This window comes from Blautia sp. aa_0143, from assembly GCF_004167315.1.
Classification (GTDB): Bacteria; Bacillota; Clostridia; order Lachnospirales; family Lachnospiraceae; genus Blautia_A; species Blautia_A fusiformis.
The window spans coordinates 1-57,671 of the sequence record NZ_RCXU01000007.1 but is presented as its reverse complement, the minus strand read 5'-3'; the positions used below and the strand labels follow the sequence as shown (position 1 = coordinate 57,671).

The 57,671-nt window shown below is 46.3% G+C and carries 51 protein-coding genes, 1 tRNA gene and 1 rRNA gene (1 of these 53 running past the window's edge); 6 read left to right on the top strand and 47 right to left on the bottom strand.

Annotated features, from left to right (window positions below):
* Positions 1-1,522 carry the 3' portion of a DUF885 domain-containing protein gene (locus EAI83_RS04775; protein WP_242981938.1) on the top strand. 251 nt of this gene lie to the left of the window's left edge, so the window shows 1,522 of its 1,773 coding nt (coding positions 252-1,773); the start codon falls outside the window, past its left edge; its stop codon occupies positions 1,520-1,522.
* A gap of 10 nt (positions 1,523-1,532) precedes the next feature.
* Here the strand turns inward: EAI83_RS04775 and EAI83_RS04770 are convergent, their stop codons facing one another.
* The 6 genes from EAI83_RS04770 to EAI83_RS04745 form a co-directional block, all read right to left on the bottom strand.
* Complete coding sequence (locus EAI83_RS04770) at positions 1,533-1,814, bottom strand: hypothetical protein (protein WP_015525365.1); 282 nt, start codon at positions 1,812-1,814, stop codon at positions 1,533-1,535.
* Positions 1,814-2,233, bottom strand: coding sequence for an acyl-CoA thioesterase (locus tag EAI83_RS04765; protein WP_227588844.1), 420 nt, complete (start codon positions 2,231-2,233; stop codon positions 1,814-1,816). Before EAI83_RS04765 ends, EAI83_RS04770 begins: the two co-directional genes overlap by 1 nt.
* 66 nt (positions 2,234-2,299) lie before the next feature.
* A complete protein-coding gene (locus EAI83_RS04760) occupies positions 2,300-2,521 on the bottom strand; it encodes a hypothetical protein (RefSeq protein WP_118607947.1) in 222 nt (73 codons plus the stop codon).
* A 265-nt stretch (positions 2,522-2,786) separates the two neighbouring features.
* Positions 2,787-4,115: an IS200/IS605 family element transposase accessory protein TnpB gene (locus EAI83_RS04755; protein WP_118607948.1), complete on the bottom strand. Its 1,329-nt coding sequence runs from the start codon at positions 4,113-4,115 to the stop codon at positions 2,787-2,789.
* 45 nt (positions 4,116-4,160) lie between these two features.
* Complete coding sequence (gene tnpA / locus EAI83_RS04750; RefSeq protein ID WP_118607967.1) at positions 4,161-4,592, bottom strand: IS200/IS605 family transposase; 432 nt, start codon at positions 4,590-4,592, stop codon at positions 4,161-4,163.
* A 305-nt stretch (positions 4,593-4,897) separates the two neighbouring features.
* On the bottom strand, positions 4,898-5,257 hold the full coding sequence (locus EAI83_RS04745; protein WP_118607949.1) for a hypothetical protein: 360 nt from the start codon (positions 5,255-5,257) through the stop codon (positions 4,898-4,900).
* A 730-nt stretch (positions 5,258-5,987) separates the two neighbouring features.
* Here EAI83_RS04745 and EAI83_RS04740 point away from each other — a divergent pair.
* The gene (locus EAI83_RS04740) at positions 5,988-7,622 is read left to right on the top strand and encodes a CapA family protein (protein WP_243113443.1); all 1,635 of its coding nucleotides are present in this window, start codon (positions 5,988-5,990) and stop codon (positions 7,620-7,622) included.
* A gap of 149 nt (positions 7,623-7,771) precedes the next feature.
* Here EAI83_RS04740 and glgB read toward each other — a convergent pair whose 3' ends face one another.
* The 6 genes from glgB to EAI83_RS04710 form a co-directional block, all read right to left on the bottom strand.
* Complete coding sequence (gene glgB / locus EAI83_RS04735) at positions 7,772-9,658, bottom strand: 1,4-alpha-glucan branching protein GlgB (protein WP_110104071.1); 1,887 nt, start codon at positions 9,656-9,658, stop codon at positions 7,772-7,774.
* Positions 9,659-9,869: 211 nt separating this feature from the next.
* A complete protein-coding gene (locus tag EAI83_RS04730) occupies positions 9,870-11,276 on the bottom strand; it encodes a polysaccharide deacetylase family protein (RefSeq protein ID WP_015525358.1) in 1,407 nt (468 codons plus the stop codon).
* A 227-nt stretch (positions 11,277-11,503) separates the two neighbouring features.
* The gene (gene tig, locus EAI83_RS04725; RefSeq protein WP_129974693.1) at positions 11,504-12,838 is read right to left on the bottom strand and encodes a trigger factor; all 1,335 of its coding nucleotides are present in this window, start codon (positions 12,836-12,838) and stop codon (positions 11,504-11,506) included.
* Between the two features lie 78 nt (positions 12,839-12,916).
* Positions 12,917-14,416, bottom strand: a complete 1,500-nt coding sequence (locus EAI83_RS04720; RefSeq protein ID WP_227574305.1) for a polysaccharide deacetylase family protein — start codon at positions 14,414-14,416, stop codon at positions 12,917-12,919.
* A 53-nt stretch (positions 14,417-14,469) separates the two neighbouring features.
* Positions 14,470-15,954: a polysaccharide deacetylase family protein gene (locus tag EAI83_RS04715; RefSeq protein ID WP_330547762.1), complete on the bottom strand. Its 1,485-nt coding sequence runs from the start codon at positions 15,952-15,954 to the stop codon at positions 14,470-14,472.
* Entirely contained in the window at positions 15,905-16,108 is a 204-nt protein-coding gene (locus EAI83_RS04710) for a hypothetical protein (protein WP_021653069.1), read from the bottom strand. Before EAI83_RS04710 ends, EAI83_RS04715 begins: the two co-directional genes overlap by 50 nt.
* Before the next feature lie 94 nt (positions 16,109-16,202).
* Between EAI83_RS04710 and EAI83_RS04705 the strand changes: the two genes are divergently transcribed.
* Complete coding sequence (locus EAI83_RS04705) at positions 16,203-16,643, top strand: type IV pilin (RefSeq protein WP_021653070.1); 441 nt, start codon at positions 16,203-16,205, stop codon at positions 16,641-16,643.
* A gap of 99 nt (positions 16,644-16,742) precedes the next feature.
* Here EAI83_RS04705 and EAI83_RS04700 read toward each other — a convergent pair whose 3' ends face one another.
* The 9 genes from EAI83_RS04700 to EAI83_RS04660 all read right to left on the bottom strand — a co-directional run bounded on the left by EAI83_RS04700 (position 16,743) and on the right by EAI83_RS04660 (position 25,429).
* Positions 16,743-17,189, bottom strand: a complete 447-nt coding sequence (locus EAI83_RS04700) for a DUF1934 domain-containing protein (protein ID WP_021653071.1) — start codon at positions 17,187-17,189, stop codon at positions 16,743-16,745.
* A gap of 32 nt (positions 17,190-17,221) precedes the next feature.
* Positions 17,222-18,043: a glutamate racemase gene (gene murI / locus EAI83_RS04695; protein WP_021653072.1), complete on the bottom strand. Its 822-nt coding sequence runs from the start codon at positions 18,041-18,043 to the stop codon at positions 17,222-17,224.
* Positions 18,044-18,099: 56 nt separating this feature from the next.
* On the bottom strand, positions 18,100-18,339 hold the full coding sequence (locus tag EAI83_RS04690; protein WP_015525350.1) for a hypothetical protein: 240 nt from the start codon (positions 18,337-18,339) through the stop codon (positions 18,100-18,102).
* A gap of 105 nt (positions 18,340-18,444) precedes the next feature.
* Positions 18,445-20,130 (bottom strand): GerAB/ArcD/ProY family transporter, encoded by a 1,686-nt coding sequence (locus EAI83_RS04685; RefSeq protein ID WP_129974692.1) that lies wholly within the window; start codon positions 20,128-20,130, stop codon positions 18,445-18,447.
* A 5-nt stretch (positions 20,131-20,135) separates the two neighbouring features.
* On the bottom strand, positions 20,136-21,632 hold the full coding sequence (locus tag EAI83_RS04680; protein WP_129974691.1) for a spore germination protein: 1,497 nt from the start codon (positions 21,630-21,632) through the stop codon (positions 20,136-20,138).
* A 106-nt stretch (positions 21,633-21,738) separates the two neighbouring features.
* On the bottom strand, positions 21,739-22,440 hold the full coding sequence (locus tag EAI83_RS04675; RefSeq protein ID WP_022427303.1) for a GntR family transcriptional regulator: 702 nt from the start codon (positions 22,438-22,440) through the stop codon (positions 21,739-21,741).
* Positions 22,430-23,311 (bottom strand): 4-(cytidine 5'-diphospho)-2-C-methyl-D-erythritol kinase, encoded by an 882-nt coding sequence (gene ispE, locus EAI83_RS04670; RefSeq protein WP_092073067.1) that lies wholly within the window; start codon positions 23,309-23,311, stop codon positions 22,430-22,432. Before ispE ends, EAI83_RS04675 begins: the two co-directional genes overlap by 11 nt.
* Before the next feature lie 90 nt (positions 23,312-23,401).
* Positions 23,402-24,970, bottom strand: coding sequence for a DUF3794 and LysM peptidoglycan-binding domain-containing protein (locus tag EAI83_RS04665; RefSeq protein WP_021653079.1), 1,569 nt, complete (start codon positions 24,968-24,970; stop codon positions 23,402-23,404).
* Positions 24,971-24,973: 3 nt separating this feature from the next.
* A complete protein-coding gene (locus EAI83_RS04660; RefSeq protein WP_114001930.1) occupies positions 24,974-25,429 on the bottom strand; it encodes a protease complex subunit PrcB family protein in 456 nt (151 codons plus the stop codon).
* A 215-nt stretch (positions 25,430-25,644) separates the two neighbouring features.
* Here EAI83_RS04660 and EAI83_RS04655 point away from each other — a divergent pair, with 215 nt between their 5' ends.
* Positions 25,645-26,385, top strand: a complete 741-nt coding sequence (locus EAI83_RS04655) for a lysophospholipid acyltransferase family protein (RefSeq protein WP_015525341.1) — start codon at positions 25,645-25,647, stop codon at positions 26,383-26,385.
* 55 nt (positions 26,386-26,440) lie between these two features.
* On the opposite strand, the gene pflA is transcribed toward EAI83_RS04655, so the two are convergent.
* The 6 genes from pflA to EAI83_RS04625 all read right to left on the bottom strand — a co-directional run bounded on the left by pflA (position 26,441) and on the right by EAI83_RS04625 (position 34,663).
* Positions 26,441-27,190, bottom strand: a complete 750-nt coding sequence (gene pflA / locus EAI83_RS04650; protein ID WP_015525340.1) for a pyruvate formate-lyase-activating protein — start codon at positions 27,188-27,190, stop codon at positions 26,441-26,443.
* An 8-nt stretch (positions 27,191-27,198) separates the two neighbouring features.
* Positions 27,199-29,472, bottom strand: coding sequence for a formate C-acetyltransferase (gene pflB, locus EAI83_RS04645; protein ID WP_021653081.1), 2,274 nt, complete (start codon positions 29,470-29,472; stop codon positions 27,199-27,201).
* A 1,094-nt stretch (positions 29,473-30,566) separates the two neighbouring features.
* The gene (locus EAI83_RS04640) at positions 30,567-31,289 is read right to left on the bottom strand and encodes an amino acid ABC transporter ATP-binding protein (protein WP_021651269.1); all 723 of its coding nucleotides are present in this window, start codon (positions 31,287-31,289) and stop codon (positions 30,567-30,569) included.
* Positions 31,282-32,784 (bottom strand): ABC transporter permease subunit, encoded by a 1,503-nt coding sequence (locus EAI83_RS04635; protein ID WP_022427099.1) that lies wholly within the window; start codon positions 32,782-32,784, stop codon positions 31,282-31,284. The genes EAI83_RS04640 and EAI83_RS04635 overlap by 8 nt, the downstream gene beginning before the upstream one ends.
* Before the next feature lie 15 nt (positions 32,785-32,799).
* Positions 32,800-33,657 carry a PfkB family carbohydrate kinase gene (locus EAI83_RS04630; RefSeq protein ID WP_129974690.1) on the bottom strand — a complete coding sequence of 286 codons (858 nt, stop codon included), beginning with the start codon at positions 33,655-33,657 and terminating at the stop codon, positions 32,800-32,802.
* Between the two features lie 37 nt (positions 33,658-33,694).
* The gene (locus EAI83_RS04625; RefSeq protein WP_114001934.1) at positions 33,695-34,663 is read right to left on the bottom strand and encodes an SIS domain-containing protein; all 969 of its coding nucleotides are present in this window, start codon (positions 34,661-34,663) and stop codon (positions 33,695-33,697) included.
* A gap of 292 nt (positions 34,664-34,955) precedes the next feature.
* Here EAI83_RS04625 and EAI83_RS04620 point away from each other — a divergent pair, with 292 nt between their 5' ends.
* Positions 34,956-35,678, top strand: a complete 723-nt coding sequence (locus tag EAI83_RS04620; protein WP_161206338.1) for a GntR family transcriptional regulator — start codon at positions 34,956-34,958, stop codon at positions 35,676-35,678.
* A 145-nt stretch (positions 35,679-35,823) separates the two neighbouring features.
* On the opposite strand, the gene EAI83_RS04615 is transcribed toward EAI83_RS04620, so the two are convergent.
* From EAI83_RS04615 to EAI83_RS04530, 18 genes are all read right to left on the bottom strand, one after another.
* Positions 35,824-36,819, bottom strand: a complete 996-nt coding sequence (locus tag EAI83_RS04615; protein ID WP_330547761.1) for a D-alanyl-D-alanine carboxypeptidase family protein — start codon at positions 36,817-36,819, stop codon at positions 35,824-35,826.
* Between the two features lie 252 nt (positions 36,820-37,071).
* Positions 37,072-37,767, bottom strand: coding sequence for a 50S ribosomal protein L1 (gene rplA / locus EAI83_RS04610; protein ID WP_015525334.1), 696 nt, complete (start codon positions 37,765-37,767; stop codon positions 37,072-37,074).
* A gap of 95 nt (positions 37,768-37,862) precedes the next feature.
* A complete protein-coding gene (gene rplK, locus EAI83_RS04605; RefSeq protein WP_015525333.1) occupies positions 37,863-38,288 on the bottom strand; it encodes a 50S ribosomal protein L11 in 426 nt (141 codons plus the stop codon).
* Between the two features lie 68 nt (positions 38,289-38,356).
* Entirely contained in the window at positions 38,357-38,878 is a 522-nt protein-coding gene (gene nusG, locus EAI83_RS04600) for a transcription termination/antitermination protein NusG (RefSeq protein WP_015525332.1), read from the bottom strand.
* 15 nt (positions 38,879-38,893) lie between these two features.
* The gene (secE, locus tag EAI83_RS04595; RefSeq protein WP_021651261.1) at positions 38,894-39,100 is read right to left on the bottom strand and encodes a preprotein translocase subunit SecE; all 207 of its coding nucleotides are present in this window, start codon (positions 39,098-39,100) and stop codon (positions 38,894-38,896) included.
* A gap of 25 nt (positions 39,101-39,125) precedes the next feature.
* Complete coding sequence (gene rpmG, locus EAI83_RS04590; RefSeq protein WP_044961412.1) at positions 39,126-39,275, bottom strand: 50S ribosomal protein L33; 150 nt, start codon at positions 39,273-39,275, stop codon at positions 39,126-39,128.
* Positions 39,276-39,601: 326 nt separating this feature from the next.
* Positions 39,602-40,339: an SDR family NAD(P)-dependent oxidoreductase gene (locus EAI83_RS04585; protein WP_015525329.1), complete on the bottom strand. Its 738-nt coding sequence runs from the start codon at positions 40,337-40,339 to the stop codon at positions 39,602-39,604.
* 1 nt (position 40,340) lies between these two features.
* Positions 40,341-42,158, bottom strand: coding sequence for a thiamine pyrophosphate-binding protein (locus EAI83_RS04580; RefSeq protein ID WP_015525328.1), 1,818 nt, complete (start codon positions 42,156-42,158; stop codon positions 40,341-40,343).
* Entirely contained in the window at positions 42,151-43,305 is a 1,155-nt protein-coding gene (locus EAI83_RS04575) for a LicD family protein (RefSeq protein ID WP_129974688.1), read from the bottom strand. The genes EAI83_RS04580 and EAI83_RS04575 overlap by 8 nt, the downstream gene beginning before the upstream one ends.
* A 31-nt stretch (positions 43,306-43,336) precedes the next feature.
* Positions 43,337-45,616, bottom strand: coding sequence for a LicD family protein (locus tag EAI83_RS04570; RefSeq protein ID WP_129974687.1), 2,280 nt, complete (start codon positions 45,614-45,616; stop codon positions 43,337-43,339).
* 3 nt (positions 45,617-45,619) lie between these two features.
* Positions 45,620-46,921, bottom strand: coding sequence for an adenylyltransferase/cytidyltransferase family protein (locus EAI83_RS04565; protein ID WP_015525326.1), 1,302 nt, complete (start codon positions 46,919-46,921; stop codon positions 45,620-45,622).
* Positions 46,922-46,928: 7 nt separating this feature from the next.
* Entirely contained in the window at positions 46,929-48,293 is a 1,365-nt protein-coding gene (locus EAI83_RS04560) for an acyltransferase family protein (protein ID WP_015525325.1), read from the bottom strand.
* Between the two features lie 114 nt (positions 48,294-48,407).
* Complete coding sequence (locus EAI83_RS04555; protein ID WP_059086347.1) at positions 48,408-49,151, bottom strand: glycosyltransferase family 2 protein; 744 nt, start codon at positions 49,149-49,151, stop codon at positions 48,408-48,410.
* Positions 49,152-49,233: 82 nt separating this feature from the next.
* Positions 49,234-50,610 (bottom strand): sugar transferase, encoded by a 1,377-nt coding sequence (locus tag EAI83_RS04550; RefSeq protein ID WP_129974686.1) that lies wholly within the window; start codon positions 50,608-50,610, stop codon positions 49,234-49,236.
* A gap of 212 nt (positions 50,611-50,822) precedes the next feature.
* Positions 50,823-52,184, bottom strand: a complete 1,362-nt coding sequence (locus EAI83_RS04545; RefSeq protein ID WP_129974685.1) for an ABC transporter substrate-binding protein — start codon at positions 52,182-52,184, stop codon at positions 50,823-50,825.
* A 143-nt stretch (positions 52,185-52,327) separates the two neighbouring features.
* A complete protein-coding gene (locus EAI83_RS04540; protein ID WP_022427089.1) occupies positions 52,328-53,245 on the bottom strand; it encodes a carbohydrate ABC transporter permease in 918 nt (305 codons plus the stop codon).
* Positions 53,245-54,108, bottom strand: coding sequence for a carbohydrate ABC transporter permease (locus tag EAI83_RS04535; protein WP_129974684.1), 864 nt, complete (start codon positions 54,106-54,108; stop codon positions 53,245-53,247). Before EAI83_RS04535 ends, EAI83_RS04540 begins: the two co-directional genes overlap by 1 nt.
* A gap of 79 nt (positions 54,109-54,187) precedes the next feature.
* Positions 54,188-55,324: an ABC transporter ATP-binding protein gene (locus EAI83_RS04530; RefSeq protein ID WP_129974683.1), complete on the bottom strand. Its 1,137-nt coding sequence runs from the start codon at positions 55,322-55,324 to the stop codon at positions 54,188-54,190.
* Positions 55,325-55,971: 647 nt separating this feature from the next.
* Here EAI83_RS04530 and EAI83_RS04525 point away from each other — a divergent pair.
* Positions 55,972-56,565 (top strand): 50S ribosomal protein L25, encoded by a 594-nt coding sequence (locus EAI83_RS04525; protein ID WP_129974682.1) that lies wholly within the window; start codon positions 55,972-55,974, stop codon positions 56,563-56,565.
* A 233-nt stretch (positions 56,566-56,798) separates the two neighbouring features.
* Here EAI83_RS04525 and EAI83_RS04520 read toward each other — a convergent pair.
* Together EAI83_RS04520 and EAI83_RS04515 are read right to left on the bottom strand one after the other, a co-directional pair.
* Positions 56,799-56,869: transfer RNA gene (locus EAI83_RS04520), tRNA-Trp, on the bottom strand.
* 117 nt (positions 56,870-56,986) lie between these two features.
* A 23S ribosomal RNA gene (locus EAI83_RS04515) occupies positions 56,987-57,671 on the bottom strand; the annotation flags it as partial.

Below are 57,671 nucleotides of genomic sequence, written 5' to 3'. Positions count from 1 at the left end.
CACAGATATGAAAAATACATACCAGATCTGCAGCCAGTACGAAAAAAAGCTGAAATCCTTCCGCTACAGCCGCCTTTCCACGGAAAATCAGCTGACGCTGGACTCCATGCTCCTCTATTACCACACGGAAAAATCACTGGGCGACAATTATCTGCTTCAGGAGCCTCTTGGCCCAAGTCTTGGTATTCAGGCTCAGCTTCCGGTTCTTCTGGCGGAATATGCCTTTTATGAAGATCGTGATATCACCGACTACCTCAATCTTCTCACCACCATCCGCCCATACTTTCAGAGCATCCTGAAATTTGAAAAAAAGAAATCCGAAGCTGGCTTCTTTATGAGCGATACTACCCTGGACCGGGTCCTTGCACAATGCAGTGCTTTTATCCAGAATCCCGACAACAATTATATGCTGGAAATTTTCCAGAAAAAGCTATCCGAATATGGAAAACTTCCTTCCTCAGAGCAGAACGCTCTGGTCCTGACCCACCAAAATCTTATGAAAACAGAAGTCATCCCAGCCTATCAGGAACTTATGACCGGTCTGGAAGCTTTGCGTGGCACAGGAAAAAACACTCGTGGCCTGACTTATTTCAAGGGAGGAAAAGCCTACTATCTCTATCTTCTTCAGAGTCAGACCGGCTCTTACGTTCCTGTAAAGCAAATGGAAAAACGACTCTCCGGACAGCTTTCCGACGAGATTGGCATCGCAGGAACCATACTTCGACAAAACCCGGAGCTTCTGACTACTCTCAGCCGGGGAATCACTTTCAGAGAAATAAAGCCTGCCCAGATGCTGAATGCCTTGCAGCAGAAGATCCAAACAGACTTCCCACCTCTCACAGATGTCACCTTTGAGCTCCGCACAGTCCACGATTCCATGAAAGAATATCTAAGCCCCGCCTTTTATCTCACCCCACCTATGGATACCGGAACCCCCAATGTGATCTACATAAATCCGGCTGCCGGCTACCAGGGCCTGGAGCTTTTTACCACACTGGCACATGAAGGATTCCCGGGGCATCTTTACCAGACTGTCACCTTCCAACGCCAAAAATCCTCCAACATCCGAAATCTTCTCTGCACCTCCGGCTTTGCAGAAGGATGGGCCACCTACATCGAACCCTATGCCTACCAGTACGCCGCCGATTATATTCAGGATCCTTCTGCCACAGAGCTTGCCAGGATCTCCTGGCTGAACCGAAGCATCAATTTATGCATGTACTCCCTTCTGGACATTGAGATCCATTACAACGGCTGGACTCAGGCCGAAGCCGCCAGCTTTCTGAAAGCCTTTGGTATCGAAGACAGCGCCGTTGTCTCCGAGATCTACCAGTATATCCTGGAAACCCCGGGAAATTATCTGAAATACTACTGGGGCTACTTAAGCCTTCTGGACTTACGCACTTCCGAACAGAACCGCCTTGGCCAGGACTTTGATCTGAAAGCTTTCCACAGCCAGGTACTGAAGATCGGTGGTGTACAGTTCCCGGTGCTGGAGAAGTATATTGATGCGGAATTTTGAAACTGTTTTTTCACTCCAACCCAGCAAAAAACAGTTCATAAAAATCATCCTCACCCTCAAGCATCGGAGAATTCTCTCCGCCGCCATTGGTACTCCTCTTCATCGCTGCATAAAATTCCTCACCAGCTGCGATCAGATCCATCTCATAAACCGGAACCCCAAGCTCCCGGCACTTCTTACAGAAAGCAGCCAGCGGCTCTTTCTCCCTGCGGGTAGCAAGCAACATCTCCCGAAGCGCCGGGTCCCTGCGGGCCTTTTCCTTCAGATTATCAAGCATCTCCACAACTTCCATCAGACTCGATCCCCCTTCACACAGCTTCTGAACAGCACATCCAGTTCCGGAATCTCTTTTTTCAGAGAAACCAGCTCCCCATTCCTGGTAAAACAATGCTTCGAGGAAGCCTCTGTACAAACCTCACTTCTGGTCACATTAAAAAACTCATAAGCCAGCTCCAGAACCACACCACTGTACTTCTTCACCGAAACCGAAATCCCAACTACATCATCGAAAAGCACCGGCTTCTTATAAGAAACTGAAACCCCTGCAACCGGAGAAACAATCCCCCGCTTCTCCACCTCACCATAACCAAAGCCCAACTCCTTCATGAAATCGATCCGGGCCTCTTCCATCCATTTCACATAATTGGAATGATGGATGATCCCCATCTGATCCGTCTCATGATACTGTGCCTTACGCCTGTAAACACCCATGTTTATATCCTCTCTTCTGTAAAAATCTGACATTTGTCACCAGTAACAAAACATCCTCTTTATTTCTCACAAACCATACTCTTTATACAACTCCCTGCAAGCCTCCGCACTGTCTATGATTTTCCCAATCTCATCCATTCGACCATCCGCGATCAAACGATTGATCAACATCCTCATCCTCGTTTCTCCAATAGCCTCGCCCTCTGCTTTTCCCTCTGCTTTTCCTTCTGCTTTTCCAATAATTTTCCCACGTGCTTCTCCCAGCTCAAACAAGCGTTCCGATTCCAACTGTAAAACCTTTCCACCTATAATTTCATCTACTCCTTTCTACTTGATTTTTTCTTCTTTTCGGAAAATGTAATCTGATATCCTTACAATTAATCTAGTGGATCTCACACGACTAAAGTCACATGCTCCTCAGTCGCTTTAAGCGACAAGGCTAAATATCGACGGATACGCCTGTAACTTAGGATATGCGCAGTCATGCGCTTTTTCCATGCCAGATATGGCAGGTTCCCACACCACAGGTAGTCCGCTGTATATCTGCCTGTGTTTATGCTGCTCTTAAAAGTTCTATTTCTGAAAATAATTCTCTTAAGTCCGCATATACACATGAGATCCTACGCTTTACTGAAGGGACTTTTGCCTCCAGCAAAGACCTTTCCGTTGCCGGAAAGGGTTTTAAGAGTTCACGTATAAAATATCTTGCTCCAATATTATAAGACGCCGAAAGATCACAGTTATATCTTTTTCCATTCTGGAATGTACATAAACTGTGATTGCCCGGATCACGGACAACTGTTCCTGACCCATCATAGGCAAGCCTGCTGGTATTCCACGCACAGATTCTGGATATCCGCATCCCTCTACGATGCGCCTGATGTTCACATCTTTTCTGGATATCCCTTTTTCTCCACAAATGCAGCTTCTGTTTCTTTCTTCCGGATATCTTTCCTTTTGTTTCCAGATACTCAAACACGATCACATCCGCGTGGTTTTCTTCCGCATATCCTGCAACTGCTCCTGCGATCTTTCTTCCAAGTTCTGTGTTAAGACGCTTCGCATAAGCCCATCTGCTTTTCACCTGTACAGGACCATGTTCCCGCTGGAACCTGCGTATCCGTCCCAGCACACGGTACATCCGGTCTTTTTCACTGGGAAAATCAATAAATTTTCTTCCCAGGACAGTTCCATCTGACCACATAATAGTGCAGACTGCATCCGTATTGATCCCTAAATCCACACTGCAGATGATCTGTTCTTTTACAGGTGCCTTTGTAATCGGCACCTCTTCTGTATAAGAAAAACGCAGGAAGTATTTACGATGCCTTTTTTCCAGCACGGGAGCTGCTGTTCTTTTTCCCGCCCAGTATTTCCTCAGATATTCCATATCTGTATGGCTGAGACTGACCCGGAACCATTTCCAGTCATGGCCGTCATAAAGTTTCAGGTACGCTCCATCTTTTTCCTCCGTATCTTCACGGTACGTCACATCACGGTAAAATACCGGCATAGCATGATTACCACACACCAGCTTCGGCGTGCCGCCTTTCTTATCCATTTTTTTCCACAGTTCCAGCCTCGTCTTATATGAGGATACGCTTCCCAAGGCATGCTGGATAGCTGCCCTTCTGAGATAAGAAGGCATCTTTGGAAATCGCAGGTCAAAATCAAACCTTGCCTGATTCTTTTTTGTGGTATGCACCAGATGTTCTGCAGTATTGAAACGTTTTTTAGGTTCCGTGATCACTGCCAGTTCATCCCATGCCTGGGCATAGATCTCAATCAGGCAGCTGACCGCAGAACGATAAATATCCAGTGTCTGGCGGATCGGGATATTCTGTTTTCGCAGTTCTACGCCATAACTGGATACTGTCCTCATCTTTTTTCCTCTTTCTTACAAATATAAAAAACGAGTTCTTTCAGATTACTGTTTTTCTTTTTGCCCTTCGATATAAGAACATACCTGTTCCCTGCTCCTGTCACTCACAGTTACTGCACAATAAGATGGATTCCACAGATGCCCTCCCCAAAGTTCCTTCTTCAGTTCCGGATGCGCAAGAAACATCTGCCTGGCAATGTTCCCCTTCATGATCTTGATCATATCCGAGATATAAAACTGTGGTCTGCAGTCTACAAGAAGATGGATATGATCCGGCATAACCTCCATTGCCAGGATCTGAAATTTATATTCTTCTGCAAGGTCACAGAGCATTTCTTTGCATTCTGCATCAATACCATCTTTTAAAACTTTTTTCCGATATTTTGTACACCATACCAGATGGTACTGCAGTGAATACACATATCCTCTACCATATGAAAGTCCATTATTATTGATATTAAATATATTTTTCTCCATGTTTTTATTATACCATACGCAAGAAGAGTTTACAAACATTTGTTCTGTTCATTTTCAAAAATAGTGCGTCTAACTCATCACTACTGAAGTAACGAGAATGCGACGCACAGTTATTCAATAATCTTCGTAGTTTCTCAGAATCCTCACCTATTATATGCGCCGACTCCTCGTATCTCATTACATAAAACGGAAGTAACATCAGTAAATTCTTCTCAAAAATGCTATCCTTTGTATAACGCTCCACCTTCACCGTCGGAACACGATATACACACACCTGCCCATCCGGAAGCAGCAGCTCCACTTCCTCAACATCCGGCGTATTCTTCGTAGATCTTAAATAAATTACACATGATCTCGGAAACTCCACATAAAACTTCCGTCCTACTCTCCAAAGCAATCGCAAAATCATACTCAAACATTCGGATCGCCATCGTAGTATCATCCGTACTCTGACACTCAATATGATACACCTTATCCCCGATCAAAAGCTGGGCATCCGTGATCAGTTCCCCGTCCTCCAGCTGATGCTCATTCCGAAGATGCACGATCTTCACATCCTTCGGATATGAGGTATGAAACACCTCGTTGATAAGCGGAACGAGCAGGTAAGTCATCTTCTCCACCATTGTCCGGAAAACATCGTCAAATATAGTATTGTTATTCATTAACACTCCTACTGATATATAAATTATACCACACAAAGAAAACATAAAAACCCCATAAAACGGATTTTCAGAACCTTCACAGTAACAAAAAATGGAAAACGCTTCAGAACCCGAAGCTCCAAGAATGTCCATACAGACAAAAGATCTTATAAGATATACCAACCATACCATACACCAGAAAAAAAATCACGCAAAACCCATCCAAAAATTCCACCACAATTCGACACACTCCCAGCCGACAGCGAAGCGCCTCGGCCCACCCCCTTCCCATCAAACCACAAAGAAACTCAGCCTTTCCTCCACGCCGTCCAGCGCAGCGCTGACGGCTCATCCAACTCCCGCCCAGCCACCCTAGCCCTACCGCCTTGAACCTCACAGCCCGAGCCGGGGATGCTGTCTGGTCTGCCTCTGCAGGAGGGGAGCTGATTCTTGGCTGGCGGAAATCTGCGTTGTTTTTCAAAAGTCCGCTGTCTGAGCGGCTGCAAGACGCGAGTTCGGACTTTTGGAAAACGGTTTTAGCAGATTCCCGGCAGCCTAGAAGCCAGCCCCCGACGAAGCCGCAGACCAGACAGCATCCCCGGCTCGGGCGTACGTTCACCCCCACCACCCTCTTCCCACCAAAATAAAAATCTGCTATAATACAACCACACAACAAAAATCAAAAATAACAAAGCGAACAATCACCAATCAATCGCATTCAAAATCCAAAGAAAGACAAGGTAAAACATAAATGAAATTTCCACCCAACATCAAAATCCCCGACTCCCTCAAAGGAGTCTTCAAAAAAAGCTCCACCCCGGATCCCCTCAGAGAACCCCGGCGCAACCCCAAGGACAACATCCCCCTGAACTTCCGCGAACGCAGCAATGCCCGCGTAAGTCTTATGGCATCCGTCATCGTCCTTGCGATCCTGGTCCTCTTCTTCAATCAGCTGGACTACCGCCTCATCCGCAAACCAGCCATAGACGCCCAGAAAAAAGCCGCGGCAGTCAAAGCCAAGGCCGATCAGGAAGCAGCCGACACCACTGCCGAAACTACCACTGCATCAGTCATCGCAGTAGGCGACAACCTCTATCACCAGAGTCTCATCGACGCAGGCGCATCCTCTGACGGCAACTGGAACTACGACAAGATCTACACCCACATCCAGAACGCCATCAAGGACGCAGACATCAAAATGATCGATCAGGAAACCGTCTTCACAACCGACCATGACAGCGTAAGCTCCTACCCATCCTTTGCAACACCCACAGAAGTAGGAGACGCCATTATAAAAGCAGGATTCAACGTAGTAGAATCCGCCAACAACCACATCGATGACTTCGGCGAAGGCTTCCTCACAGACACACTGAACTTCTGGAAAACCAAATATCCGGATGTCACACTTCTGGGGATCCATGACTCCCAGGAAGATGCCGACACCGTCAAGATCCGTGAAGTAAACGGTATCAAGATCGCATTTCTGGATTACACCTACGGCACAAACGTAGGCGGCATTGAAGGAAAAGACTACATGATCGACATGATCCGCAAAGACAAGATCACAGCCATGATCCAGAAAGCAAAACAGCAGGCCGACTGCATCATCTTTGTAGCACACTGGGGTACCGAAGACGAAACCATGCCAAACGAATACGAAAAACAGTGGGCAGCCTACCTTATGGAGCAGGGCGTAAATGTCATCATCGGCGGACATCCACATGTACTCCAGCCATATGGCCGCCTTACTGATGACAAAGGCAATGAAACTGTAGTCTTCTACTCTCTGGGAAATTTCGTATCCACCCAGCAGAAGCTGGAAGAACTTCTCGGCGGAATGGCAAAATTCACCATTCAGAAAACCGTACAGGACGGCAAGACCTCAATTGAGATCCTGACCCCTACAGTGGAACCTCTGGTCATGCATTACAACAGCGATGCCGGTGAATTCGGACCATATATGCTTTCCGATTACACAGAAGAACTTGCATCTCAGAACGGTGTACAGTCATACATTGGCTCCGGTGTATTCACTCTTGGCAACCTGAAAAAGAAGTTCAACGAGATCATGTCCATGAATGTCACTCCATCCACAGGAACCAACCTCCTGGATGTGACCATTGACACAGACCTGAACATGATCGATGCATCCGGAAATGTCGTAGAAGATACCGACTCCATCACAGCAGAAAAATATTACGCAGATAAAGGCATTGACATCACTTCCGAAGACTTTAACTCTGCTGATAATAACTCAGGCAGCACAGACGACTCCTCGGATGACGGTTCCTACGACGACAGTTACTCTGACGACGGTTCCTACGATGATGGTTCCTACGATGATGGTTCCTACGATGATGGTTCCTACGATGATAGCGAAGAATAGCAATAACTTTTCGTAACCAGTTTATACCCAGATCCATAAAATACCGGAGATCCGGCACCTCTGAAGCCAACACTTCAAAGGTACACAGATCTCCGGTATTTTTATTTTATCTTTTATATTTTCTTTCAAAGATTTCGCTATACAGAATATCAGTATGTAAATATACCAACTCCATAAGCTTCCAACGGATATGCAAAAGAAAATTCCCGGTTGTCACAATTTTTCTTTTCGGCTTTAAATACCTTGCCCTTCGGAAGAAGCCCCTGCTCATCCATGATCAGCTTGTACTGTTTTTTCTTCGGAACGCCTACACGGTAATCCGGACGTGCTACCGGTGTAAAGTTGCATACTATCAGGATATTATTACGTCTTGTAGGAGATTTTCTCACAAAGCTGAAGATACTTCTGTCGCCATCGTTGGCATTGATCCACTCAAATGCAGATGGATCATTATCTGCACCGTAAAGTGCCGGATATTTGCGGTAGATATGCAGAAGATCACTGACATACTGCTGCAGCTTCTGATGATTTTCTTCGCCAAGAAGATACCAGTCAAGCTCTCTGGCCTCACTCCACTCACGCAGCTGTCCGAAATCCTGTCCCATAAACAGAAGCTTCTTACCCGGATGCCCGAACATAAAAGTATATCCGGCCTTCAGGTTCTTGAATTTATCATCCAGCTCTCCTGGCATCTTCTCCAGCATAGAACACTTCAGATGTACTACCTCATCATGAGACAGAACCAGAACATATTTCTCACTGTATGCATAAGTCATAGAAAATGTCATCTTATTATGATTAAATTTACGGAAATATGGATCCAGCTTCATGTATTCCAGGAAGTCGTTCATCCAGCCCATATTCCACTTCAGAGAGAATCCAAGCCCGTCGTCTTCTGCCTTACCTGTTACCATCGGCCATGCGGTAGATTCCTCTGCGATCATGACAGTTCCATGATTTCTTCCGAGAACAACGGTATTCAGATGCTTAAAAAATTCAATAGCCTCCAGATTCTTGTTTCCGCCGTATTTATTGGCGATCCACTCACCGTCTTTCTTACCGTAATCCAGGTAGAGCATGGATGCAACCGCATCTACACGAAGACCATCAACGTGGCATTCCTCTACCCAGTAAAGAGCGTTTGCGATCAGGAAATTCTTCACCTCCGGACGTCCGTAATTGTAGATCTTGGTTCCCCAATCCGGATGCTCACCCTGTCTCGGATCTGCATGCTCATATACAGCAGTTCCGTCAAAGTTAACCAGTCCGTGTGCATCCTTCGGAAAATGTGCCGGTACCCAGTCAAGAATGATACCGATCTTCTGACGGTGAAGATAATCCACCAGATATTTGAAATCCTGCGGTGTTCCGTAGCGGGAAGTCGGTGCGTAATAGCCGGTTACCTGATAGCCCCAGGAACCGTCAAAAGGATGCTCTGCGATACCCATAAGCTCCACATGGGTGTATCCCATTTTTTTGACATACTGTGCAAGCTTCGGCGCCAGTTCTCTGTAGGAATAGAAACCATCCTCATCCTCTGCTGTCTGCGGATGCTTCATCCAGGAACCCGGATGCACCTCATAGATAGACATGGCACCTGTGTCCGGATCAAAGTTCTCGCGATTTTTCATCCAAGTATCATCTTTCCATTTATAGTTGGTGATATCTGTAATACGAGAAGCTGTTCCGGGACGCATTTCAGCGGCATTGGCATATGGATCTGCCTTGTAAAGCTCCTCACCATGTGCACCTGTAATGTAAAATTTATACAGCTGTCCGATCTTCGCTCCCGGTACAAATGTCTCATAAACGCCAATGGGTCCAACTTTTTTCATGGGATTCTTCTCCGTATCCCATTCGTTGAATTCACCTATAACAGAAACCGCCTGTGCATTAGGTGCCCACACTGCAAAATAAACCCCCTTTTTTCGGTTCTGCGTATCTGGATGTGCTCCCAGCTTCCTGTAAATATCATAATTCGTGCCCTGACCAAACAGATACTGGTCAAGCTCCGTAAATTGTAATTTCTTTCCCATTTTCAGGTACCTCCCTTTATAGTTCTGCCACCGTCCATTCCCCAATTTTAAGTGGAATTTTTTATTCTATAATTATACCAATCCCCATATTTTCAGTCAAGGAAAAACCCTCTCCGGCTAATATGTGTCTATTATCCGACAGTGTCAGATAAAGTCAAAAAAGAGACCTGAATGACGCACATTTTGTCATTCAGGTCTCTCCTGTCATTTTTTAATATTCTTCGCTTCCATCGTCATAAGATTCGTCGTAGGAACCATCATCATAGCTTCCATCATCGGAAGATCCATCCGAATAATCACTTTCGTCAGAACCATCGGAATAGTCCCCTTCATCGGAAGATCCGTCACTGACATCCGATCCGTCAGAAGAATCGCTTCCATCGGAGCCATCCTCAGAGGAATCCTCTGAATCGCTGGAATTTCCTGCATATCCTGCAACACGACCAGCCTGAAGAGAGCTGTCCCAGAAGTCAGAATAGGAAGCACTCTGTAACGTAACATCCTTCGCTTCTGCAAGCTCGCTGACTGTTACAAGCTTATATCCCTGGTCGATCAGTGCCGGGATCAGCTTCTCTGTGGCACACTTCACAGATGGTTCATGAATATCATGCATCAGGATGATAGAACCGTCTCCCAGTGAGGAATCATTCATGATCTGGTTATAATCTGCATCCGCATCCATCAGCTTCCAGTCCAGAGAATCCGTAGACCACATGAAGAAAGGCTTGCCAACTGCACTCATCTGCTCATCTGTGATCGCGCCATACGGTGCACGACATACCGTTGATGCCTGCCCACAGGCTTTTACCAGTGCATCATCCGTCTTCTGGAACTCCTGCATAACAGAATCCAGATCCATATTCGGCAGTGTCTGTTCCGGATGATCCCAGGTATGGTTACCGATCTCGCAGCCAAGCTTTACCATTCGCTGTATGGTAGATTCACGGCCCTCCACATTCTGTCCCAGCATAAAGAACGTAACATGGATATTGTATTTCTCAACAGTATCAAGAAGTGTCTCTGTATACTCTCCAGGACCATCATCAAAGGTCAGAGCGATCATCGGGCGCTTCTTGGAAGGATCATAAGAGCCATCCTCATTAAAATAATAGTCCTTCACACCTTTCTCCACCCATCCGGTCTGCATGTATCCCTTTTTATCAAAGCTGTATGTTGTTCCGTCAATATCCGCAAAACCATTTACATAATATGTACCATCCGGATTCTGATACCACTTTCCTGTAGAATCCTCATGCCATCCCGGAGTCATAACAGAAAGCCTTTCGCCTGCTGCACTGCCCTTTACCGGCATCACCGTTGCATCCGTACCGGAATCCGCGCTGTCTGTATCCGAAGCAGCCGTATCCGTCGATGCCGTACCGTCCTTCGTACTGCTGCCTGTGGAAGCTCCGGCGGTATTTGCCTGGACATTTACTGTCTCCGCATCCTTATTGCTTCCGCCGCCTGCATGGTTGACGATGGGAAGAATTACCCCTCGAACAACAAAAACCAGCAGAAGAATCGCCGCAACTACACAGGTTATCCGCTTCATCATCCGCCGCCGTCTTAACTGCTGCTGTTTTCTGCGCATCCTCTCACGCAAAACTCTTTTGTCCATTTTTTACATCCCCGTTTATATACTCATATCTTTCTTTGATATTTAATGTCTGTCTTTAATCATACCGCATTTAACGCTTAAATACAATGGAAATTCCCGAAAGAATCTCTTAATTTGTTACTGTTCACTCCGTTCTCAGTAACACACTTCGCGATGCACATGTAAAAAAAATGGTACCCGAAACACATTCCGGGCACCACACTTTTTTAGCTGCTGATACTGTCAGATCACTCCTGACCCGCTGCATCCTGATCCGCCTCGCCGTCTTCCGGCACCATATCTGTAGCCTCTGCCGCTTCCAGCTCTTCATCCACGGTACCTTCCGCACTGCTTCCGTCCGAGGAAGGATCATCTCCGTTTACTCCCTGGGTATCACCGGCAGAAACCTTCTCCTCAACCGTTGCATTGTCCAGGATAAAATCTTCCACTCTGAGAAGTCCGATGGATTCATCCACGGCTGCCTGTCCGTATTTATCTACCAGCGCAGCCAGATCCTTCACACTGTATGCTTTGATCAGTTCATCCTGGATACTGAGAGATTTTTTGTCTTCAAGTGTCATATTCTCCGCATCCATGATCCCCTGTACGATCAGGTTCTGCTTTACTTTAAACTCCGCATACTGACCGCTCTGCTCCTCAAAATCATCCATGGAGATTCCCTGAGCTTTTACAAAATCCTCCAGCGTCATATCACCCTGTTTTGCATAATTCTCATACAGACTGCGAAACTCTGTCTTGGCTGTATCCAGATCCTCCTGTGGATATTCCTTCACTTCAGATGCTGAGAGCACTGTGTTCCATGCAGTTTCACGCAATGTGTTCTGTGCACTTGTCTTCGCTTCATCCTCCAGTGTAGTACGGATTTCCTTCTTGTAATCATCCACACTCTTGCAGTCTGTATTCTTGGCTACCCAGGTATCGGTAAGCTCAGGTGCACGCTTAAAGCTCTGCAGAGTGACCTTAAATACCACTTCCTGTCCGGCCAGCTCTTCCGAAGAGTATTCCTTCGGGAAAGTCAGATCGAGATCCTTAGTCTCACCTTTTTTCATTCCGATGATCCCGTCCTCAAATCCGTCGATAAACGTTCCGGAGCCTATGGTCAGCTCATAATTATTTGCAGTACCGCCGTCAAAAGCCACTCCGTCCTTGGTTCCCACATAATTAATGGTAACCACATCTCCGTTCTGAACACTGCCTTCCGTTACTTCCTCAGCCTTGTTCTGAAGCTCTTCCTTGATCCTTCCGTCAACCATATCATCGGTTACGGCTTCTACTGTGTTATCAAGAGTCAGCCCCTTATATTCTCCGATGGTCACATATTTGCTCACATCATCCACGGAAACAAGCCTTGTGTCTCCGGAGGCTGCCTCTTCGCTGTCTTTATTGGAATCCGTTTCTTCTGACTCTTTGGAATCTGCAGATCCGGAATCTTCTTTATCTGTTGTATCCTGCGCTTCTGCTGCAGGTTTTTTGTCATCTTTCTGGTCTGTTGATGTGCCACATGCAGTGATCGCCAGTGCCGCACACAGTGCAAGAACCATGAGATATGCTTTTTTCTTCATAACCTACTCCCTTCATCAAGTACTGTCGGTTCGATTATAATCTTTTTTTATACAGATTTGTAAAGTGTGTTTGCTGTCTTACATTTCCGGTACCGGTGTCGGTCTGGAAGAATCCCACACCTCCGATACATCAAACAGGTCACTGAGCATATCCGGATTGTAATACATTCTGTATCCATCCAGATTCCGTCTTCCCTGACGGAAATATTCACTTGTGATCTGCACAAAATACTGACTGGAATCTACATTGCAGAAATAGCGGTAGCCACGGCTTTTGTAATACTCATACTTCTCATTATCCGAGGTGTATCCTTCCCAGTCGCCGATATCCGCACCAAAGGCAAAAATGATCATATCGGTTTTTCCGAGGATGGGTGCCACATATTTTTCCCATTTTTTATTATCGGTCTTCAACTCCGCTGCTGTGGAGCTTGTAGCGTTTCTGTGACCCCAGGTATGGCTTGCAAATTCCCACCCGTCCTTTTTCATGGCCTTCGCCACTTTTTTGGCTGCTTTTACTTCTTTATCATAGTCAAAATCCGGATTGGCCTTGAGAAAAGCCTTCTGGTCATCCTGAAGATTCTTCTTGGTCTTATATGCCCCATCTGTACGGTAGCCCAGAACACCATTATAACCGGTCATTGCCAGGATACCCTTTCTTCCATGATAGGAAAAATCCGGATGTTCTTTGATAAAGGAATCCAGGATCGGCACCACATCGTAATCTCCGGTCACAACTGTACCGTCTGCCTTCTTATACTCGCATTTGATATCTCCGTTGTCGTCGATCACCAGCTTTGTGGCAAATCCGTCTCCGTCCATATAATGATAGTAGCTGACGTCATCCTCTGAAAGAACAAAAGGGATCTTGCCTTCCGGCAGCATGATCTTTCCCTTGCTCATGGTTCCGTCATCATTGATCACAGCCATATCATGAGGACTCACCAGTACGTAACCCTTATCATACATGATCTGGAGCATTTTTTTGAACTCGCTGACTGTGGTCATCATCTGATTATATCCGGCCTCATCGGAATCTCCGTCAAAGGCCAGTGAGGTATTCACGATCAGGGAATGAAAAAATACATGGGTGATATTCTCAAGTGGATATTCCACACAGGCATCTCTTTTTTTCATGTAGGCTGCTGCTGCTTCCTGCATCTTGTCACTGGTGGCAAATTTCCAGTTGTTTTTCAACACGGAGATCGCGCCGGTGTAATCATACTGCTGTGCCAGTTTTTTGGCTTTTTTGAGAAGTGTTTTTTCGTCTGAGGAAGTACTGTCGGAGCTGTTCTCGGCAGCTTCCCTTTTCTGTGTTTCTTTTTCTGCCTTTTTTTCTTCCTTCGGTGTCTCGGTAGCTGCCGGCTGGTCCTCCGGATCCGCTGCTACTTTGGCTTCTTCGGACTGTTCTTCTTCGGCTTCCGCAGCTTCTGCTTCCGCTTCATCAGACTGTGTATCCTCGTCATCCTGTGTCCCGGAGATCATATTGTCCACCTGAACAGTGACCGGATGGTTTCCGCCCACAAGAAGTGACGCCGCAAGCACTGTTGTCAGTACACCTGCAATTTTTTTCTTCATAATAATATATATGCCCCTTTCTAAAAGTCCCCTCGTATCTCCGGATATGACCGTTACATCGGCGGTACCGGTGTCGGTCTTGCCGGATCAAAAACATCTTTTACGTCAAAAAGATCGGATAACAGTTCCGGGTTATAATACATACGGTATCCATCCAGATTTCGTCTTCCCTGACGGAAGTACCGATCCCGGATCTGTACATAATACTGGCTGGAATCCACGTTGCAGTAATAATTATATCCCTGCCCCTTCAAATATTCGAATTTATCCCCGGAATACTCCTGGTCATTGGTAATGTCGGTTCCAAAAGCAAAAATGATAACATCCGTTCCCCCGATCAGCGGATCTACATTTTTCTTGAAACGTTCGGTATCTGCCTGAAGCTTCTCCAGTGTGACCTGTCCCACATTCTGATGTCCCCAGGTATGGCTCGCAAATTCCCAGCCTTCTGCCTTCATGGCATCGGCAACCTTTTTTGCGGCTGCCCGTTCTTTTTCCAGGCTGAAATCCGGATGTGCATCCAGCCACTGTACTTTATTTTCATCCAGATCTGCCGGACGGGTCTCATAGCTTTCGTCGGTCCGGTATCCCAGGATCCCGTTGTATCCGGTAAGTGCCAGGATTCCTTTTGCACCGCGGTATGAGAAATCCGGATGCTTTTCCACAAAACGGTCGATCAGCGGAACCATGTCGTAATCTCCCACGGATACGCTTCCGTCATCTTCCACATATTCATTGCGGATCTTTCCTTTATCATCCACGATCAGCTTCGTGGCATAGCCGTCACCGTCCATGTAATGATAATAGCATACATCATCCTGTGAGAGGACAAACGGCGTTTTCCCAGGCGGAAGAAGGATCTCTCCCTCTGTGATGTTCCCGTTGTCGTCTGCCTTTGCCATGTCCTTGATGCTTACCATCACATAGCCCTTGTCATACATGGTCTGCGTGATCTTGTTAAACTCATCAATGGTTGTCATGACCTGATTATAATCTGCTTCTTTGTAGTCTCCGTCAAACGCTTTGGATGGATCCTTGATCAGAATATGATAAAAGACATGTGTCACCTTTTCAAGGGGCCATGCCGTACAGGTTGCTTTTATGTCTTCGTATTTTTTTGCAGCTGCCTGCATCTTCTTATCCGAATCATAGGACGGAGCCTTTTTCAGAAGATCGATAGCTTTGTCATAGTTATACTGACTGGCCAGAAGCTCTGCCTCTGCGAGAGTATCTTTGGAAGTGGTCTCTGTATTTTTAGTACCTGCTTCTAAAGCTTTTTCTCCGGAAACGGTCTGTTCTTTCTGTTTGTCAGAAGAAACCATCTTCTCTTTTGAAGCCTTCTCACTTCTGCCCTTCAGCGCACCGACCCCTACTGATGCCCCGACTGCGACGATCATTGCCGCTGTTATGATGGCCAGACGTTTTCTGCGTTCCTTCAGCTGGCGCTTTCTGCGGCGTTTCAATACCTCTTTCCGCCATTCTTCGTACTCAGGAGTCCCCATTTCCGGTCGGGTTCCCCCGGGCTTTTTCTCTTTCATATAATATTTCCTCCATCTCTGGTTTATCCATTACATATGTTAGCTCAAAGATAGTTATGTCCTGTATTCTCTGCAGCATACACAGATGAACTGCATCGTAATCATTATAACTGGTAACTGCTGAAATTTCCACCGTTCCACCTGTCTTTTTCACTTTTTTAATTGCCTTTTTGACGAAACAATGCTAAAATGTTGTTTGCGTAATGTAACCGATTGCGAAACAAATATATATACAGGGGGATTCTCAAATGAGTACAGTTACCATCGTTCTTCTGGTCATCCTCGTTATTCTGATCGCAGCAGTGATCGCACTCTATTTCTTCGGAAAAAAAGCTCAGAAAAAACAGGACGAACAGCAGGCTCAGATCCAGGCTAACAAACAGACAGTTTCCATGCTGGTCATCGATAAAAAACGGATGCCGCTGAAAGATTCCGGACTTCCACAGATGGTCATCGACCAGACACCTAAGCTTATGCGCCGGTCCAAGCTTCCGATCGTAAAAGCCAAAGTCGGTCCGAAGATCAACATCCTTATTGCAGATGAAAAAGTTTTTGATCTGATCCCGGTCAAAAAAGAGATCAAAGCTGAAGTCAGCGGTCTTTACATCGTTGGCGTAAAAGGAATCCGTGGTTCTCTCGAAGCACCACAGAAGAAGAAAAAAGGCTTCCTCGCAAGATTCCGTAAATGATCAGAATCCAAAACAGCCGCCATGCTTTCAGGAATTCCTCTGATGCATGGCGGCTGTTCTTATGTAGTGTAATTATATATCTTTTATTTTCTGCAGGATCTATAAAACAAAATCCTTGCAGTCTCTTGGCTGTACCTGGATCGCCAGATAGCAGTCTGCCACATGTTCTTCATTCATATCCAGCGCATAATCTGCTTTGATCTGAAGGTTCTCTTCGCTTTCCGTCAGCTCCAGATTCGTAGCTGAGATTCCCATCTGAAGTGTTCCGTAAGGGGTAGTATAATAGGTCATGTTTTTTTTGCCCTGTTCAAATACCATGTGTACATTGACCAGTCCCTTCTTGCTGACCTCCAGACCCTTTCCGGATACTTTTATGTAATTGATGGTGGGTTCTGCTGTTTCATCCAGCAGTTCCTCATATCTGAGATAATGAGAACCATTGCGGAAATAATACTGTCCCGGAACAATGATCTCTATAGGTTCCTGATCCCCCTGTGCATCCATCATCTGAAGCCCTCTTACATGGATCAAAACTTCTTTCTGCATTCTTTTCTCCTATCATTTATGTACAGATCTGTTTAATATTTTTCGATATCGATCTTCTGTGTTTTTTCTACGTTATACGGCAGGATGGAATTGGCAAAATCCTTAAACTTCTCTGCAAGATCACTTACATAAAAGCGATACGGGAATTCCTCCTGTGCTACCTCATTGCTGGCAAGATCCAGTCTGGAGAGCAGCTTTTTAAGCTCCAGCGCCGTCTCATATGCAGGATTCACAAGGCAGACCTCCTCACCCATGATCTTGCGGATGGTAGATCTTAAAAGAGGATAGTGCGTACATCCGAGGATCAGTGTATCGATCTCCTGCTCCTGCAGCTCCTTCAGATATCTTCTCGCAACTTCCTCAGTGACCGGATCATGATACCAGCCCTCTTCTACCAGCGGAACAAACAGCGGGCACGCTTTTCCGATCACGGTGATCTCCGGATCCAGTTCTTTCAGATAAGAGGCATGGATACCGCTTCCTACCGTGCCCACCGTTCCGATAATGCCCACCCGTTTATTTCTGGTTTCCTGGGCAGCAACTTTGGCACCGGCCTCGATTACTCCAAGGATCGGGATATCCAGTTCATCCTTCACCGCATCCAGAGCAAATGCACTGGCTGTATTACAGGCCACCACAATGGCCTTCACCTTCTGTTCCTGCAGAAAATGAATGATCTGGCGGGAATAACGGATCACCGTTTCTCTGGATTTGCTTCCATAGGGAACTCTGGCTGTGTCTCCGAAATATACGATTTTTTCCGATGGGAGATTGCGCATGATCTCCCGGGCTACTGTCAGTCCTCCGATACCGGAATCAAACACACCCACCGGTGCGTTTCTGTCTATATTCATTGATCTTATCTCCTGAAATAATTAATCGAACGTGATTGGTCCGTTGAAATATTGTATCACCAATCCAGGGCTTGCGCAAGCCAGAAGGATATCTTCACCGGCTTATTTTCCCCGTTATCCTCTGCTTTTTCAAAACAGAATTCCGGGTAGATCGTTCCCCACCAGGCATAAAACTGTGGCTGCCGATCACCGGCAGTTCTTCTCTCCCAGGTACTCCCTGCAAGGATCACTGCCGTGAGCAAAAGGAACCCTCCTGCTTTTTTTAATACATGCTTCTTCGTTTTTATATGCTCCATGAGCAAGCCCTCCTGTCAAAAATCTTCTGATGATCTTATCCAGAGATATACTGTACGATTTATCGTACTGATCATCATCTATATTATTAACAGTCCGGCTCCCATCTATTCATTACTGCCGTAATCCACTTCCAGAAGCTCACCTTCCACCCATATCTCCGGAAGCCAGGGCAGCGTTCCATCCTGACAGAACTGATGATATACCTCCCGCAGAGTCACACCCTTCTTCTGCTGCCCGGATGTGCGGTTCTCCTGGATTCCCTGAAGGTATTCCCCTATGGAGCTTTCCCGAGCTCCCTTCCAGTGAAAAACATCTCCCAGCATATCCGTCCGGAACACGTAGACATCCTCTCCGATATGCTCTTCCTGTTTCAGATATCCGATCAGTGCTTCCCGGGATCCCTCTTCCAGGATCTGTTCATCCAGGATCAGCACTTCAAGATGACCCAGATCCAGAAATTTTTCCTGAGACCGGTTGTAAACTGCCTCGATCTCCTGAAAGTCCCGGCCGGAAAGAGTCAGCACAGAAATCGGATCTTCGTCCGGTTTTTCCTGTCCGGTAGCTGTACTCATATCCGGCATTGCATATTTCAGCACAAAGCCATTCTCTGAAACACCGGCCCCCAGTGCCAGCGGATAAGCTCTTTTTTCCGGTTCTACTGCCGCACAGCCTGATCCCGTCAAAGTGATGACCAGGACAAGTCCTGCCACAGTTACTTTTTTCTTCCGTCTTCCCCGGTTTTCCGTACTGAGAAAAAGCTGTATCACAAGCAGAAACGGTACAAAGATGTACCCCAGATACCAGCCATAATACTCCCGGATCCCCATCCCGTTTCTCTCATACAGGGAAAGCAGCCAGCCTGCTGCCGGGATCCAGTACCGACCGGTCCCGAATCCGGTTTTTTCCGCGATCTGATTTCCGTAATGAAACAAACTTCCCAGAGAAAACAAAAGTCCGAATACCAGAAACCCCATCCATATCACATCAAATCTCGCCAGTACGTTTCCCGGAAGATCTGCACCCTCCAAAAGAGGCAGTACCGGACAGATCTCGTTTTTAAGGCGTGCACCTCCAAAGACTGCCGGAAGAAGGAGCTGCATTCCAAAAATGATCCCGCAAACTGTAAGAAAAGCCAGGATCACAGGTTTTCTGGCACTTCCTTGTTTTTTTGCATACTCCAGCCCGAAAGGAAGAAGTCCTGCTCCTGAAAAAGCACACAAAAGTGTATACAGATCACGGAGCCATCGCTCTCCTGTAAATCCTGTTTCCGGATCTTTCATCACTTCCATAAAGTACTCTGTTTTTCCCTGCCCTGCACATAAAAGCATCAGAAGAAGAATCCCTGCCAGAAAAATCCTTCCGGACACCTCAGCGATCCGCCCTCTTCTCTGCATTCCGCGATGCGTTCCCAGACTACAGGCTGCAACTGCAAGAAGAGACAGCCATTTTCCGGAAATCCCGCTGATCAGACTTTCCGGGATCACCTCCCCCAGAAGGCCCGAAAGAAATGCCGAACTTGCGATCACATATACCAAAAAGAACAGGCCAATAAATCGTACAGTAAAACTTCCTGTCCTTTTGGAAAGCTCTCCATATGCAGGTGTCAGACGTATCAGCCAGATCACATAAAAAGAGAGCACTACGGCCGCAGCAGCTGTCCCTGCCATGGCACTGATGCCCAACATCGCTCCATTCTTAAACAGGCACAGCAGAAACGGCGCCGGAAACACCAGTATGATCTGCCGAAAAAGCTGTCTGTGGGAAATCCTGTTATTCTCCGCAAATCTCATAACCTTTATCCTTTCCGGCTCCATGGCCTTGTCCGAAGCCTGCGTTTCTGGGCATTTCTGGCATACAGCGGCCGGAATTTCCGCTTCCGGAAGGGCTGTCGCAAAATCCTTCCACCGGTTTCCGTCTCACTGTTCTTCTCTACAAAAGGTACCAGATATGGGACACCGAAGCTTAAAAGTCCTGCCAGATGCGCCATGGTGAGATACAGTCCCAACACGATTCCGAATATACCTAGAAATCCTCCCAGAAACAGAAAAGCGTACTTCAGAAGCCGGAATGCAGAAGCAAATTCCTCATTAGGTATAGCCAGTGATCCCAGTGCTGTCAGTGCCACGATGATCACTACCACCGGGCTGACAAGATTGGCCTCCACCGCAGCCTGTCCGATGATCAGTCCTCCTACGATCCCAATGGCATTTCCAAGAGCTCCCGGGATCCGCACACCAGCCTCCCGTATCAACTCAAAAGACAGTTCCAGGAACACCAGCTCCACTACACTGGAAAATGGAACGCCATCTCTTGCCTGTGCAAAGGAAAGGATCAGATTCGCCGGAAGGATCTGTGTATGAAACCGGATCACAGCCAGATAAAGTCCGGGGAGCAGCGTTGCCACAGCCATGGCCAGATACCGGAGCACCCGCAGGAAAGATGCCATCTCAAAACGGTTGTACCAGTCTTCACTGCTTTCCATAAAACTGTTGAATGCTCCGGGAACCACCAGTGCCACCGGCGAATTGTCGCAGAGCAGAACTGCTTTTCCATTCAGCAGCTCCTGGGCAGCCCGGTCCGGCCGCTCCGTTGTCTGAAACTGAGGAAAGGGAGAATACCATGCTTCTTCTGTCAGCTGTTCCAGCATCCCGCTGTCCAGGATCCCGTCCACTGCAAAAGATTCCAGGCGCTCTTTCACAGCAGTCAGAAGCTCCTCATGGACCAGATCCTCCACATAAAGAAGCTGTACCACCGTATTGGAGCGTACACCGATGCTGCTCTGTTCCACCTTCAGCCTGGTATCCCGAATCCGCTTTCTCACAAGGGCCGCATTGGTTTTTACACTGTCACAGAACCCCTCCTTGGAGCCTCTGAGGACCTTTTCCGTTTTCACCTCTGATACAGCCAGCCCCGGATATCCTTTACTGGAAATTTTCATTGCTTTGTCGTATCCATCCAGAAAGAAAACTGCATTTCCCGAAAGAATGGCACCAAATACCTCCTCCATGGAAGACAGCTCCTTCACATCTGCAATTCCAAGACTGTTTCGGCGGATAAATTCCCGGATCTTTTCCTCCGGGATCTCCCAGAAATGATTGATCATTTTTCCGATAGCAGAATCATCCAGCATCATGTTTGAAACCGCAACCTCAATATAGACCATCAGACAGTCCGCCTTATGTCCCTCACCAAGGCGCATGGGCCTGATCAGGATATCATCGCAGTTTTCACACCGTTTCCGGATATACGATTCATTTTCATGAAGAGATATCGATATCTTCTTTGTTTCCATAAAGCCACCATCCTTTATGCAGTCAGACGGATAAAAGCATCCGCATTCGGTTAAAAAAAGAGATGCCACAATGACATCTCTCTTAATATTCCCGCATATCCGGTTCTTATTCTTTTTTCTCGGCCTCTTTGGCCTCATTCTCCGCGCGGATAGTACGGATGATCGCTTTTCGTTGATTCTCCAGATGATGGAAAGAAATATCCTGCGCCTTTTGCACATCTCCTTCACGGATGGCTTTTACCAGCTCTTCATGCTCACTGACCAGAAGATTTCTTGTCTGCTCCTCCTTCAGATACTCTACACGATAGCGATACATCTGCTCACGGAGATTATTCAGGACCTGATTCAGACGCTTATTATCAGAAGCCTGATATATGATCTCGTGGAAAGCCACATCGGTTTCCGCCAGACGGACCAGATTTCCCTCTGCTTTTGTTTTTTCAAATTCCTTGGCTGCCACCCAGAGCCTTCCCAGCTCATCCTCTGTGATCAGCTTGCACGCTTTTTCTATGGCAACATTTTCGAGGGCGATACGCACCTCCAGAACATCGTTCAGATCCTTTTCTGTAATGCTGGCTACCTGTGCACCTCTGCGTGGGATCATCACTACAAGACCTTCCTGCTCCAGCTTGCGCATAGCCTCACGCACCGGTGTTCTGCTCACGCCAAGACGCTCTGCAAGGGCAATCTCCAGAAGTCTTTCGCCCGGCTTCAGCTCTCCCTTCAGGATTGCCTGCCGCAAGGTGTTAAAAACAACATCCCGAAGCGGCAGATATTCATTCATATCCACAGAAAAATCACTTGTCATTTGTAACTCCTCCATCTCTATTGTAAATATCCGTGGCAAATACAGTCTTTGCAAGCCCGCTCTTTCTGAGGCTTCTGGCTGCCGCGGCCATCTTATCCCTGTTATCAAAGATTCCAAACACAGTAGGACCGCTTCCGCTCATCACGGCTTTCAGCGCACCTTTTTCTTCCATAAGGTTCTTGATATTGCCGATCACAGGATACTGTCGGATGATCCCCGATTCAAATACATTCTCCATTCTGGATGCCATGGCATACAGATCATTATTTCTGATAGCTCCGATGAGTCCATCGATGTCCGGATGTTTTCCGATCCCTTCCAGATTCAGATTCTCATAGGCTGTTTTTGTGGAAACATTGATTCCCGGTTTTCCTATCAGAACATAACATTTCGGAACTTCCGGAAGTCTGGTCAGCTTCTCTCCGATTCCCTCCGCAAGAGCTGTTCCCCGCATGATACAATACGGAACATCTGCTCCGACCTTTACTGCACGTTCCATCAGCTGTTCTTCGGTAAGCCCTAAATGGAACATCCGGTTCACACCCACAAATGCGGCCGCTGCATCGGAGCTGCCTCCTGCCATGCCTGCTGCCACCGGGATAAATTTACGAAGCTTGATGGAAAGTCCCTCTTCAACATCGAACTCCTCCATCAGCATCTGTGCTGCCTTATATACAAGATTTCTCTGGTCTGTAGGAATAAACGGAAGATTGGTCGTCAGTACGATCCCCGGCCGTCTGGTCTTTCTGATATCCAGGATATCATACATACGGATGGTCTGCATGATCATGCGTACCTCATGATAACCGTCCTCTCTCTTTCCCAGAACATCAAGTCCGAGATTGATCTTTGCCATTGCTTTTAAACGCATAAGCCCCTCCATTTGTACTTTGTATACAGTATTTATACATGTATTTTATATGATTTTTACATTCTTTTCAACAGCAAAATATTCCACTTTTTATTTGATCTGACCTTCCACTTTTTTCACAACAAGAAGCGGAGTTCCCGGAGAGGGTTCCTGATTTTCCTTAAGAGCATTGATCGTCCGGATCTCCTGGATAGATGTGTGATATTTCCTTGCGATATCCCACAATTCATCTCCCGGTTTTACCATATAAACCAGGATTCCCGGCATAGCCTGGAGTTTTTTCATATCCAGTGGTTTTTCCTCTACTTTCTCAATGATAAATACCGGTTCTCTGGCAACTGCCAGAAGCTCCAGTCCTACAGTTGCCCGGATCTCGATCTCATTTCCATCTGCCATGGCTGCGGAAAGCTGCTCCAGCTTTGCTTTTAACTGATAACAGCTGTCCTGTCGGATTCCTCTTGCTTCCACCATATGGGAAAACGGTATCATTGCCTCCATGGAATAAAACGGCATATCATCATTTCCAATAATGTACAGGATCTTCAGCATGACCACGCCATCTGCCTGCACACCGTTCTCTACGATCCTGGTCTTATCGATCTTCACTTTTCCCTGACTGTGACACAGCTGGAGGACTTTTCCCTGAGTCTCCTTTACCTGGATCCTGTCACTGATCCTGCATCTGGAAAAATTACGTACCAGAAGCCGTTCCAGTACCTCATTTTTTCCTTCCGGAACACATTCACGGATCGGTGTATACACATCGGTAATGAGATCATATTCCTCTTCCCTGAAAAATTTCATATCCAGCTCCAGCACAACATCCGAAACAAGGATCCGTTCTTCCCCATCGACATCCGGTTTGGCCTCCAGACTCTGATGCATCACCGAAGCTTCGATCAGCGGGATCAGTTCCTCCGTGCAGTCCGGACATTCCACTTCTCCGGAAAAAGGCAGCGAATATTCCAGCCACTGCACCGGAGCTTCTGTATCTTCTGCTCCGTACAGCACAAAAACAGACAGCTCTCCCCTTGCCTTTACCACATTTTCCTCCGGCTTCAGATCCAGCCCCCGTACATCCATAGTATACCAGATCAGGCTGGCGATATCCGGACGATTGGAGGCAATGGTATACTCATCCTTGATCCGGAGTGTATCTTTTTTATGTACGGTAAGTCCCAGAAAACGGACTGTTTTTTTTCTGACGGATACCTCTTCTGCATCCAGCGCCACCGGCAGGCGGATCTGTTCTGTTTCATCCACAGTCGCACAAAAAGTTACCAAAGCTTTGATATTGAGCTTTCTGGAATGGATCAGGCGGATCGTAAGATCTTCAATTTCCCACTTCAGACACATTTTATCCCCGTTTATGATATTCTTCAGGTTCAAGGTTTCCTCAAATGGAAGTTTTGCAGTAAGACTGCTGACGATCCCTCTTTCTTCCCCCACATAAAGGATATCTACCTGCAGATTTCCCGTAAGAATACCTTTCCCGTCAGTAAGACGAACATCATCCATAATGATCCTGCCCTTATTCTGGATCAGTCTTCCTGCATCCGGTTTTGCATCCGGTACATTAAAATCCTCATCAAAAGTGATCTGACTTTTTGCCCTGCTTTTTTCCTTTAATATCTGCATGCTTTCTTTTTTTAATTCCACAGTCTATTCCCCTTTCTCCGACTCTTTTTTCACCGGACTGCTGCTTTCCCGGAACGTTACCGGCTTTTCCTGTTTCCGGGTTTTTATCACAATGCAGGGATAGGACGGAACTCCTGCCTCCTTAAGATCCTCCGGTCCAAGAAGTTTTGTAACAAAAAATATCCCATTCGAGGATTCTCCAAGCTCCTCTACCTGGATGCTGTATCCGCCACTCATCTGCCGCCCGTACCCTTTGGCCAGGTAAAGATCCTCTCCGGTTTCATAACTCAGCTGAAATTCCTTTTCCTTTTTTTCTTCCATAAGCCTGGAAAGCTCCTCCGGGATATCCCGGCGTTCCACAACGGTGTAATCTACCGGTTTTCGTTCTTCTTCCTCCACCCGGACAAATCGACACCCGGAAAGCAGCAGTGCCAGCACGGCAGCTGTCAGCACGATCCGCAGAAATACTGCTTTTTTCATAATATAAGCCACCTGCATGATTCGTTACTGTTCACTCCGTTCTCAGTAACACGCTTTGCGGAAGATCACCAGTAAACAGTAACCATTATTCAGTATTTATTCTATGTGAGCAGGGAAAGATTTATTGCAACTATCGGATTTTCTTCGTATAATATAAAAATACCATCTTACTGCGGAACTCTCCGCAAGTATCTATAACAGAAAGGACAAAAGACATGATTCGATTCATACTTGTCTGTATCGTGGTGATCGCCTATCTGGTGCTGACCATTCCGGTTCTCCTTGTAGAATGGATCATCGGGAAATTTTCTCCCATGACTAAGGATATCAGCTCTCTGCGCATGGTACAGGCCATATTCAAATTCATCCTGTGGATCACAGGCGCCAAAGTCACCGTCATCGGCGAAGAAAACGTTCCAAAGGATCAGGCTGTTCTCTATGTAGCAAACCACCGGAGCTATTTCGACATCCTGCTCACCTACAGCCGCTGTCCGATCCGCACCGGCTATGTTGCCAAGAAGGAAATGGAGCATTATCCGCTGCTCTCCAACTGGATGCGCAATCTCTACTGTCTCTTTCTCGACAGAGAGGATATCAAGCAGGGTCTGAAAACGATCCTTCAGGCCGCAGACTATGTGAAATCCGGCATTTCCGTATGTATCTTCCCGGAAGGAACCAGAAATAAGAATGCTGATGAAACAGAAATGCTACCTTTCCATGATGGCAGCTTCAAGATCGCAGCCAGAGCCAAAAGCCCGATCATTCCTATTGCGATCAGCAACTCTGCCAATATCTGGGAGGCCAATTTCCCGAAGATGACACCTACACACGTAGTGATCGAATATGGCAAGCCTATCATTCCTTCAGAGCTTGACCGGGATACTCAGCGCCGCTTAGGTTCCTATACACAGGATATCATCAAAGAAATGCTGATCAAAAACAAAGAACTGGTGTGAACATCAAAAAAACCATATCTATGTCTGTTTTTCGACATAAGATATGGTTTTTTTATTACTGTGTACCTGCTCCCAGGATTTTTTCCGCATTTTCGATACGTTCTTTCGTTGGCGGATTGATTCCCTTCAGCGGATAATCAATATGCAGATTTTCCCATTTAAAGGTTCCGAGTGTGTGATATGGAAGAACCTCCACTCTCTCAACTGTCTTCAGTGTTGCAATAAAGTCAGCCAGCCGGTGGAGATAGTCATCCCGGTCATTGCGTTCTGGAACCAGTACGTGACGGATCCACATGGATACGCCCATATCGGAAAGCTTCCGGGCCATGGCAAGGATATTTTTATTGGTACATCCTGTGAGGATCTTATGCTGTTCCTCATCAATGTGCTTGATATCCAGCATGACAAGATCTGTGTACTTCATCAGCTCTTCCCATTTTTCATACCACGGACCCTCTTCTGTGTAAGGGTTGCCGCTGGTATCAAGTGTTGTGTGGATTCCAAGTTTTTTTGCTTTTCTGAACAGCTCAGTGAGGAAATCGATCTGTAACAGTGGCTCGCCTCCACTCACAGTAATACCGCCCTTACTTCCCCAGTAAGAGCGGTATCGACAGGCTTTTTCAAGCAGCTCATCTGCTGTGTACTCCGTCCCTGTTTTCATTTGCCAGGTGTCCGGATTGTGGCAGAACTGACAGCGCATGGCGCAGCCGCTCAAAAAGATCACATACCGGACTCCTGGTCCGTCAACAGAGCCGAAGCTCTCCAGTGAGTGGACGTAGCCAGTGATTTTTTTCTGGTCGTCCATATTTTTTATTACATCCTTTCGTGGCAGGTTCTTGCGATAACGTCAAGCTGCTGCTCTCTTGTAAGGTCGATGAACTTAACAGCGTATCCGGAAACACGGATCGTGAAGTTTGCATACTCCTCTTTTTCCGGATGCTCCATAGCATCGATAAGTTTCTCTTTACCGAATACGTTTACATTGAGGTGATGTGCACCACGGTCAAAGTATCCGTCAAGTACATTTACAAGATTCTCTGTACGCTCTTCCTCAGAATGGCCAAGTGCATCCGGGTTGATCGTCTGAGTATTGGAGATTCCGTCAAGGGCATCCTCATAGTCAAGCTTTGCAACAGAGTTCAGGGAAGCAAGAAGTCCGTTCTGCTCTGCGCCGTAAGACGGGTTTGCTCCCGGTGCCAGAGGCTCGCCGGCTTTTCTTCCGTCCGGAAGAGATCCTGTAGCTTTACCATAAACAACGTTGGATGTGATGGTAAGGATGGATGTGGTTGGCTTGGAATCACGATAGGTATGGATGTGTTTCAGCTTCTCAAGGAATGTGGAAAGCAGAGTTGTTGCGATCTCGTCTGCTCTGTCATCATCGTTACCATAACGTGGGAAGTCACCCTCAACCTGGAAGTCTGTTGTGATTCCGTCCTCGTCACGGATTGCTTTTACTTTTGCATATTTGATAGCGGAAAGGGAATCTACTACGTGTGAGAATCCGGCGATACCTGTTGCGAAGGAACGGTCAACCTTTGTATCGATAAGTGCCATCTCAGCTGCCTCATAGTAGTATTTATCATGCATGTAGTGGATCATGTTCAGTGTTCCAACATACAGATGTGCAAGCCAGTCCATCATCTGATCATATTTTGCGATTACTTCGTCATAATCAAGGTACTCGGAAGTGATCGGCTGATACTGCGGTCCTACCTGCTGTTTTGTCTTCTCATCAACACCACCGTTGATCGCGTAAAGAAGGCATTTTGCAAGGTTTGCACGAGCACCGAAGAACTGCATCTCTTTACCTGTCTCTGTAGCAGATACACAGCAGCAGATGCTATAGTCATCGCCCCATACCGGACGCATAACATCATCGTTCTCATACTGGATGGAACTTGTTGTAACAGAGATGTCTGCTGCATATTTCTTGAAGTTCTCAGGCAGTCTTGAAGAGTAGAGAACTGTAAGGTTCGGCTCCGGAGCCGGTCCCATATCCTCAAGTGTATGAAGGAAACGATAGTCGTTCTTTGTTACCATGGAACGTCCGTCCTGTCCCATACCTGCTACTTCCAGAGTTGCCCATACCGGGTCACCGGAGAAGAGCTGGTTGTAAGACGGGATACGAGCGAATTTAACCATACGGAATTTCATTACGATATGGTCAACAAGCTCCTGTGCCTCTTTCTCTGTAAGAGTTCCGTTCTCAAGGTCTCTCTCAATATAGATATCAAGGAATGTGGAGATACGTCCAACACTCATTGCAGCTCCGTTCTGAGTTTTGATCGCTGCAAGATATCCAAAGTACAGCCACTGGAATGCTTCCTTTGCATTCTTAGCCGGCTGGGAAATATCAAAGCCATAGATCTGAGCCATTTCTTTCATCTTCTTCAGAGCACGGATCTGATCTGCGATCTCCTCACGAAGCTGGAAGTCATAACGTCTCATACCCTGACGGTCGCATGCTGCGAAGTCTTTCTCTTTACCTGCGATCAGATAATCAATTCCGTAAAGAGCAACTCGTCTGTAATCACCTACGATACGTCCACGTCCGTAAGTATCCGGAAGTCCTGTAAGGATCTTGTTGTGACGTGCTCTCTTCATCTCCGGTGTGTAGATATCGAATACACCCTGGTTGTGTGTTTTGAACTCATAGTTGTTGAAAACATCTTTGATCTTGTCGCTTACATGGTATCCGTAAGTCTCACATGCCTGCTCTGCCATTTTAATTCCGCCGTATGGCATGAAAGCACGTTTCAGAGGTTTGTCTGTCTGAAGACCTACAACCTGCTCCAGGTCTTTGAGTTCCTCATCGATATATCCAGGACCGTATGCTGTAATTCCTGTTACTACCTCTGTCTCCATATCAAGAACGCCGCCTTTAGCACGCTCTTCTTTCTGAAGCTCCTGAAGCTTGCCCCAGAGTTTATCTGTTGCCTCTGTTGGTGCTTCCAGGAAGGAAGCATCTCCATCATATGGTGTATAGTTCATACTGATGAAATTACGAACATCGATCTTCTCTTTCCAACGATCACCCTTAAAACCATTCCACTGTTCAAAATCAACTTTTGCCAATTTGTTACACATCCTTTCCTGTTGTCTCAATATTTCGTTCACTGTCCGCGCAGTTAGCAATATATAACATTTCTCATGACGACCATAAGATAACAGATTCCGAATTTAAAGTCAACAGCTTGGAAGTATGTTCTTTATAATATACATGTAATTGTATTATTGATAAAAATAATGAGAAAATTGTACCAGATATTGTACAATGTCGGGCGTCTGACGGACGCTCCTGGCGGAGGGCGTTTCCTTTCCAGGGGGGACACTTTGGCAGTGGGGCTCTTTCCCTTTCTGGGGGACACTTTGGCAGTGGGGTTTCCCTTTCTGGGGGACACTTTGGCAGTGGGCAAGTTTGCGAGGGGGAAAGGCGCTCGGAGTTACGAAGCCCGCTTTTCCCCCTCGCGCTCCCCCTTTCCGGGCACGTCGCTGTTCTGCGCTGTGGTATGGGGTAGTGTATTGGCAAATGCCTGTATGCTGCTGTATTGGTGGCGTCAGGCTGAGCCAATTTTTTTCCGCCGGACGGAAGGCGGTCTGCGCAGCAGACCTGTTCCTGGTGGTTGTTGTATTGCTGGCGCTAATCTGCTCCTGCCTGCTGTATTGCTGGTGCTGACCTGCTCCTGCTTGCTGTATTGCTGGCGCTAACCTGCTCCTGCCTGTCGCTGTATTGCTGGTGCTCACTTGCTCCCGTCTGTTGTCGCATCACTGGCATAGACCTACTCCTGCCTGTCGCTGTATTGACGGCGCTCACTTGCTCCCGTCTGTTGTCACATCACTGGCATAGACCTACTTACGCCTGTTGCTGTATTGCCGGCGCTCACTTGCTCCCGTCTGTTGTCACATCACTAGCATAAACCCGCTCCCATTAACAACAGGGAACAGGCCCGCTGCGCGGGCCGCTTTCCCGTCCGACGAAATAAAAATCGGCTCAGCCTGACACTGCCAATACAGCAACATACAGGACTAAGCCGATAAATTAACACACTCCAAGGCGTAGCACAGCTGCGTGCCCGGAGGGGTGGGGTGTGGGGAGGGGAAACGGGCTTCGCAACTCCGAGTGCCTCCCCTCCCCACGAATTTCCCCGCTTTTTCAAAGCAAAACTTTTCCAAGAAAAACCCTACAATACTTTGGAAAGAAACTCCTTCGTCCTTTCCTCTCGAGGATCCCCAAACAGTTCTTTCGGATTTCTATCCTCAAGAATCACCCCATCATCCATAAAGAGCACTCTGTCGCTGACCTCCCTTGCAAATCCCATCTCATGGGTAACCACCAGCATGGTCATGCCTTCTTTTGCAAGCTCCTTCATAACCTCAAGAACCTCTCCGACCATCTCCGGATCAAGAGCTGATGTCGGCTCGTCGAACAGAAGCACCTGGGGATTCATTGCAAGGGCTCTGGCAATGGCAACCCTCTGCTTCTGTCCGCCTGAAAGCTTTCCTGGATAGACATCAGCTTTTTCTTCAAGGCCGACTCTTTTCAAAAGAGCCCTCGCCTTCTGATCAGCTTCCGCTACATTCCATTTGCCAAGGCGCACCGGCGCAAGGGTGATATTTTTCAATACTGTCATATTTGGAAACAGATTAAAATGCTGAAAAACCATTCCCACATTTTCTCTGAATTTATCTACATCCAGCTTCGGATCCAGAAGCTGCTGTCCGTTTACGGTGATCTCGCCTTCCTCCGGTTTTTCCAGAAGGTTCAGGCAGCGCAGAAATGTAGATTTTCCGGAGCCGGACGGACCGATGATGCAGATACACTCACCCTTGTTTACGTGAGTTGTGATTCCCTTTAATACGTGTACGTCCCCGAAGGACTTTTTCAGATTTTTAACATCAATCACTTTCTCTCAGTCTCCTTTCAAATCTCTTCAGCAGAAGGCTCAGGCACTTCACGATCAGATAGTACATGATACCTGCAACGATCAGCGGTATGAACATCTGATAAGTACGGGAAGAAACATAGCTTGCCGCTTTTGTCAGATCCATGATACCTACATAACCTAAAATAGATGTTTCTTTGATCAGCTGGATAAACTCATTACCCATTGCCGGAAGGATGGTTTTTACAGCCTGCGGAATGATAATGAAACGCATGGTATCTTTATACCCAAGACCCAGAGAACGACCAGCCTCGCTCTGCCCCTTGTCTACAGATAAAATACCTCCGCGGATAACCTCGGAAACATATGCACCGCTGTTGATACCGAAGCTGACCACTGCTGCCACATATCCCAGCCTGCTGTGGAACACTGCAAAATAGATGATCATCAGCTGAAGGACTGACGGTGTTCCACGGATCACATCAACATAAATATCCGCGATCGTGGAAAGAATGGTTCTTCTGCCTTTTTTCGCAGCTCCAAGCCGTACCAAAGCCACTACAAGACCGATCAGGATACCTACGATCACTGACAAAAGGGAAACGATCAGCGTAATTCCAAGACCGTTAATATAAAACTTCCAACGATTATCCTGAAGGAAAATAAAGCTTAAAAGTCCCAGAAAACCATCGGTTGCTGCTACATCTGTCACATCCTCGCTGTTTTCAAGTGTGTCCACAAAATACTTCTGATAAAGATCATCATATTCCCCGGATTTTTTTACTTTTGCAAGCCCGTCATTGATGATCTGGACAAGCTCTGTGTTTCCTTTTTCAATACAGAAAACCGTATCCTCTGCTGTACTTGGCACGGACTCATACTGCAGGTCTGAGTTCTGTTTGCAGTAGATCTCCGCCATGATATTGTCGATCAGAACTGCATCTGCTCCACCGTTTTTCAGCTCCATGACTGCACTGGAAGCGTTTTTAAATCTTTTTACTTTGGCATCCTTAACTTCACCGTAATCGGTAGTCTCGCCGGATGCGATCATATCACTCTGTGCACCCTCCAGAACTGCAACGGTTTTTCCGGACATCTCCTCAAAATCCTTGATCGGATTATCCTTGCGGCTGATGATGCACTGTGTACCGGTGTAATAAACATCGGAAAAATCAACGCTTTTTTTACGGTCCTCCGTAGGTCCGATCCCGGCTGCGATCACCTGTACATCACCAGCCTCCATGGAACCCATCAGGGAATCAAAGGGCATATCCTTCCATACCAGCTTTACGTTTTCTTCCTTGGCGATCGCCTCCAGAAGATCGTAATCAAAACCTGTAATATTTCCATTATCATCCAGGTATTCAAATGGTGAATACTCTGCGTTCGTTCCTATGATGATGGTCTGCTGTTCTGCCGCTTTTACTGCCACTGCACTGCTGAAATATACCGGCAGAGCCATGATCATACACAGTACAAAACAGATAAGCGCTCTGCTTTTTCCATTGCGTCCCATTATTTTCCCCTCCTGCTATTCATATTTTTTTCCGTAGCCAAAAGCACCTTCCATGCCACAGATGCCCGCTGCAAAAGCAACTGCCTCTTCAAGACTTTCACAGATCGCGGTTTCCTCCGCCATACCGTTTTTCATTCTTCCGATATACCCGGTAAGGAAAGATGCGATCAGTGAATCCCCGGCGCCAAGAGTATCTTTTACTTCCGTAAGCGGCGCTGCCGGCTGTCGGTAAAAATTCCTTCCGTCATAAAGAATGCAGCCCCTGGCTCCTCTGGAGGCCATGGCAAGCTTCGGCCCCATGGAGATGATCTTTTTCAGATGCTCTTCTGCCTCCTGGTCGGTTCCGTCAAAGGAGCAAAATGCGTAAGTAACCTCCGGTGCTGTTTTTTCATAATATTCCTCTGTGGAATCATCAGAAAAGTCAAAAGAAACCGGAATTCCCGCCTCTTTGATCTTATGCAGCTCTTCCTCCGTAAAAGAGTAATTTCCGCTATGTACCACATCAAAGCCTTTCATATATTCCAGATCAAAACGATCAAGGATATACGGTGTTTTTCCACGGATACCACCATCATTAAAATCCAGGAACTCACGGTCTCCGTCTTTTAATGTGATCCTGGAATAACCGTTCTCGCCGTGCAGCTGTCTGCACTTTACGGTTTCCACGCCGATTTTTTCCAGTGTATCCATGATCAGTTCTGCTCTGTCGTCATCTCCGAAATATCCCATATACGCTGTTTTTTCACATCCGGCCATCTTTCCGTAAACACTGACGTTTACGCAGTTTCCGCCTGGATACATGGTTTTCAGATGATCATAGATATCCACTACATTGTCTCCGAAGCCAAGAAGCCTTGTACTGTATTTACTCATATTTTCCCTTTCTCTGTGCACAGGCACAGCAGCACCTTTAGTACTCTACAACGCCCATATATCTTCTCATATCCAGCGGATGACGGCGTTTATCCTGGAGAGCGGTACGGTAAACGGTCGTCATGGTGTAGAACAGCATCGGGGTAAAATATTCCACACAGCTGTCATCAATTGCTTCCATACCAAGCTTATCCGCATCGATCACTTCGTATTTCTTTCCGTATTTTTCAAGGAAAGTCAGCACACGCGCATCCATCATACGGTTTCTGCCCCGGCTCATCATAAGGATATAAAGATGATCCTCATCCGTTACCTCAAACGGTCCGTGGAAATATTCCGCACTGTTCAGATAACCGCAGTCCATCCACTGCATTTCCTGAAGTGAGCAGATCGCAAAGCCATATGCCTGAGAATAGGAAGCTCCCGATGCCATGATATAAAGGTTCGGTTCCTCTGAATATTTTTCTGCAAAAAGCCATGCTGCATTCTGCTGATCCTTCACTGCAGCTGCAATAACATCATCGATCTTTTCAAAGCCTTCCACGATCTTATCGTAAAGCTTATATCCCGGCTCCTGTACCTTCATCAGCTCATTAAGAATACGAAGTACGATTCCCTGAGGCTTCTCTGCTTCCTTTACCCCCGGTGCCCAGTCGTATACAACGGAGATCCATTTATCTGTATCACATGGGGAACCTGGCGCATGTGTCATTGTAACAACAGCCGCACCTGCATCCATTCCTGTTTTTGCTGCCTCCAGACACTCCTTTGTCTTGCCACTGTGGGAGCAGATGATCAGAAGACTGTCTTTTCCCAGCTTCTTCGGCGGTGTCAGTGCAAACTCTCTTGCAGGGATCCACTGTGCATCCATCACTGCGGATTCCGCACGGACAAAATAATATCCCGGATACAGATCCACAAGAGATCCTCCGCATGCAAGAAAATACACATTTTTGATTGTTCCATGCTCTTTGTTGATCTTATTTACGATTTTTACTGCGTCCATTTTCATCCTCCGGTTTTCGTGGAAATTCGTCTGGTAATCCTCTGAATCCATTGAAAATACAGGTTTTTTTCGGATTTTCAGATGAATTTCTCCTTCTTGTACTTTTGCATTTTACCTTTTTGAAGAATATAACATATTATAACGTTATAGTAAAGAGTATATTCATGATTTATGATTAATTATTCATCCAATGTCCCTTCTGACGCACTGCAGAGGTTTGTCCCTTACTGGACAAATACATCCGCACTATAGTAAAATATCTTTTATGAACAACCTCAGAAAGGATATTTTCATGTTAAATAAAAATTCGATCCAGCCGCTTTACAAGCAGCTTATGGATATCATCACCCAGCAGATCAAAAACGGTACTTATAAGCCCGGAGAAAAAATCCCTCCTGAGCCGGAGCTTGCCGATCTTTACCATGTCAGCCGGATCACTGTCCGACGTACCGTGGAGGAGCTTTGTACACAAGGCTATCTTATCAAGCATCAGGGAAAAGGAACCTTTGTAAAATCCCCCATGATCTTCCGGAAATTTGAATCCCAGAAAAATATGAGCTTTTCCGAATCCTGCCGTCAGAATGACCGGATTCCGGAATCTCACGTACTGTCCTTCTGCAAAAAACCTGCAAACAGCGTAACCTCTGATTTTCTGCAGCTTACTTCGGATGAGGAAGTTTTTTTCCTGGAACGTCTTCTTCTGGCTGACAGTATTCCGGTTATTGATGTTCACACCTGGCTCCCCACACGGCTTTTCCCGGATTTTGATCCGAACGCTGTAGAAAACGGTTCTTTTTTTGAATATATCAAAAACACCTACCGCTGTACGATCGCAGAATCCAGCCGCAGCACTATTTCTGTTACTGCAGCCTCCCCGGATATGGCAAAAACTTTGCGTCTGTCTTCCGGTGATCCCGTGCTGATCCTGGATTCCTATATGGAAGCTCCTGATGGAAAACCGCTTTACATCAGCCGTGAATACATTGCAGGTTCCCGCTATACGATTTCATTTTGAAGAATCAAAAAACGGCACAGAAGTGTTATGCTGCCAATACAGCAGCATCCACCTCTGTGCCAGTATTTATTTATCCAAAAATATTACTGTTCACTCCGTTCTCCGTAACACGCTTCGCGATACACAAAATTTACCCTTTATCTTTTCAAGACTCCGATCCATCACTGCCTGTCATCTGTGCCTCAATGGCCTTTCCAAGGCGGTTATAGATCGTCACCGCATCCTCCACATGGAGTGGGCTTCCGGTATTTCCCGATGCGCCTGCCGTTACCAGTATGTATTCCCTGTCGTAGACCTCTGCAAAGCTTGCAAGACACAGACCCGCCTCACTGGTATATCCTGTCTTGCCGCCCAGGATCTTGCCGCCGGTAACGGAAGGGTCAGAAAGATTTTTGAACATGGTACTGTAATATGTGATCCCGCTGGGATGGATATTCGTCACTCCTGTAGAATGCCGCGGACTCTCAATGATCTCTCTGAACGTATCGTTCCGAAGCGCATACCTAAGCAGCACCGCAATATCTCTCACTGTACTGTAATGATCCGGATCATGAAGCCCTGTCGTATCACAGAAATGTGTACCATTCATTCCAATCCTCTGTGCCTTCTTATTCATCAGCTCCACAAATCCATCCCTGGAACCGCCTACGGTATCCGCCAGTGCGATACAACACTCCGCACCGGATGGCAGCATGGCACCATAAAGAAGATCGATGGCCCGCACGGTCTCACCGGGCTGAAAGCCTGCCTGGGTGGCATCCTGCTCATAAAGCCCCTGGAACATTTCCTGGGTCAGAGTGATCTCCTGATCCAGATCATCCAGGTTCTCAATAGCCACGATCACCGTCATGATCTTCGTCATGGAAGCCGGATAGATTTTCTCATCACCCTTCATATTTCCGATGATCTTTCCGCCTTTTACCTGCATCAGCACTGCGTAGGGACTGTTGATACCGCTCATCTCAAGCTTACGGACAACCGGTCTCTGCAGAGACTCCATCCAGTCACCTACCCCTTTATTCCAGCCGATGATCACTACAAGTGTCAGGATCACGATAGCCTCTACCACCAGGCAGAGTATCATTTTTATTTTGTTTACCTGTTTTTTTATTTTCTTCGTTTTACGCTTTTTTGATCTCAATTTATACTCCCTGTTCCGACAAATTCATCTGTAAGTTTTACTTACAGAAACGTTTTCCCCATCTTTTTTATATTAACATGATTATTATTTTCTTCTGTAATATCTATATGAAAAAGCTCTGATGAGCTTTCGTTCTGTTATAACTCTGTTTGTGCCTTATTGTAGGATTTTTGCCCCCAAAAATCAAGGTGTATAAATGTATAAAAAAATACCCCATACAAAGTTTCCTCTGTACAGGGTATTTAAAATTTATTACTGAGCTAATTTAATCGGGTTAAGCTTAACACCAGGTCCCATTGTCGGAGCGATTGTAACGCTCTTCAGATACTGACCTTTCAGTGTGCTAGGTCTAGCCTTTGTGATAGCTCCCATAAGCGTCTGGAAGTTGTCGCTTAACTGCTCCTCGGTAAAGGAAGCCTTTCCGATCGGAACATGGATGATGTTGGATTTGTCAAGACGATACTCGATCTTACCTGCTTTAATGTCGTTAACAGCTTTTGTTACGTCCATTGTTACAGTACCAGCTTTCGGGTTTGGCATTAAACCTTTCGGTCCAAGTACACGACCAAGACGACCTACAACGCCCATCATATCCGGTGTTGCAACTACAACGTCAAAGTCAAGCCATCCCTCGTTCTGGATCTTCGGAATGAGGTCCTCAGCTCCTACGAAGTCTGCTCCTGCTGCCTTTGCCTCTTCTGCCTTAGCATCTTTAGCAAATACAAGTACACGAACTTTTTTACCTGTTCCGTGTGGCAGAACAACTGCTCCACGGATCTGCTGATCTGCGTGACGTCCATCGCAGCCTGTACGGATGTGAACTTCGATGGTCTCGTCGAACTTAGCTACAGCTGCTTTTTTAACAAGGCTGATAGCCTCTGGTGCATCATATAATGTTGCGCGGTCTACTGCTTTCGCAGCTTCCACATATTTCTTTCCTCGTTTCATTTCTATAACCTCCTGTGGTATTTGCGGGGAAAAGCCCTCCCACTTGAAAATTTCACTTTTTCTACGGGAACCCCGAACTTAAGCTTCGGTATTTATTAGTCTACGACTTCGATTCCCATACTTCTTGCTGTACCGGCGATCATGCTCATAGCAGCCTCGATGGATGCTGCATTGAGGTCTTTCATCTTCAGCTCAGCGATCTCCTGAACCTGTGCCTTAGTAACTTTAGCTACTTTGGTCTTGTTCGGTGTACCGGAACCAGATTTGATGTTTGCAGCTTTCTTAAGAAGAACTGCTGCCGGCGGAGTCTTGGTTATGAAGCTGAAACTTCTGTCAGCGTAAACAGTGATGACAACCGGGATGATAAGATCTCCCTGATCAGCTGTTCTTGCGTTGAACTCCTTAGTAAACTGTACGATGTTTACACCATGCTGTCCAAGAGCCGGACCTACAGGTGGTGCTGGAGTTGCTTTACCAGCCGGAATCTGTAATTTGATATATCCTGTTACTTTCTTTGCCATTTTCGGCACCTCCTATGTGGTATTGGCGGGGGTGTGTCCCTCCCACTTGCTGTTACCTTGTTTTTGAATTACTCAGCTTTTTTGATTTCTGTGAAACTTATTTCTACCGGTGTTTCACGACCGAAAAGCTCAACATTGATCGTTACCGTCTGTTTCTGCATGTTGATACCTGTGATCACACCTGCGGTATCTTTCCATGCACCACCGGTAACGACTACCATGTCGCCCTCTGCGAAGTCCACTTCGATATCCGGTTTCTGGATACCAAGCGGCATCATTTCCTCTTCTGTAAGAGGCACAGGCTTTGATCCCGGTCCTACGAATCCTGTAACACCGCGGGTATTACGGACAACGTACCAGGTATCGTCATTCATCACCATATTGAGAAGCACATAGCCTGGAAACATCTTTTTCTGAACCTGTCTTGAGGTTCCGTTCTTCATCTCCACTACATCCTGCAGCGGAACACGTACCTCCAGGATCTGGTCTTCCAGGTGTCTGTTCTCGATCGTCTTTTCAATGTTGGCTTTTACCTTGTTCTCATACCCGGAATAGGTATGGACAACGTACCATTTTGCTGCTTCTGACATATAATCACCTTGTCCTTACTTCATTAAGAAATTAATGCATTCCAGAATTCCGGAATCCATTACACTGATAACCACTGCCAGGATGATCGTGATGATCACGACCACAACAGTCTGCTTTGCCAGTGTGGGACGGTCTGTCCAGACAATCTTCTCAAATTCTGACTGAAGTCCCTGAAACCAACTTTTCTTCTGCGGCTTATCCTCAGATTTCTGTTTTTCCATAGCATAACCTCACAAATCTCTGTGATTACTTTGTTTCCTTGTGCAGAGTGTGTGTATGACAGAACTTACAATATTTCTTGGTCTCCATTCTCTCAGGATGGTTCTTTTTCTCCTTCGTCATATTGTAGTTACGCTGCTTGCACTCGGTGCATGCTAATGTAATCTTAACGCGCACAACTTCCACCTCCAGTGTTTTCATTTGCATGGTCTTCTATGCCGCCCGGAACGTATATCCGTCGTCATTTTCGGGCATAAAAAAAAGACCTAACTTCCATGTCGCTCGTCAATTTTATCACAGAGCAGGTGTGCAAGTCAAGCCTTTTTCGCTTAAATATAAAGAATTTCACAGATTCCGTACGGACGTCTCAAGTGCGCAAACCCGATTCTGCTTCGCTGCATTTCGTTTTCGGGACGTCGCCCCTGTACAGAAAGTAATAAGAAGACCCTTATGTGCAGGCACAACATGTCTTCTTCTGTCTTCCTGCACACTTTCAACTTCTATTAAAAGTAGTCATAACCACCGTGGATATCCACCACACTGCCGTTCATATATCCGTTAGACAGCACTGCATAAGCCATATCCGCCACTTCCTCCACAGTTCCAAATCTGTGGAGCGCGATCTTCCGGTTGATACGGTCGTAGCTCTCCTGGGTGCGGGCGCTGTGCCACGGAGTTTCGATGAAGCCAGGTGCAATAGCGTTGACTGTGATGCCCTTTGGCTCAAATTCCTTTACCAGGGATCTTGTCAGGAAATGGATGGCTGCCTTGGTGACTCCATATACAAGGGAGGAAGAATACGCCTGCTGTCCTGCATAAGAACCGGTAAAGAGCACACTGCCGCCCTCTACCATCATGGATCTCAGCTCTTTGACCATAAATACAGGTACGGAAAGATTGGTATTTACGATCCGTGTCCACTCCTCAAAGCTGTAGTCTTCATATTTTGCGTAGGTACTGATGCCGGCATTGCTTACAAGCCAGTCAATATGGTCTGTCTGCTTTTTCAGCTCCTCCACAAAAACCATCATCTCTTCATAGGAAGACATATCTGCCTTTATCAAAGTCACCTGAGATCTTTTTTCCTCAGGAAGGCTCTCCTGAAACGACAGTGCCTTCTTCTCATCATGTCCATATGTTACGAAGATCCTGTCAGTTTTTGCTGACTCTGCCAGGATCTTTTCGGCGATCCCTCTTCCGATTCCAGAGGTACCGCCTGTGATCACAGTTATTTTTCCCATTTTACAGCTCCATCAGTTCATCAAATATCGGTTTCGGTATATAAGGCTGCTGATTGTGGATCGGCTCACCCAGACAAGTCTTCGGGTATGCGTAGGTTCCATGCTCCAGCATGATCTCCAGAAGCTCCGGTCCGTTCTGCTCCAGGAATCCACCGGCATATTTTTCCACGTCTTCTCCCTGGATGCGCTTTGCAGGAATTCCGTAAGCCTGCGCCACATCTGTAAAATCGCAGGACGAGAATCCGCTGCCATCGGAGGTATCCGCATATACACAGTCAAAATAATCTCTCTGAAGATGACGGATCATTCCCAGAGCCTCATTATTCATTACGATCATCTTCACTGGGATATTCTCACGCTTCACCCACTGCAGCTCCTGGATATTCATCTGGAAGGCTCCGTCTCCGCAGATACATGCCACCGGCTTGCCGGTAGCATAATAAGCTCCGATAGCCGCCGGAAGTGCATATCCCATAGCACCATGTCCGCCGGAAAAAAGTGTCTTCTGCCCCTGCTGATTGTGGAAGGACTGATAGCTCCATACCATATGCTGTCCCACATCCACAGCAACCGCTCCGGTATCGGAAAGCTGATCACTCAAATATGCGATCATGCGGTTCGGATAACGCTGCGGTGTCTCATCGTCCACTTTCCAGAGTTCCTTACGGATCTTCTGGCAGACAGCAAGCCATTCCTCATAGGAACCGATCTGTGCCTGCTGCTCTGTCAGCTTACGCACCACAGTCTCTGCGCTGACGCAAAAGCATTTCTCACCTTCTCTTCCCTCATGGATCTCTCTTTGAAGATTATAAGGATCAATATCCACACGGATGATTTCGGCATTCTTCGCAAACTCATGAACCTTAGTACCAATCTGACGGGTACACAGGGAAATTCCAAAGCAGAGCAGAAGGTCGCTTTTTGCATTGGCGATCATATTTGCATACCGATGTCCGTAGGCACCTCCGATGCACCCGAAGTTCAAAGGATCATCAAAGCTCAGTGCGGACCGGGCAAGTACGCTTGTGATCACCGGAATGTGATGGGCACGCGCCAGATCTGTGAGCATTTTTTCTGCTTCTCCGGAAGCTCCGTGACCGATCATAAATACCGGCCGTTTTGCAGTCCTGATCTTATTCAGAATATATTCTGCCGCCTCTGCTCCATCAGAAGAATCCGCCTTTGCAACTGCATCCCTGTAAAAGGCTGCCCCGTTTTCCGGATCATTTTTTCCATATACAGCTGTCTCGATCTCTTCCTCGGAAAATTCCATATCATAAACCGGATCTTCCACCTCGCCTCTCTGCACGTTCATAGGAAGATCGATAAGAACCGGCCCTTTCCGTCCTGTATTGGCGATCTGCCATGCAAGATTCAGTTCACGAACGATATTTTTCGGATCACGGACCTGCACCGCGTACTTGGTTACCGGCTTTGCCATGGAAACCATATCGATTTCCTGAAAGCCCTGCTGACGAAGGCCTGTAATACCGGAATATTCATAGGTATTCAGCTGTCCGGTGATAAAGATCACAGGAAGAGAATCGAAATACGCATCTGCCACACCAGAAAGCAGATTGGCAGCTCCCGGACCACTGGTAGCATAGGCACAGCCGCAGGCATTCTTTGCCTGAGCATAACCGCAGGCGGCAAAAGCAGCTCCCTGCTCATGATAGCTGGAATGACTTCTTGCATGGGGATTCTTCTCAATGGAATCTACCAGATGTGCGATCATGGTTCCCTGGTATCCAAAGAAATCATGGATCCCTTTTTTCTGCAAAAATTCCACAACATAATCTGTAAGCTTGACCTTAGACATATTTTTTTACCTTCTCCATATACGAGATCCTTCCTGTTTTTTCCAGATACTTAAGATACAGGTCAAAAACCTCCGGATCTGTTTCAAATGCTTCTTCATATTTCAGACAGCGATCATTCATCCTGGTATATCCTGCAAATGCTTTTTCCAGTTCCACATAATCTTTATTTTTGAAGAGATTCCGGATATAGCTGAGCTTTTTGCGATAAGCCAGTGCACAGGTATATTTTTCCCCGCAGAATTTCGCATAATCCCAGCACTGTGCAAGATATTCCCGGTAATTCAGTCCAAACTGCCTGCGCTTTTCCCTTTTCTTCCTAACAGAAGCAAATTTCTTCAGTTCCTTTGACTGCTGCAGAAATTCCTCGCATGGGATCAGTGTGCTGCACACCACCAGCGAGCCGGGAACATAGTTTTCCATTGACTTATTTCGATAATTTTTGCCGTAGGCCCGGGTGAGATAGCTGTCTGTGTTTCCCGGGACCATAAAGGATTCTCCTCCAAGCATTGCCTCCCCGGGATTTTCAAAAATATGCGCAGGAAAATAAAGATTCTGGTCAAAATATCGGAGTACATATGTTTTTGCGCCATCCTGCGGCTGCCGGAGCAGATCCCGGAATATGCTCTTTGCCAGCCAGCCTCGTCCGCAAAGGGAAAGGACTCGCACCATCCAGATACATCCCAGCTCACGCCGGTTCCGCCACTTGCCTTTTTTTCCGTAGATCCTCTTCCATCCCTCTTCGCGCATACGGTTCCAGAGATATTTTCCCTTTGGACCATATTCACACTGCAGCGGAAGGATATTGATCCCCAGTCCCGGATGTTTGTATTTTCCATACTCGTCCAGCTTATAAAACAATGTATCTTTATCTGTATAACGCAGAAAAAATCCGGGGAAACGGCTGTTATTCTCCATAGATTCCAGAGCTCTGCGCAGCTCCGGTTCTTCGTCAAAGATGTTTTTAAACCGGGCCATATCACCGGTCTTCATATAAATATCATTGCTTGCCGGATTCATGGGAAAAGGGCGCTCCGTTACCGCACAGAGGGTAAGATACGGAGAAAGATAATATGTGATCTTATTTTTTCTGCATATGGTATCTATTTCTTTTAGAAGTTCCAGTACTTTCTGCTGTTCTCTGTTCAATACACTCTGCCTCGTTTCTGTTGATCTGTCATTACAGGATCCGCTTCAGAAGCTCCTGAAGCTCCTCCTGACTTTTATACTTATCCAGCCAGCTGTTCAGAAATTCTGTCACGTCTGCCTTCTTTGCGAAAAATCCGGTACGCCGGCTTCCATCGTAAAGATCCTCCAGGAAGATCCTGGAAAGCTCATTTTTTATATAGGGATGCGGCTCATGATCCAATGCCAGGAAATAATTTTCGAAGGCTTCCCGGGTACGCCCCTGTTTCTTCCGGATATCTCCCAGAAGCTTGTATACCTCTCCCTGCCATTCCTTATGGACCAGAAAGCTGCGGATCTCCTCTGCCAAATATTCCATCTCGCCCTCTTCCTCACTGCACAGGATCCTGGTACGGCCCTCTGCCAGTGCTTTGGGATAGCCGAATCTCTGCCATGCACAGGTAAGTGCCTCTTTGTACACCGGCTCCTCAAGGGTTCCCTCCCTTGGAGAATTACCGGTAATCCCCAGTTCTTTGCAAAGCTCTCTCACCAGCTCTTCCAGCTCCCCTTTTGTACGGACGGAATATACCTTCGCAAGATAAAGAGCGCCTCTGATCTCCTCATCCTCCGGCATCAGTCTGCTCCAAAATTCCATCAGAGAGAGTGCTTCTGATCTTCTCTGACTTCCAAGCAGATCCCGACAGTCCCGGATCGCCTGGGACTTCTGTTTTTTCAGGAATTTATCCAGTTCCAGCTGCACAATGCCATTATTGGTGCATTCTCTGGCTTTCAGATACTCTGCCATTGCTTCGTTCCGGAGGCCCTTTTTCCAGAGAAGATCCCCCTTATATTTCATAAAATATCCATCCTGGGGAAATACTCTCAGGCAGTAAGACAGAAATTTCTCCGCTTCCGAAGCATTCTGCGGTCCTTCCAGGCGCTCCATCACAAACCGGCATTTAAATTTCAGGAATCCCGGAGCATCCGGATATTTTCTGAGAAGATCATCCACGATCGCCTCTGCTTCCTGCATTTCTTTAAATTCATAGTGGCTGGCTGCTTTTCGGAAACGGCGGATATCCTCCACTGTCTGCTCCATTTCTGGAGTAAGATGATCCATTTTCTTGCGTACCTCGTACATACGGTATGCCTTGGAAACACGCTCCTGATAGATCAGTGTCAGCATGGCCGCCTGAAAAGCCTTATCCTCCAGCGGGATCAGGATCGGATGATAGAACGGACGGATCCCGTTAAAATCCTCACGCCCGATAAACTCCATGCTGAGCTGTACACGGTAATACTCCTCAAAGATCTCACCAAGCACATCATATCTTCTCTCTTTCAGCAGGGTCTCCGCTGTTTTTTCGGATCTCATCAGCCGGGCAGACACATCCCGGGCTACAACACCGGCTTTGATCCTTCTTCGTCTGTCATCCTGTTTATGGTCTCCCTTTGCCCTAAGAAGGCAGTAGAATTTGCGGAAAAGCATCTGTCTGCGGATACGTTTTTTGTCGATCCTTGGCATATATTCATCCCGCACCTCCTGATAGCTGGCGCCCGGAACATCAACAGACTCATGAGATTCTCTTTCCCCATGAGGCGGTATATAGGACCATTCGTCCCCGTAATGCCAGATCAGATAATCACTGGTCCTGTGAGGGATCATAACCTTTTCGCCCTCGAAGTCCATATATTTTACAGGGAACATCATATCCTTGTCAAAAAGAAACGGGCAGCCTCCCCATCGCATGGCATAGCGGCTGCACTCCTCTTCTTTATAAGAAAACATGATCTTCTCCAATTTCTTTAAGGTTCTGTCCTTTCCGCAGAAGGTATAGCGGAAAAGCCAGTACAGATACCGCCAGGGAGAAATTTCCCATCTGACTCCCACGACCATGCTGATATTCAGAAGTTCCGTATAGATCATCATATGGTCCCGGTATTTCTCATACTCACGGTCATCATCCGGAATGGGATCCAGAGTCAGTACGTCAATGATCTCACCAGCCTTGTCGTCCCCTATGATCTGATGCTTGTGGATCGCACAAGTATCCGTACTTCCGTAGCGCGGAAAACCGTTGGTATAATTACGATCCACTTCTGCACAATAAACCGCCCGGTTCGGCGGCATCTCGTTCTGACATATTTCTACAAATTTATCCCAGTCACTTTTGGGCATGTAAATGTCCACATCATCGTCCCATGGGATAAAGCCTTCATTTCGAAGAACACCGATCAGAGTACCTCCGGCCATTACATATCTAAGATCATGCTTTTTGCAGATCGCGTCAACCTCCCGGAAGAGCTGCAAAAGAAGCTTCTGTTTTTCTGTCATCTGTCAACCTCTTTGATTAATTATTTTCAAAAGCTCAGCCAGAGTTTCTGATTCTTCATAAAAAAATCTCGTACATTCTGTCCGTCTGTCACGAATCATGATGACCAGCTCCTGAAGCAGATAGCGAAGACCATTTCCCTCAAAATTAAAGCTGTAGCGTTTCAGGAATTCCTGACCTTCTATTTTGGCTTCAAAATATCCGGTATTCCACCAGTCACCGGGTACGGTGATACGCCCCCTGGTTCCGATGATCGCAAGCTCGTTTTCCACATCCACCGTTGTTCCAATCTCAATGGTCGCCAGTGCCCGGAGATACTTCATCGTGATCATATCATAAATAAAGCAGCCGTCACTGCTTTTCACCGCATTGCTCTTCACCTCCAGGTAATCCTTACCGAGAAGCTTGATGCATGCACACAGCGCCTGGCTGACTGTTTCGCTGAAATTTTTTCCGCCCTCAAAATCATCCTGAGAAATCGCGCATTTTACAGCTACCACATCTCCCACAAGCGCTCCATGTGTCAGCCAGACAAGCTGTGTAAACGCGCGCAGATAGACCATGGTAAGCTTCTCTACCAGAACAACCTGATGTGCCTTTGCCAGTGCAAACAGCTCTCTTATCTCTTCCGGTTCCAGAGCCATAGGCGTGTCACTGATCACATATTTATCACATTCCAGTGCCTTTCGGATATAATCTGCCCTGTTTTTCAGACCGGATCGGATATAAATGATATCCAATCCTTCCAGAAACTGCCCATAATCTGTACCATAAGAGTCAAGTTCGTATCTGTCACAGAATTCTCTCGCAACAAAAACATCCTCGGAATACACACTTTCTACATGCAGTCCGCTGACATACTTGGACTCCATCACCATTTCGTTGTCCTCTGTATCATCCGTAACAATGCCCATGCTGTAGATCATACCCTCACTTCTGAGCTTGGTACTGGAAATATTTTTGGTACGTTCCAGATAAACGACCTCACAGTAATTCTTCAGATAATCAAATTTGCCACGCCAGTCCGAACCGACTACCAGAAGGTCGATATTGTATTTTGTAATGTCATTTAGCTTCTGCCCCTGATATTCCTCTACAATGATCTCATCCGCAAAACCAGTCTTGCGGACATTTTCGATACGCTTCAGAAGGCTGTCCTGTACATTCAGCTTGCCGCGTTCGATATCATAGCTTTCACTGGTGACACCCACAACAAGATAATCCCCCAGCTCCCTGGCTCTTTTCAGAATATTGTAATGTCCCTGGTGGAACAGATCAAAGGTACCGTAAGTAATGACTTTTTTCATTATTAATTTAATCCTGCGCTTTCTCTTCTTTATTTTTCAAAAGCACTTCCATTTCCCCCTGCGGTTCTGTGATCTTTAATATATCATCCAGGTCCTGGAGCTGCTCAAATTCCTGTGGAGCTCCGGCATCATCCATGCCTTCCTCCATCTCAAGATCCTCATCTACAAAGAAATCCTCGCCACGGATTTCTTCCGTCTCTTCTGTCTCATGTTCCAGTACAGCCGCCACATCGTCCTTCACCTTACGTGCATCCTCCTCGTCCAGAGTTGCCGCAAGCTCCTCAATGGCTTTCTTTCTTTTCAGTATGATCTCATAACGGTCATCTTCATCATATTCATCCTCAAGTCCTTCATCCTGCACCTGCCTCTCACGTTTGAACAGAATAAATGTAAGCAGGTTTAGTACCCCTCCGTAGAGGAAAGATACCGGCTTGCTTCCAAGGATCAGCACAAGCACCCAGGATACTCCGAAAAGCACCCAGACATTCAGCATCTGCGGGATGCTGAGAAGAAGCAGGCCGTTGAGTACGATCATGATCGGATAATGGAAAAAATAAATCCCCATGGTATTTCTTCCAACAAAGGTAACCGGCAGCTTCACATCCGGGATCAATGCCAGAAACGTCAGCACCAGCACAAAAGATACCAGATACATCAGAAGGCGAATCAGCATTCCTGTGATATCATCCATTCCCGATAACTGATACGTATGATTCCCACGGAAAATATCTACCGGGATCTCATTGGCGATCATAAAATTTGGAACTGCATACAAAAGCAGGGCTGAAACCAGGAGCAGGATCCATTTACCCTTGAATTTACGGACCACGTCTGTGTAATCACTCTTCCACAGATAGCCTGCCACAAAAAACGGAAAAAATACAACAATCCTGGAGCTTGAAAGATAGGTCGTAAATTCCGGTCTTGTTCCTGCCCACAATGCAAAAATAATGCTCAGAGGCACGATAAAACGTATCTTGCCAAGTGCTTCGATAGTCAGCCTGTAGATAAACAATGCCAGCACATACCACATAACTGTTCCGGACGGACGGAGCAGCTCATAATCCATGCTTCTGCCGGTCCAGATATAAGCATACCAGGTCAGACTGTATCCAAGAATATAAGGAATCAGCAGATTCTTCACATTCTTCAGTACATCCTGTGGCTTCTTGGAAAGATATCCAGATATAAAAATAAAAGCAGGCATGTGAAAAATGGTGATCCCATACCATACATAACGCACCACCATGTCCACCTTGACCAGCTGAAATGCGATCAGATGATTAAATACGACAAGAAAGATCAGTACTACTTTAATGTTATCGACCAGGTAAGAATACGGAACTCCCTGGCTATCCGTTCTCTGTTTCATTTGTTTCCACCTTGTAATATTTGATAAAAGTATGAATAAATAATAACATATATTTATGAATTTGGAAATAAAGAATTAATATATGTCAGAATTATTCACCTCTTCCAGAATTTTTCAACGGTATTTCCATATCCCGTGGAGCGCATAGGAAACAAAGAAAAACAGACTCTTCAGCGGACCATATCCCACATACCGATACACCTGATAAGTCATTGCCGCAGACTTCAGCTTATTTCTGGATTTTCCCCCTTCACTGAGCCGGTATTTCAGGTAAGGTCTGTTGATCCCTGCTGCAAATCCTCCCTTTCTCAGGATCCGGAGCCAGGTAATGTAATCTTCATGGCTGTCATCATGCTCCATTGGAAACGCAAGTGCATCTTCTCTGCGCAGCAATACGGAAGAACAGTTGATGCTGTTATGCTTCAGAAGCTCCCTGTATGTGATCCGTTCCTTTACCGGAATATATTTGCCGGTAGTGCGCCCATCCGGCGTCATCAGCTCTCTTCCGGTGGAGCAGATCGCACAGCCGGTCTGTTCCATAACCTCTGTCTGGGCTTTCAGCTTGCCCTTTTCCCACCAGTCATCCGCATCCAGAAATGCGATATATTTTCCCCGGGCTTCCTTTACGCCCCGGTTTCTGGAACGGGCAGCCCCCATATTCTGTTCATTTTGGATATAACGGATCTTTCCGCTGTCCATATATTTCATTACAGCAAGTTCTGTGCCGTCTGCAGAACAGTCATCAATGACCAGCACTTCTACCGGAACCTCCTGTCCCAGTGCTGATTCGATCGCTTTTCCAATATATCTTTCCCCGTTATATACGGGCATCACTACGGAAACCAACGGCTTTTCCATAAAAACAACCTCCGTCCTCTCTATCCACAAAATGCGCGTCAGGATGATCTGCCGCAGCCTGACACGCATTTCGTTTCGTTACTTATTTTTTGTCTTCGGAACCCTTAAGAGCGTTCTTCTGATTATCATCCACGCCCTCGGAAACTTCTTTCTGGAAAAAGATCTTTACAGTCATAAACAGAAGCTTGATATCCAGAAGGAATGAATAATTTTCAATATAAAACAGATCCAGCTTCAGCTTATCATACGGTGTGGTGTTATATTTGCCATATACCTGAGCATAACCGGTCAGTCCGGCTTTTACCTTAAGACGATAGTGGAATTCCGGGATTTCCTGCTCATATTCCTGCATGATCACATCTCGTTCCGGACGTGGACCTACCAGAGACATATCACCCATAAAAACGTTAAACAGCTGGGGAAGCTCATCCAGATGCAGATTACGCAGGACATGTCCTACCGGTGTGATACGGGAATCGTGCTTGGACGCAAGACGTGCCCCGTTCTTCTCGGAATCCACACACATGCTTCGGAATTTCCGGATGCGGAATTCCTTTCCCTGATAGGTAAGACGATCCTGGAGATAAAATACCGGACCGCCGTCATAAGCCTTCACCGCAATGGCAATGATCAGCATGATGGGTGAGGATACGATGATCCCAAGTCCGGAAACAATGATATCCAGAACTCTCTTGGCTGCACGCTGCTCCATGGAAAGTCCCTGATTCCTGCACATCAGAAGCGGCGTATCAAACAGATGGATCCTGTCTGTTCCAAGCAGGATGATATCGGAAATCTTCGGGCTCATATAGCAGCGGATGGAATGAGAAAAACAGTATTTCAGATACCTGTTTCGGATCTGGGACGGAAGATCCCAGATGATCACGCCTTCATAATCTTCCATCATGGCATGGATCTTCTCTTCGCCCTCACGGATATGAACCTTACCGCTGATATCGTATTTATCCTTTCGGGTGTTCATCTTGTGGATCACATCACCGGGATCACGGTCTCCGTAGATCACCAGCAGCCTTCTGGCTCCGTACAGTCTGGAGTAAATATACCTGGAGCCCCAGATCCACAGTACCGTCACAACAAGCTGGACTCCGGTCATTTCGATCACCGGTCTGGCCGACATAAACCATCTGTTGATCAGTGTGATCTGAAAATACGTCACAACATTGGTACAGATCGTTGCCAGCGTCAATGAATAAAATACATCGATACGCTTCAGATAGCCTACCTTCAGACCTCCGTAAAGCTTGGCAAACATCAGATAGATCAGCGCATAGATCAGGATCATTACCCAGTTACCTTTTCTCCAGAATGGCTTCAGGATCAGGTCACTGTAAAAATCATACCATACATAAGCAAAGATCGCTGCCTGTGCGATCACGATCAGACTTGCCAGACAAAATACCACAAATCTCTTATAATCTTCTCTTTTACTTCTATTCACAGATTTTTCTTCCTTCCTGAGGAGTAGATATTAACTTCATCATTATAGCCAATATATACTCTTACGTCCAGAGATTCCTCTGATTTTTCTCCTGATATTTTCCTGTCAGGATGTTTTTTTCCGTGACTATAGCAAAAATCCCCAGGAGCTTACCCGGGGATTTTTGGCTGTATATATTTATTTTTCTTTTTCAGTTTCCACGCCTTTTCGAATTATTCATTCACCAGGTTATACTCTTCGATGGATTTGTTGATGGAATCTGCCATGTTTTTCACAGCTGTATCCACATCCTCTTTTCCGTTGAGCATGCTCTCAATCTCGGATTCCACGGTAGCTCTTGCCTCCGGGAATACACTTAACAGAGCGCCTACATAGTCGGCGGAAGAATCATGGAGCTGGTCGATCGCTGTCTGGAACTGCGGATATTTTGCAACATTATCCTTAAATACCTGCTCTTCCTGAGACTTTACAGTTACAGGGAAATATCCGGTCTGTGCGTTCCAGTAAGCCTGAGACTCCGGAGAGATCAGGAATTTTACGAACTCCCATGTTGCACGAAGCTTTTTCGGATCATTGTTGTTCAGTGCCCAAAGAGATGCACCTCCGATGGAAACACCACCCTCGTCACTGGATTTGATCTTCGGGAAGTATGCAGTACCAACCTCAAATTTTCCGTTTACATCCTGAAGGATCTGTTTCAGGGAAGCTGTGGAGCCAAGAGTGATCGCAGATTTTCCTGCAGAAAAATCTGCCAGACCAGCATCGCCGCCCTTTCCTACGACCGGTGCGAAGCCCTTGTCGTTAAGATCCTTCCATGCTGTAAGGATATTTTTTGCAGCACTGTTCTCATCAAAAGCAACAGCTGTAGCAGCCTCTTTACGTCCGTTTCCGTTGTTTGCATACTCAAGGCCCTGCTTTCCGATAAACTGCTCGAAGAACCATCCGTAGATTCCAAGAGACATTACCTCGCCTGCACCACCTTTGTCCAGAAGATCCTGCCCGATCTCACCGATGCCCTCCAGGCTGTCCGGAATTTCTGTGATGCCTGCTTTATCAAACATGTCCTTGTTGTAATACATGATCGGTGTGGAAGAGTTGAACGGCATGGAGTACAGCTCATTGTCGATGGTGTAGTATGCAGCCAGGTTCGGCTCGATCTCAGATACATCGTAGCTGTCTGCGTCGATCATCTGCTGCATAGGCACGATCCATCCGGAATCGATCATGAATCTTGTTCCGATCTCATATACCTGTACAAGATCCGCACCCATGTTTCCGATCTGTGCACTTTTCAGCTTGTTCAGAGAATCATCATATTCACCCTGATACTGAGCATCTACAGTAATTCCGTATTCATTCTCATCGTTGAATTTTTTTACCAGTGTATCGATCGCCTCACCATTGACACCACCCATGGAATGCCAGAAGGTAATGGTAGTTCCGTCTACATCGGAAGCATCTGCCATTTCCACTTTCTCATCTGTGCCGGCATCTGCGGCGAATACAGTTACTCCGGAAAGAGAACCGATAGTCATTGCTGTAGTAAGGAAAGCTGCGATGATTTTTTTCTTCATAACTTTTTTCTCCTCTTGAAAAATTTTCTCTTTTTTCATTTTTTTATATAAGATGAACTGCCCGTCTTACGACTTTGCAGTATCTTTTTGCATTATTTTTCCCCTTACAGCAGGATGCTGCAGGGTTGCTGCCTGCTCCGATATCAGCCCTTGACTGCACCCGAGAACATTCCTCTGATCAGCTGCTTCTGTCCAACGATAAAAATGGAAATGGACGGAATAATGATCATAACAACGCCTGCGATCATCAGGGTGATGGACTGTGAATCCACACTATCCAGCATACTGATACCGATCTGAACGGTTCGCATATTGTTGGAGCCCGTTACAAGCAGCGGCCACATGTACATATTCCATGCGTTGATAAAGGTATACACTGCCATAGCGCCAATAGCGGATTTTGTCAGCGGAAGCAGGATCCTTACGATAAATTTCAGATTGCTGCAGCCGTCAAGCTTTGCCGATTCATACAGTGAGATCGGGAAAGTCATGTAAAACTGACGGAACAGGAAAATTCCCATTGCGGATGTAAGGTAAGGCACGATCAGTACCTGATAAGTATCCAGCATTCCCCAGCTTGATACCGTCAGGTAGTTGGAAATGATCGTTGCCTCTCCTGGAACCATCATGGTTGCCATCACAACCATGAAGAGAATACCTTTTCCTTTGAATTCCAGGAAAGAAAACGCAAAAGCAGCAAGAGAACAGGTAATGATCTGTCCGATGGTAATGCATCCCGCCATGATAAAGGAATTCAATATGAATCGGAGAAGTGGAACGGTGCGGAATGCATTGATAAAGTTGGAAAAGGTCGGATTCTTGGGAAAGAGATTCAACTCTGTAGTAAACAGTTCACTGGAAGGCATCAGTGCAATACTGATGGCATAAAGCAATGGAAGCAGGATCAGAACCGCAAACACAACATTTGCCGTAACACGGAGTGCTGTTCTTGTTCTTCTCTTTGCAAGAGCTTTTGCATTCATAGCTTTTTTCAGCTCCAGAAGCTCCTCTTTTGACATGTTTCCCACTGCCGGGACTGCCATATTTTCCATCTGGCTCATCAGTAATTCACTCCCTTCTTCTCAATACGGAACATGATCAGTGTGATGATCATGATGATCACAAACAAGATAACAGACTGGGCTGCCGCACTTCCGAAGCGGTAGTTAAAAAACGCATCCCTGTAAATGGAATAAACAATAACATTGGTAGACTCATTAGGACCACCCTCTGTCAGGATCTTGATCTGTCCAAAGGACTGAAATGCCTGTATGATATTTACCACCAGTGTGTAAAACATGATCGGGGAAAGTCCCGGAAGCGTCAGGCTGAAAAACTGCTGCACACTGCTGGCTCCATCCACAGAAGCTCTCTCATAAATGGTCTCATCAATATTCCCGAGTCCTGCGGAAAAATACAGAAAATTGATCCCGCTGTTCAGCCACGCAGTAAGAATGGCTACGCAGATCAGAGCCGTGTTCGGATCGTTCAGCCAGTTAATATCCAGGCTGGTAAGTTTGTTCACAATACCCACTGCCGGGTGGAGCATGATCTGGAAGATCATTGCCGCAGAACTGGATGCAATAGCCATTGGCAGAGCATAGGATGTACTGAACACCCGGATTCCCGGAAACGCCTTGTTACAAAGCACTGCTGCGATCAGACCAAGAAGCATACCGCCGACCACAACGATCAGCACAAAGATCAGCGTCACCTTCAAACTGTTGATAAAGGATGCTGACTGAAGCAGCTCTTTATAGTTTCCCAGACCAACGTACAGCTTTGCCTGTCCCATCTTGTTGGTCTTGTAAAGACTTAAATAAATTGTTTTCACAAACGGATAAAACAGAAAAATTCCAAAAATAAGCATACAAGGCACCAGATATAAGTACGGTGTGATCTTGCTTTTGCTGTTATTTTCCATAACTATTTCTCCTCCTTGCATAATCAGATTCTATCTACAGGCTGATCTGCCTGCACTCAAGCTCTTCCGTGACATAAATTCATGACACAAAAATATTTTCTTCTGTCTCCGGATCAAACACATGGGCCTTCTCCATATCAAAATACAGAGAAACCTTCTCCCCTACCTGTGTCTGATTTTCCGGACTTAAGCGGACTGCCAGGGTTTTGCCCTGCTCATCAAAATAGAGGATCACTTCCGCTCCCAGCATCTCCCGGTTTACTACAGGCTCATCTACATCTACGCTTTCATTTTCAATACCAAGCTTTTTCGCCTCGTCCAGCTCGTAGATATCCTCCGGACGGATTCCAAGGATCACGTGTCTGCCGTTATATCTGTCTGCGATCTGTTTTCCTCTGGTTCCGTCCAGATAAACCTTTTTCACAGTTTTGGCATCATCCAGAAGAAGAGCCGTACGATTATTTTCTTCTGCTTTTACCGTACACCGAAAAAAGTTCATGGACGGAGAACCAAGGAAGCCTGCCACGAAAAGATTTACCGGATTGTCATAAATACTCTGAGGCGCTCCCACCTGCTGGATCAGACCATCCTTCATGACCACGATCTTAGTCCCAAGAGTCATGGCCTCTGTCTGGTCATGTGTTACATAAATAATGGTGGTGTCCAGCTGTTTATGTAATTTCACAAGCTCCACACGCATCTGGGCACGAAGCTTTGCATCCAGGTTGGAAAGGGGCTCATCCATAAGAAAGGCTTTCGGTTTCCGAATAATTGCACTTCCGATGGCAACTCGCTGTTTCTGACCGCCGGAAAGAGCTGCCGGCCTCCGGTCAAGAAGCTGCTCGATCTCCAGGATCTTTGCCACCTCATGGACCTTTCTGTCGATCTCATCCTTCGGAAGCTTACGGATCTTCAGGGCGTATGCCATATTTCCGTAAACCGTCATATTCGGATATAAAGCATAGTTCTGGAACACCATGGACATTCCCCTCTCCTTCGGTTCCAGATAATTGGAAAGCTCACCGTCGATCCACAGCTCACCGTCTGTGATTTCCTCCAACCCTGCAATAATACGCAAAGTTGTGGATTTTCCACATCCGGACGGACCTACAAAGATCACAAACTCTTTATCATGTATATCAAGATTAAAATCCTTCACACCGTAATGCTCCGAATCAAATTGCTTACATACATTTCTAAGTGCAATTTCTGACATTGCTTATCTCCTTTCTCTTCTCTCGCTTGCATAGTTTGTAGTATAGAATTTTTCCGGCTGTTCAGATATCGTGGTTGAGATAAAGATTTGTGAATTGTATGTTAAATTGTTTCAGAAATTATATGCAATTCCGTTAAATTCTTTCTCCAGAGTAAAATTCCGGCTGCGTTATGTTGCCACCTTCTTTCGCCGTCATCTCTGTCCTGCATCATATCTTCCAATTTTTATTACATTGATCACAACAGCTCTCTCCAATATGTCAGCAATATAGATATTTCCCGTCTCCTCGTATATCTGAATCAAATAAAAATAGAATATTCACATTTAATACTTGCCTCTCTGCCAGATAAATGGCCACTTTCAGGCTTTTATGGCCACTTGATTTGTGCAATTTTTTATGTTGTTTTAATTTTCTCTGTAAAATTTCAAATATACGTTTTGTTTTTGTCTAATTTTACTCTTGAAGTTTTATACATAAGTTAAACAATACAAAATATTGTTCTTAAATTTTCTAACTTTTTGTTAGCCACCTCGCGCGAGAAGTGCTATAATAATCCCAGTCAGAAAGAAATGCAGAATTCGTGTTACTGCGAACAGCGCGAACAGCAACATTACCGGAATCCATGCATCAGGAGGAGGAATTTGACATGATCACATTGAAAGCAGAGAAAAGAAACCCGAATGTAAAAGCTAAAAAATTAAGACGTGAGGGTTACGTCACAGGAATTCTTAGTGGAAAAGAAATGAAAGAGCCTGTAGCACTTCAGTTTGACGGTGCCGAGGCAGCGAAATTCATTAAAGCAAATAAAGAAGGTACACAGATCTATCTGGACATCGAAGGCGAGAAAGTTGATGCCCTGGTAAAGAACATTGATTATAATCCAATTGAAAAACAGCTGATGGCTCTGGATTTCCAGGCACTGGTAGCCGGTGAGAAGGTTTCCACAACAGTTGCTGTTAAACTAGAACATACAGATATGGTTCAGGGTATCGTTGAGCAGGAGATGGAAGAGATCCACTACAAAGCAGATCCGGCCAACCTTCTGGATACTATCGTTATCGACTTCAACGGCTATCCGGCAGATGTCCGTGACATCCACGTAAAAGACCTCCCGATCCCGGAAGGCAAACAGGTTCACTTTATCACACCTGAGGATGCAGTTGTTGTTCACATCGGTGAGTATGCAGCAGCTCCGGAAGAGGATGAGGACGCTGAAGGCACTGAAGCTGAGGCGAAGTAATTTTTATAATTTTTCATATGAAATATTTCAGGGGATTGCCACCAGGCAATCCCCTGTTGTTATTCATTATTCCCATAAAAGCGAAATACGCAGGACTCTATGTGCCTCTGCACATTCCACTTTTATTACATTTACTGTTATCTCAAAGATACTTTTAATGATACCTTTAGAAATTTACAAATAAAAAACGCCAAAAAGTCTTGATTTATAAGACTTTTCAGCGTTCCCACTAGCAGGGGATGAGAGAATCGAACTCCCACCAAAGGTTTTGGAGACCCCTATCATACCATTTGACCAATCCCCTATATACAAGAAAAAGTGGCTGTTGGCCACAAATTCTTTTACATTGTACTCTCAAAACTACATACATGCTTGTTGATGGTCAATCAAACTTTTTGAATCAATTCTTAACCTGCGTTTCTTGGTCAAGCCCTCACCCGATTAGTAACAGTCAGCTCCATGTGTTACCACACTTCCACCTCTGCCCTATCTACCTCGTCGTCTTCAAGGGGGTTTACTTCACTAAGAATGGGATATCTCATCTTGAGGGGGGCTTCACGCTTAGATGCCTTCAGCGTTTATCCCTTCCGGACTTGGCTACCCGGCCATGGCTTTGGCAAGCCAACCGGTCCACCAGCGGTCCGTCCATCCCGGTCCTCTCGTACTAAGGACAGCTCCTCTCAGATATCCTACGCCCACGCCGGATAGGGACCGAACTGTCTCACGACGTTCTGAACCCAGCTCGCGTACCGCTTTAATGGGCGAACAGCCCAACCCTTGGGACCTACTACAGCCCCAGGATGCGATGAGCCGACATCGAGGTGCCAAACCACTCCGTCGATGTGAACTCTTGGGAGTGATAAGCCTGTTATCCCCAGGGTAGCTTTTATCCGTTGAGCGATGGCATTCCCACTTAATACCACCGGATCACTAAGCCCTACTTTCGTACCTGCTCCACCCGTCGGTGTCGCAGTCAAGCTCCCTTCTGCCTTTGCACTCTTCGAATGGTTTCCGTCCATTCTGAGGGAACCTTTGGGCGCCTCCGATACCCTTTCGGAGGCGACCGCCCCAGTCAAACTCCCCGCCTGGCATTGTCCCACCGCCGG

What these genes read in the sequence shown, in the direction of transcription:
- EAI83_RS04525 (WP_129974682.1), top strand. Translation starts at nt 55,972, where the DNA reads ATGATCACATTGAAAGCAGAGAAAAGAAACCCGAATGTAAAAGCTAAA.
- rplK (WP_015525333.1), bottom strand. Translation starts at nt 38,288, where the DNA reads ATGGCAAAGAAAGTAACAGGATATATCAAATTACAGATTCCGGCTGGT.
- EAI83_RS04565 (WP_015525326.1), bottom strand. Translation starts at nt 46,921, where the DNA reads ATGAAAAAAGTCATTACTTACGGTACCTTTGATCTGTTCCACCAGGGA.
- EAI83_RS04555 (WP_059086347.1), bottom strand. Translation starts at nt 49,151, where the DNA reads ATGGAAAAGCCGTTGGTTTCCGTAGTGATGCCCGTATATAACGGGGAA.
- glgB (WP_110104071.1), bottom strand. Translation starts at nt 9,658, where the DNA reads ATGGGAAAGAAATTACAATTTACGGAGCTTGACCAGTATCTGTTTGGT.
- rplA (WP_015525334.1), bottom strand. Translation starts at nt 37,767, where the DNA reads ATGAAACGAGGAAAGAAATATGTGGAAGCTGCGAAAGCAGTAGACCGC.
- EAI83_RS04715 (WP_330547762.1), bottom strand. Translation starts at nt 15,954, where the DNA reads ATGAAAGAGAAAAAGCCCGGGGGAACCCGACCGGAAATGGGGACTCCT.
- EAI83_RS04530 (WP_129974683.1), bottom strand. Translation starts at nt 55,324, where the DNA reads ATGTCAGAAATTGCACTTAGAAATGTATGTAAGCAATTTGATTCGGAG.
- EAI83_RS04620 (WP_161206338.1), top strand. Translation starts at nt 34,956, where the DNA reads ATGTTAAATAAAAATTCGATCCAGCCGCTTTACAAGCAGCTTATGGAT.
- EAI83_RS04705 (WP_021653070.1), top strand. Translation starts at nt 16,203, where the DNA reads ATGAGTACAGTTACCATCGTTCTTCTGGTCATCCTCGTTATTCTGATC.
- EAI83_RS04730 (WP_015525358.1), bottom strand. Translation starts at nt 11,276, where the DNA reads ATGGACAAAAGAGTTTTGCGTGAGAGGATGCGCAGAAAACAGCAGCAG.
- EAI83_RS04585 (WP_015525329.1), bottom strand. Translation starts at nt 40,339, where the DNA reads ATGGGAAAAATAACTGTGATCACAGGCGGTACCTCTGGAATCGGAAGA.
- pflB (WP_021653081.1), bottom strand. Translation starts at nt 29,472, where the DNA reads ATGTGTAACAAATTGGCAAAAGTTGATTTTGAACAGTGGAATGGTTTT.
- EAI83_RS04740 (WP_243113443.1), top strand. Translation starts at nt 5,988, where the DNA reads ATGAAATTTCCACCCAACATCAAAATCCCCGACTCCCTCAAAGGAGTC.
- EAI83_RS04655 (WP_015525341.1), top strand. Translation starts at nt 25,645, where the DNA reads ATGATTCGATTCATACTTGTCTGTATCGTGGTGATCGCCTATCTGGTG.
- EAI83_RS04720 (WP_227574305.1), bottom strand. Translation starts at nt 14,416, where the DNA reads ATGAAGAAAAAAATTGCAGGTGTACTGACAACAGTGCTTGCGGCGTCA.
- ispE (WP_092073067.1), bottom strand. Translation starts at nt 23,311, where the DNA reads ATGCGTTTAAAAGCAATGGCAAAGATCAATCTCGGACTTGATGTTCTG.
- EAI83_RS04675 (WP_022427303.1), bottom strand. Translation starts at nt 22,440, where the DNA reads ATGACAAGTGATTTTTCTGTGGATATGAATGAATATCTGCCGCTTCGG.
- tig (WP_129974693.1), bottom strand. Translation starts at nt 12,838, where the DNA reads ATGAAGAAAAAAGCATATCTCATGGTTCTTGCACTGTGTGCGGCACTG.
- EAI83_RS04635 (WP_022427099.1), bottom strand. Translation starts at nt 32,784, where the DNA reads ATGGGACGCAATGGAAAAAGCAGAGCGCTTATCTGTTTTGTACTGTGT.
- EAI83_RS04580 (WP_015525328.1), bottom strand. Translation starts at nt 42,158, where the DNA reads ATGTCTAAGGTCAAGCTTACAGATTATGTTGTGGAATTTTTGCAGAAA.
- EAI83_RS04545 (WP_129974685.1), bottom strand. Translation starts at nt 52,184, where the DNA reads ATGAAGAAAAAAATCATCGCAGCTTTCCTTACTACAGCAATGACTATC.
- EAI83_RS04755 (WP_118607948.1), bottom strand. Translation starts at nt 4,115, where the DNA reads ATGAGGACAGTATCCAGTTATGGCGTAGAACTGCGAAAACAGAATATC.
- EAI83_RS04770 (WP_015525365.1), bottom strand. Translation starts at nt 1,814, where the DNA reads ATGGAAGTTGTGGAGATGCTTGATAATCTGAAGGAAAAGGCCCGCAGG.
- tnpA (WP_118607967.1), bottom strand. Translation starts at nt 4,592, where the DNA reads ATGGAGAAAAATATATTTAATATCAATAATAATGGACTTTCATATGGT.
- secE (WP_021651261.1), bottom strand. Translation starts at nt 39,100, where the DNA reads ATGGAAAAACAGAAATCTGAGGATAAGCCGCAGAAGAAAAGTTGGTTT.
- EAI83_RS04745 (WP_118607949.1), bottom strand. Translation starts at nt 5,257, where the DNA reads ATGAATAACAATACTATATTTGACGATGTTTTCCGGACAATGGTGGAG.
- EAI83_RS04685 (WP_129974692.1), bottom strand. Translation starts at nt 20,130, where the DNA reads ATGAGATTTGCGGAGAATAACAGGATTTCCCACAGACAGCTTTTTCGG.
- EAI83_RS04690 (WP_015525350.1), bottom strand. Translation starts at nt 18,339, where the DNA reads ATGGAGCATATAAAAACGAAGAAGCATGTATTAAAAAAAGCAGGAGGG.
- EAI83_RS04630 (WP_129974690.1), bottom strand. Translation starts at nt 33,657, where the DNA reads ATGAGTAAATACAGTACAAGGCTTCTTGGCTTCGGAGACAATGTAGTG.
- murI (WP_021653072.1), bottom strand. Translation starts at nt 18,043, where the DNA reads ATGAATATAGACAGAAACGCACCGGTGGGTGTGTTTGATTCCGGTATC.
- pflA (WP_015525340.1), bottom strand. Translation starts at nt 27,190, where the DNA reads ATGGACGACCAGAAAAAAATCACTGGCTACGTCCACTCACTGGAGAGC.
- EAI83_RS04680 (WP_129974691.1), bottom strand. Translation starts at nt 21,632, where the DNA reads ATGGAAACAAAGAAGATATCGATATCTCTTCATGAAAATGAATCGTAT.
- EAI83_RS04625 (WP_114001934.1), bottom strand. Translation starts at nt 34,663, where the DNA reads ATGGACGCAGTAAAAATCGTAAATAAGATCAACAAAGAGCATGGAACA.
- EAI83_RS04570 (WP_129974687.1), bottom strand. Translation starts at nt 45,616, where the DNA reads ATGACAGAAAAACAGAAGCTTCTTTTGCAGCTCTTCCGGGAGGTTGAC.
- EAI83_RS04660 (WP_114001930.1), bottom strand. Translation starts at nt 25,429, where the DNA reads ATGAAAAAAGCAGTATTTCTGCGGATCGTGCTGACAGCTGCCGTGCTG.
- EAI83_RS04540 (WP_022427089.1), bottom strand. Translation starts at nt 53,245, where the DNA reads ATGAGCCAGATGGAAAATATGGCAGTCCCGGCAGTGGGAAACATGTCA.
- EAI83_RS04560 (WP_015525325.1), bottom strand. Translation starts at nt 48,293, where the DNA reads ATGAAACAGAGAACGGATAGCCAGGGAGTTCCGTATTCTTACCTGGTC.
- EAI83_RS04535 (WP_129974684.1), bottom strand. Translation starts at nt 54,108, where the DNA reads ATGGAAAATAACAGCAAAAGCAAGATCACACCGTACTTATATCTGGTG.
- EAI83_RS04700 (WP_021653071.1), bottom strand. Translation starts at nt 17,189, where the DNA reads ATGCAGAAAGAAGTTTTGATCCATGTAAGAGGGCTTCAGATGATGGAT.
- EAI83_RS04765 (WP_227588844.1), bottom strand. Translation starts at nt 2,233, where the DNA reads ATGGGTGTTTACAGGCGTAAGGCACAGTATCATGAGACGGATCAGATG.
- nusG (WP_015525332.1), bottom strand. Translation starts at nt 38,878, where the DNA reads ATGTCAGAAGCAGCAAAATGGTACGTTGTCCATACCTATTCCGGGTAT.